This window comes from Pseudomonas sp. GL-B-26, from assembly GCF_019947405.1.
Lineage (GTDB): Bacteria > Pseudomonadota > Gammaproteobacteria > Pseudomonadales > Pseudomonadaceae > Aquipseudomonas.
The window spans coordinates 1-56,965 of sequence record NZ_JAGYGJ010000006.1 but is presented as its reverse complement, the minus strand read 5'-3'; the positions used below and the strand labels follow the sequence as shown (position 1 = coordinate 56,965).

Sequence of the window (56,965 nt, the reverse complement as noted above, 5' to 3'; positions counted from 1 at the left end):
TCGGGTCGCCTTTTTATTGGCCGTAACGCAGATCAAAATGTGGGAGCGGGCTTGCTCGCGAAGGCGCCGTCACATTCAACATTATTGGTGACTGACAAACCGCTTTCGCGAGCAAGCCCGCTCCCACAGGGGATTGTGATTAACCTGATGATCATCGCAAAACCCTGCGCTACATCAACCAAACGATAATTCCTCTTATTCAATCTCCCCTGCCCTGTTAGACTTTGCGCCCCTTGTTTTGCTCGTCTTGCAGGATGTCTGATGCCCTCGCTGCCTCTTCGCTTGTCCGCACTGTTTCTGGCCCTGGGCCTGAGTGCCTGCGATGACGCCCCGCGTTTTACCCAGGCCGAACCCGGTGAAGCCCGGTCCGGTGGCAGCGCAACCGTGCGCAAGACCGATCAGAACTCATTTTCCTTGCCATCCGCCAACCTGTCGCCGTCACGGCGGGTGGATTTCAGCGTTGGCAACAGCTTCTTCCGCAACCCCTGGGTGATCGCCCCGTCGACCACCACCGCCAGGGATGGTCTCGGCCCGTTGTTCAATACCAACGCCTGTCAGGGCTGCCACATCAAGGACGGTCGCGGTCATCCGCCCACGCCTGATGCGCAGAACGCCGTGTCGATGCTGGTACGCCTGTCGATTCCCGATGCGCCGGCCTATGCCAAGGTCATCGAGCAGCTCGGTGTCGTCCCGGAGCCGGTCTACGGCGGACAATTCCAGGACATGTCCGTGCCGGGTGTCGTGCCGGAAGGCAAAGTGCGCGTCGATTACACGCCCGTTCCGATTCGCTTCAAGGACGGCACCGAAGTCGAGTTGCGCAAGCCGACGTTGCAGATCACCCAGCTCGGCTATGGCCCGATGCACCCTGACACGCGCTTCTCGGCCAGGGTCGCACCGCCAATGATTGGCCTGGGCCTGCTCGAAGCGATTCCCGACGAGGCGATCCTGGCCAATGCCGAGGCTCAGGCAAAAGACAAAAACGGTATCGCCGGACGCCCGAACCGGGTCTGGGATGACGCGCAGCAAAAAACCGTTCTCGGCCGATTCGGCTGGAAGGCCGGCCAACCGAACCTCAATCAACAAAATGTTCATGCGTTTTCCGGTGACATGGGCCTGACCACAAGCCTGAGGCCCGTCGACGACTGCACCGACGCGCAAACCGCCTGCAAACAGGCACCGAATGGCAATGGCCCGGATGGCGAGCCGGAAGTCAGCGACAACATCCTGCGTCTGGTGCTGTTCTACAGCCGTAACCTCGCCGTACCGGCCCGCCGCGATGTCAGCGCCCCCGAGGTGCTGGCCGGCAAGAATCTGTTTTTCCGGGCTGGATGCCAGTCCTGCCACACCCCGAAATACACCACCGCCGCCAACGCCGCAGAACCTGAACTGGCCAATCAAGTGATTCGCCCTTACAGCGATCTGCTGCTGCATGACATGGGCGACGGTCTGGCCGACAACCGTACCGAATTCCAGGCCAGCGGCCGCGACTGGCGTACCCCGCCGTTGTGGGGCATCGGTCTGACGCAAGCGGTCAGTGGGCACACTCAGTTTCTGCACGATGGCCGCGCCCGCAATCTGCTCGAAGCCGTGCTCTGGCATGGCGGCGAAGCAACAGCGGCGCAGCAACAGGTTTTGTCTTTCAACGCCGGGCAGCGCGCTGCGTTGCTGGCGTTCTTGAATTCCCTTTAATACGTATTCCATAGCGGGAGCCCGACATGTTCCGTCCCAAATTGTTGTTCACCAGCCTTGCCGCGCTAGCCTTGGGCGCCTGTTCGCCTCAGGATCCACAGGCCGTCACGTCAGCAGCCATCGCCAAATCGGTGATCCTGCCGACCTACACGCGTTGGGTTGAAGCCGATCGCCAACTGGCCGTCAGTGCGTTGGCCTACTGCGAAGGCAAGGAGAACCTCGACACCGCCCGCGCCGACTTCCTGCACGCGCAGAAAGCCTGGGCCGAGCTGCAACCGCTGCTGATCGGGCCGCTGGCCGAAGGCAATCGCGCCTGGCAGGTGCAGTTCTGGCCGGACAAGAAAAACCTCGTCGGCCGTCAGGTCGAGCAATTGGTCACCGCACAGCCGCAGATCGATGCCGCTGCCCTGGCCAAGTCCAGCGTTGTGGTTCAAGGCCTTTCCGCCTACGAATACATCCTGTTCGACAGCAAGCCTGATGTGGCCAACGCTGAACAGAAAGCCAAGTACTGCCCGCTGCTGATCGCGATTGGCGAGCGTCAGAAACAGCTGGCCGAAGAGATCCTGAAAACCTGGAACAACACCGACGGCATGCTCGCGCAATTGAGCAAATTCCCGAACCAGCGCTACGCCGATTCCCACGAAGCCATCGCCGATCTGTTGCGCGTGCAAGTCACCGCCATCGACAGCCTGAAGAAAAAACTCGGCACGCCGATGGGCCGCCAGACGAAGGGTGTGCCGCAACCGTTCCAGGCCGATGCATGGCGCAGCCAGTCGTCCCTGACCGGCCTCGAAGCCAGCCTCGCCGCCGCCAAAACGGTGTGGGAAGGCGTCGACAACAAAGGCCTGCGCGGCCTGTTGCCGAGCGAGCAAAAACCGTTGGCCGACAAGATCGATGCCGCTTATGCCGCGGCCCTGAAACTGTTCGCCAGCAACCAGCGCTCGCTGACCGAGATGCTCAATGACGACGCCGGTCGCCAGCAACTCAACGATATCTACGACGGCCTCAACGTCGTCCACCGCCTGCACGAAGGCGAACTGGCCAAGGCGCTGGGCATCCAACTGGGCTTCAACGCCAACGACGGTGACTGATGAGGGCAAGTTCCATGCTGCGACGCCAGGCTCTGACGTTAGGTAGTTTGCTGCTGGGTGCGGTGACACTGGGCGGCTGGACGCTGTTCAAGCAGAAGGACAAAAGCCCGCTGCTGCTCTCGGCGCGGGACGATTCCGACGGCAAACACTACGCCGTTGGTTACCGGCTTGACGGCACCCGGGTGTTTGCCACCCAGGTCGGCCAGCGTTGCCACGACATCATCAACCACCCGACGCTGCCGATAGCGCTGTTCGTCGCCCGTCGTCCTGGCACCGAGAGTTACCTGATCGACCTGCGCGACGGCACGCTGCTGCAAACCGTGACCTCGCTGCCGAACCGGCACTTCTACGGTCACGCGGTGATTCACAAGAACGGCGACTGGCTGTACGCCACCGAGAACGACACCTCTGATCCGGGGCGCGGCTTGCTCGGTGTGTATAAGCTCGAAGGTGAGCGGCTGGTGCACAGCGGTGAGATTTCGACTCATGGCGTCGGTCCGCATCAGGTGTCCTGGATGCCCGACGGTGAAACCCTGGTGGTGGCCAACGGCGGCATTCGCACCGAGGCCGAAAGCCGCGTCGAGATGAACCTCAACGCCATGGAACCGAGCCTGGTCCTGATGCAACGCGATGGCACCCTGCTGAGCAAGGAAACCCTCGCCCAGCAGATGAATAGCGTGCGTCATTTGGGGATTGCCAGCGACGGCACCATCGTCGCCGGCCAGCAATTCATGGGCCCGTCCCATGAGTCGTCGGAGCTGCTGGCGATCAAGCGTCCCGGTCAGCCGTTCGTGGCCTTCCCGGTGCCTGAGCATCAGTTGCAGGCCATGGGGCATTACACCGCCAGCGTCGCGGTACACAGCGAACTGCGCCTGGTCGCGTTGACTGCGCCACGGGGCAACCGCTTTTTCATCTGGGACCTGGACAGCGGCGAAGTGCGCCTGGACGCGCCACTTCCCGATTGCGCCGGGGTCGGTGCGGTAGCCGATGGCTTTGTCGTGACCTCGGGTCAAGGACGCTGCCGGTTTTACGACTGCCGCCAGACAAGCCTTGTAGCAAAACCCCTCGATCTACCCGCAGGGCTCTGGGACAACCACCTTCACCTCATCTAAACACAGCCCTTTGTAGCAGCTGGCGAAGCCTGCGTTCGGCTGCGAAGCAGTCGCAAATCCTGACACCTCGGTTGGCATGAAACATCGCGGTGCCTGATTTCACGACTGCTTCGCAGCCGAACGCAGGCTGCGCCAGCTGCTACAGGTCGGGGTGACGCCTACCTGTAAGTTCTGCCAGTTGGAATCCCCGGCACACTCGGAGTAATGTTCCCGACTGTCTCACCTGATTTTCTCCAAGGAAGTGGAAATATGCTGCGTCGCCGCATGCTGATCATGTTGGGCGTTGTTTTGCTGATCGTGCTGGTGCTGGCCGGTTACAAAGCCCTCTCCATCTATACGATGATTCAGGGCTTTGCTGTGCCGAAACCAGCGATCAGTGTCGCCGTGGCCACTGCCACCGAACGGCCGTGGCAAGCCCGCCTGCCCACCGTCGGCACCCTGAAGGCGCTGCAAGGCGTAGATCTGAGCCTGGAGACCGACGGCACCGTCATCGATTTGCAGTTCGAGTCAGGCCAGAAGGTCAAGGTCGGTCAACCGCTGCTTCTGCTTGATAGCGTGGTAGAAACCGCCCTGCTCGAAACCGCTCAGGCCGACCTGGGTCTGGCGCAGCTCGATTACGGTCGCGGCAGCCAATTGGTGGGCAGCCAGGCCATTTCCAAAGGCGAGTTCGACCGGCTCTCGGCAGTGCTGAAAAAGAGCCGGGCCACGGTCAATCAGCTCAACGCGGCACTGGCTAAAAAACGCTTGCTCGCACCGTTCAGCGGGACCATCGGCATTCGTCAGGTGGACATCGGTGACTATCTCGCCAGTGGCACCATGATTGCCACCCTGCAAGACCTCAGCAGCCTCTATGTAGACTTCTTCGTACCCGAGCAGTCGATACCGAAGATTGCTCTCGGCCAACCGGTGCAGATCATTGTCGCGGCCTACCCGACACAAACCTTCCCCGGCACCATCAGCGCGATCAACCCGAAAGTCGAAAACAGCACCCGTAACGTTCAGGTCCGCGCAACCCTGGCTAACCCTGACGGCAAGCTGCTACCCGGAATGTTCGCCAGCCTGCAGGTGTTGTTACCCGACCCGCAGCCGCGCATCGTCGTGCCGGAAAGTGCGATCACTTACACGCTGTACGGCAACTCGCTCTATGTCGTCGCGCAGAAAAAAGCCGAAGACGGCAGCCTGGAAAAAGACGATAAGGGCCAACCGATCCTGATCGCCGAACGGCGTTTCATCGAAACCGGCGAGCGCCGCGATGGGCAAGTGATGATCACCAAAGGCGTGCAGAACGGCGAAAAAGTGGTCACGGCCGGCCAGATCAAACTGGACAACGGCGCACACATTGCGATCAGCGACGACAAGACCTTAGCCGAGAAGAACAGCCCGCCGCGTGCGGACTGATCAAGGAATCCCCATGGCTTTTACCGACCCGTTCATCCGCCGCCCGGTGCTCGCCACCGTGGTCAGCCTGTTGATTGTGCTGCTGGGCTTCCAGGCCTGGAGCAAGTTGCCGCTGCGCCAATATCCACAAATGGAAAACGCCCTGATCACGGTGACCACCGCTTACCCCGGGGCCAACGCCGAAACCATTCAGGGCTACATCACCCAACCGATGCAGCAAAGTCTGGCCAGTGCCGAAGGCATCGATTACATGACCTCGGTCAGTCGCCAGAACTTCTCGGTGATCTCGATCTACGCGCGCATCGGCTCCAACAGCGACCGCTTGTTCACCGAACTGCTGGCCAAAGCCAACGAGGTGAAGAACCAACTGCCTCAGGACGCCGAAGACCCGGTGCTGAGCAAGGAAGCCGCCGACGCCTCGGCACTGATGTACATCAGCTTCTTCAGTAAGGAGCTAAGCAACCCGCAAATTACCGACTACTTGTCGCGGGTCATCCAGCCGAAACTGGCGACCCTGCCGGGCATGGCTGAAGCCGAGATTCTCGGCAACCAGGTGTTCGCCATGCGCCTGTGGCTGGACCCGGTAAAACTGGCCGGTTTCGGCCTGAGTGCCAGCGACGTGACCGATGCAGTGCGCAAGTACAACTTCCTCTCCGCCGCCGGCGAAGTGAAAGGCGAGTACGTCGTTACCAGCATCAACGCCAATACCGAGCTCAAGTCCGCCGAAGCCTTTGCCGCGATTCCGCTCAAGGTCGAGGGCGACAGTCGCGTGCTGCTCAGCGATGTAGCGCGGGTTGAAATGGGTGCGGAAAACTACAACTCGATCAGCTCCTTCGGCGGCACCCCTTCGGTGTACATCGGCATCAAGGCCACGCCCGGCGCCAACCCGCTGGACGTGATCAAGGAAGTGCGCAAGATCATGCCGGACCTGGAAGCCCAGCTGCCGCCGAACCTCAAAGGTGAAATCGCCTACGACGCCACGCTGTTTATCCAGGCCTCGATCAACGAGGTGATCAAAACATTGTTCGAAGCGGTGCTGATCGTCATCGTGGTGGTGTTCCTGTTTCTCGGCGCGCTGCGCTCGGTGGTGATCCCGGTGGTCACCATCCCGCTGTCGATGATCGGCGTGATGTTCTTCATGCAGATGATGGGCTACTCGATCAACCTGCTGACGTTGCTGGCGATGGTATTGGCCATCGGCCTGGTGGTGGACGACGCCATTGTGGTGGTGGAAAACATCCACCGGCACATCGAAGAAGGCAAGACACCGCTGGATGCAGCCATCGAAGGCGCCCGGGAAATCGCCATGCCGGTGGTCTCGATGACTATCACGCTGGCGGCGGTCTATGCGCCGATCGGCTTCCTGACGGGGCTCACGGGGGCGCTGTTCAAGGAGTTCGCCCTGACCCTGGCCGGCGCGGTGGTGATCTCCGGCATCGTCGCCCTGACCCTGTCGCCGATGATGTGCGCCTTCCTGCTGCGTCACGACGAAAATCCCAGCGGTCTGGCCCATCGTCTGGACCTGATTTTCGAAGGCCTCAAGCGCCGTTACCAAAGCATGCTCCACGGCACCCTCAACACCCGGCCGGTGGTGCTGGTGTTCGCGGTAATCGTGCTGTGCCTGATTCCCGTGCTGCTCAAGTTCACCAAGTCGGAACTGGCGCCGGACGAGGACCAGGGCATCATTTTCATGATGGCCAACGCCCCGCAACCGGCCAACCTCGACTACCTGAGCACCTACACCGACGAGTTCGTCACGATCTTCAAGACGTTTCCCGAGTATTACTCGTCGTTTCAGATCAACGGCTTCAACGGCGTGCAATCGGGGATCGGCGGCTTCCTGCTCAAGCCGTGGAACGAACGCAGCCGCACGCAAATGCAGATCCTGCCCGAGGTGCAGGCCAAACTGGAGAGCATTTCCGGGCTGCAGATTTTCGGCTTCAACCTGCCTTCCCTGCCCGGTACCGGCGAGGGGCTGCCGTTTCAGTTCGTCATCAACTCAGCCAACGATTACGAGTCGCTGCTGCAAGTGACCGACCGGGTGAAAAAGCGGGCAATGGAGTCCGGCAAGTTCGCCTTCGTCGACGTTGACCTGGCGTTCGACAAACCTGAAGTGGTGGTGGATATCGATCGCGCCAAGGCCGCGCAGATGGGTGTTTCCATGCAGGACCTGGGCGGGACGCTCGCGACATTGCTGGGTGAGGCCGAGATCAACCGTTTCACCATTGAAGGTCGCAGCTACAAAGTCATCGCGCAGGTCGAACGGCCCTTCCGGGATAACCCTGATTGGCTGAACAACTATTACGTGAGGAACACCCAAGGCCAACTGCTGGCCCTGTCGACCCTGATCACCGTGACCGATCGGGCGCGTCCACGGCAGTTGAACCAGTTCCAGCAGCTCAACTCGGCCATCCTGTCCGGGGTGCCGCTGGTCAGCATGGGTGAAGCCATCGACACCGTGCGCCAGATCGCCCGGGAAGAGGCCCCGGTGGGTTATGCCTTCGACTATGCCGGCGCATCACGGCAATACGTCCAGGAAGGCAGTGCGCTGTGGGTCACCTTCGCCCTGGCACTGGCGATCATTTTCCTGGTACTGGCCGCTCAGTTCGAAAGCTTCCGCGATCCGCTGGTGATTCTGGTGACCGTGCCGCTATCGATCTGTGGCGCGTTGATCCCGCTGTTCCTGGGCTGGTCGAGCATGAATATCTACACTCAGGTCGGCCTGGTGACGTTGATCGGGCTGATCAGCAAGCACGGAATCCTGATCGTCGAATTTGCCAACCAGTTACGCAAGGACAAAGGCCTGACGCCGCGCGAGGCCGTGGAGGAAGCGGCGGCCATTCGTCTGCGTCCGGTGTTGATGACCACTGCTGCAATGGTGTTCGGCATGGTGCCGTTGATCATCGCCACGGGGGCGGGCGCCGTCAGCCGGTTCGACATCGGCATGGTGATCGCCACGGGGATGTCGATCGGAACGTTGTTTACGTTGTTTGTGCTGCCGTGTGTTTACACGTTGCTGGCTAAACCCGACAAACCCTAAAATCAAATAAAAGGCCTCGCATTAGCGAGGCCTTTTATTTGGGCTTCAATCTGTTCAACTTTGCGGCCTCAGTCCTTGAGAAAGTCCGAACATGAACAGCAATAAATCATGATCGGGGCGGGGTGCCACGGATGCCTTGGCAACTCGTGGCAATGGACAATGCGCGTCGCCGCTCACGGAACTGAGGACCTGCGGGCGGGGCTGCTCCCATGCCGCCACCGCCAGTGAAGCAACTGCCAAGGCTCCTATTAAAAATACACCTCGTGCAATTTCGAGTTTCATTGCTATAAACCCTTGATAGCGCTGCCAAACGCCGTCTCATAAAAATAGACGAGTTTTTGCCAGTCCGTCGTGCTGAACGACGAGTGGCGACGCAGTTGCTTCATGTCATGAATCGCCGCTTGCCGTGCGGTCAAACGCTGCCGACATTTCTCCAGATCGATCAAGGCCACTTCAACTTTGGCAGCCTCGCCTTCATCGGTAACGCGTACGAATACGTGCTTGGCGTAAAGGCAGCTGTGCTGCCAGCGGCCCTTGTGCATCCGGGCCAGGTTGTCGGCCAGTTCCTTCAACACTCGATCATGCACGGCCTCACCGTGACGCTCACGACCGCCGCCAGCGTACCAGTGTTCGATTTCCTCGAAGCCGTCCAGCGCCTTGGTGATCAGCAATGCGCGCCATTTATGCACCGGATCGCGCTGTGCACCGCAGAAAACGATTTCTGGAACGCAAACGTTGAGCAGGTTCAGGCCGATGAGCGCATCGCGCTCGCGCAATACCGTCGGCCGACCGAACGGGTGCAGCAAGCTGCGATGGATATGCCCGGATTGACGTTTAACGTACAGCAGCTGTCCATTGCCGCTCACGACGCGCTGCACACCGCTTTCTCCACCGCGACGGGCGTTGGGTTCTTCTACCCATTCACCGCGCTGATTCCAAAAATAATCGAAGCGGTCCTGGGGAGTGACTTCCGTTTCTGCTGCACATTGCACTGCCATTCTGTTACCTCTTGCGTAATACGTAGACCCGCCACATGGCATAGAGCGGTAAAAAGTCCAGTTGTTCCTGGATACGAAAACCCGCCTGCTCAAATTCCTTTTCAACCGTAGCAGCCGGTAACACAAATCGATTTTGGTAACCTTCCTGCTCACGGGTTTTCTCGGCGCGTTTGCGTTTCCACGCCTTGAAATTGCCGTCCACCCACAGAGAAAGGATCACGCTATCACGCGTTACTCGCTCGAATTCACGCAAAATAGCCAGTCGATGCTCGGCTTCACCGATGTGATGGAGCAAACGCATGCAAAAAATGCTGTCGACGGCGTTATCAGGCAAGGCGATGTCGAATGCAGAAGTGTGCAAGGGTTGTACCCGTTTCACCACCTCGGCAGGTTGCGCCTGCATGGCAATCTTCAGCATGGATTCAGAGTTGTCGGCCCCGATGATCGCACGATTGGTTTTTTCCGCCAGCAATGGCCAGAAACGTCCAGCACCACAGGGCAAATCGAGGATCAGCCCCGGCTCACCGGCCAGTGACAACGCCTTGCGCGCCAGTTGCTCGTCACGCCAGTGAGACAGGCGGCGGCCAAGGCCATCCTGGTGTTTGCGCAGGTATCGTTGAGCGTGTTGATCGTCGTATTTTTCGGAAAAATCAAGTTTGATCGGGCCGTCCATTATCAATGGTCTCCTGAGCTGCTGATGGCCCCCAAGATAGGTAGCGCCGTGTCAGCGTCAGGTCATGCCCTTGTGAAAAAAATGTGATGTAAAAGCCCGAATCATTTCGAGGATTTACAGACGAAAACGATTGCACCGGGTTACTGCGCTTCAATCAGGCGATCAGTTATTCGATGACAACTCCACCTGAAAACGACAACCGTTGGGCTCCATATTCGTCAGGCTGACGCTCCAACCCTGGTTTTCACAGATTCGTTGCACCAGCGACAGCCCCAGTCCCAGGCCTTCGCCGCGTTTCTCGCTGCCACGCACGAAGGGCTCGAACATCGCCTCGCGTTTTTCCTCGGGAATGCCCACGCCGCTGTCTTCGACGATGAAACCGGTGGCCGTCAGCGTCAGGCGAATAAAGCCGCGCTCGGTGTAATGCAGCGCATTACGCAGCAGGTTGCCCATGACCGCGTGCATAAGGGTTGCGTTGTAGCAAGTGTCGGCCGGATTGCCCGGTTCAAAGATCAGCGCCAGCCCCTTGGACTCGATCGGCTCGCGCCACAGATTGAGCAGTCCATCGGCGACCTGGTTCAGGGTCTGCTGGGGCGACATGCTGGCGTCTTCACGTTGTGCGCGGGCCAACATCAGAAAGGTTTGCACCAGCTCGCGCATTTCTTCACAGGCGCGGGCGATTCGCTCGACCTGAGCACGTCCACGCTGATCGATACCGGGGTTTTCCAGCAGCAGCTCGCAGGAACTGGCCAGCACCATCAATGGCGTGCGCAGCTCATGGCTGACGTCGCTGGTGAACAACCGTTCGCGGGTCAACGCCTGGCGCAAGCGCCCGAGGGTGGCGTCGAAGGCCACGGCCAATTCGCCCACCTCATCGGCCGCGTAATCCGGCGCCAGCGGTGGCGCCATACCTAACAATTGATCACGGTGACGGACCTGTCGGGCCAGTCGCACCACGGGCGCCATCACTTTGCGCGCCAGTACCCAGCCGAGAAACACCGCCAATGCCAGACTCAGAACGAAGCCCACCAGCACTACGGCAAACAGCACCCGTTCACGCTCTTCGAAATCGCTCTGATCCTGCAACAGCACATAACGCCGGCCGTCGACGACTTCGACCATCGCGTGATACGACAGATGTTCGCGAAACACTTCGTGAAAACCCGACTCCAGATGGCGTAAATCCTTGGGCAACTGAAAATCGCCCGGCCCGCCACTGAAATAGAACAGCTGATCCGGCTCGGGACGATGGCTCCAGTCCGTGACACTGTCCATCAGCAACAGCCGTTGTAAATCGCCCCCCAGACCTGCCGAAATCAGTTTTTCTTCCACCAGGTGCACGGTCGCCACAATACCCATGGCAAAGGTTCCCGCGACCAGTGCGCTCATCAGCGCAAAGGCGATGATGATCCGTTGAGCAAGGCTCTGTTTAAACTCCATCTCGGCCCTCGGCCAAGCGATAACCCACACCGTGCACGGTTTGCAGCAACGGTTTGGCGAACGGCTTGTCGATCACCTGGCGCAATTGATGGACGTGGCTGCGCAGGCTGTCGCTGTCCGGGCAGTCGTCACCCCACAGAGCCTCTTCGAGAATTTCCCGGCGCAGCACATGCGGACTTTTCTGCATCAGCACGGCCAGCAACTTCAGGCCCACCGGGTTGAGTTTGAGCAGACGACCTTCGCGGGTGACTTCCAGGGTGTCGAGGTCGTAGTTCAGATCGCCGACCTGCAACGTACGGCGACCGCCACCCTGGGTGCGACGCATGACCGCCTCGATTCGCGCCGCCAATTCAGACAGGGCAAAGGGTTTGATCAGGTAGTCATCGGCGCCGGATTTAAAGCCTTGCAGCCGGTCGTCCAATTGATCGCGAGCGGTGAGCATGATCACCGGCGTGTCGCGGCGCGCGTCTTCGCGCAGGCGTTTGCAGAGGGTGTAACCGTCGATGCCAGGCAACATGATGTCGAGCACGATCAAGTCGTAATGCTCAGTAGCCGCCAAGTGCAAGCCTGACAAACCGTCCTGCGCGCAATCCACGGTATAACCCTTGAGCCCCAGGTAATCGGCCAGATTGGCCAGGATATCGCGGTTGTCTTCAACCAATAGAATTCGCATGGGTATCTCCTGCGTACACAGTAACGGCCGTCTTGGCCCGCGCAGCTTAAGGCCAAGTGTGACTCAGGGCTAGGGTTACGGTGCCTGGAATCAATCCGCTCAACCAAATGATAGAGTTAACACGTTTTTCACTATCGATTCACAAGCCGACTACAGGGGTGGGGCGAGAATCCCACGCAATTGTTGTTAAGGAATGTACAAACAATGGACCTCTTCAAGACCGCGCCAATGCGCTTTCTCCTGCTCGTGACCGGCACATGGCTGGTCATTTTCTTGCTGACCCGCACGGTGTTGCTGCTCACCCATCTGGACGAGGCCGGTAGCGGATTTCTGTCGGTGTTTGGCATCGGCCTGCTTTACGACCTGGGCTTCATTGCCTACGCAGCGCTGCCGATGGGCCTCTACTTGCTGCTCTGCCCACCGGCCTTGTGGCGCCGCCGCGGCCATCGCTGGTTCCTTCAGGGGCTGCTGACCGTCAGCCTGTTCGCCATGCTGTTCACTTCCGTGGCCGAATGGCTGTTCTGGGATGAGTTTGGTGTGCGATTCAATTTCATCGCCGTCGATTACCTGGTGTACTCCGACGAAGTGTTGAACAACCTGTTGGAGTCTTATCCGATCGGTACGCTGCTGAGCATCCTTGCCGTGTTGGCCGTCACCCTGAGCTTTGCGTTGCGCAAACCTTTCAATGCCGCGCTGGACGCACCGTTGCCGCCATTGCGCGGGCGCCTGCTGAATGCGCTGGGCCTGTTGATTGTCGCAGGCCTGAGCTTGCAACTGCTCAGCCAGGATTCGCCGCGCGCCCAGGGCGGTAATGCCTATCAGAACGAACTGGCGAGCAATGGGCCCTATCAGTTCTTTGCAGCATTCCGTAACAACGAACTGGATTACCCGCAGTTCTACAGCAGCCTGCCGCCGGCAATCGTTGCTCAGCAGATTCGTGCCGAATTGAACGAACCCAACGCACGTTTCATCGGCGAGGATCCGCAGGACATTCGCCGGATGATCGACAACCCGGGCACTGCGCGCAAACCCAACATTGTGCTGGTGACGATTGAAAGCTTCAGCGCCAAGTACATGGGCAGTAACGGTGACAACCGCAACCTGACACCCAACCTCGATGCCTTGCGCAAGCAGAGTCTGTATTTCAACAACTTCTATGCCACCGGCACCCGCACCGATCGCGGCCTTGAGGCCATTACCCTGGCGATCCCGCCAACCCCGGGGCGTTCGATCGTCAAGCGTGTGGGCCGTGAAAGCGGTTTCGCCAGCCTCGGCCAGCAACTCAGCGCCGTGGGTTACGACAGCGTATTCGTCTATGGCGGACGCGGTTACTTCGACAATATGAACGCGTTCTTCAGTGGCAACGGTTACCGTGTGGTGGACCAGAGCAGCGTCGATGAATCAGAGATCCATTTCAAAAATGCCTGGGGCATGGCTGACGAAGACCTGTACAGGCAGACCCTCAAACTGGCCGACGCTGACTATGCGAAACAGCAGCCGTTTCTGCTGCAACTGATGACCACCTCCAATCATCGTCCTTATACCTACCCGGACAACCGGATCGACATCAAATCCGGCAACGGTCGCGACGGCGCGGTGAAGTACACCGACTATGCCATTGGTCAGTTCCTCGATCAGGCGCGCCAGAAGCCGTGGTTTGACAATACAATCTTCGTCTTCGTCGCCGACCACACGGCTGGCAGCGCCGGCATGGAAGACTTGCCGATCAAAAACTATCAGATTCCGCTGTTCATCTATGCACCGAAGCTGATCCACGCACGGGAAACCGCGCAGCTTGCCAGCCAGATCGACCTGGCGCCGACCTTGCTGGGGTTGCTGAATCTGGATTATCAATCAACCTTCTTCGGCCGTAACCTGCTGCAGGACAATCCACTGCCGCCCCGCGTGGTCGTTGGCAATTACCAGCATCTGGGCTTGTTCGACGGCAAGGATTTGGCGATCCTGAGCCCTCGCCAAGGGCTGCGCCGTCATGATGAAGCACTGACCGAGAGCCGCGAGTCCCGGGCCACCGCCAGCGACCCATTGATTGCCCGCGCTATCACCTATTACCAAACCGCCAGTTATGGCTTCAAGCAACAGCTGCTTGGCTGGAGGGCGCCCATGGAGGGCACCGACCAGGTCAGCGAACGTTAATCGAATCGCCCCGGGCTGATGCCCCGGGGCTTTTTCCTTAGTTCAGGATCCACCATGTCATCAACTGCTGTCCGTCCCGCCTCCCTCCCGCTGAATTTCTGGGTATGCCTGGGCGTTCCCGCCATCGCGGCGATCATTCTGGTGCTGCTCGAACTGACGTCCCTGGACATGGACCTTGCCAAGCTGTTCTATGACCCGGTCACGGGGGATTTCATCGGGCGGCACAGTTACTTCCTGGAAGACATCCTGCATGACCGCGCCAAGCAAGTGGTCATCGCCTTCTCGGTGTTGGCCATCTTTGGTTTCATCGCCTCCTTTTTCATGGACAGTCTCAAACCGATCAAACGGGAACTGGGCTGTCTGGTGCTGTCTCTGGCGCTGGCGACCTCCTTTGTCACGCCAGTCAAAGCGGTGACGGCCGTTCAATGCCCGTGGAGCCTTGAGCAGTTCGGTGGTCACGAAACCTATAGCGAACTGCTCAGCCCTCGCCCGCACACCGATAAACCGGGCCGTTGCTGGCCCGGCGGTCATGCGGCAACCGGTTTCACACTGTTTGCGCTGTTCTTTGTCCTGCGCGACCGTCGTCCGCGCCTGGCGCGCAAGGCGTTTGTGTTCGCTTTCGCGCTGGGCACGGTGTTTTCCATCAGCCGGATGATGCAGGGCGCACACTTCTTTTCGCACAACGTGTGGACGGCGATTTTCTGCTGGCTGATTTGTCTGGGGGCGTATTACTACATCCTTTATCGCCCGGCTTCCAAGGCTGAGCGAGAGTCCGAAGCACAACCGGCCAGCGCCTGAAACACAGATCAAAAATGTGGGAGCGGGCTTGCTCGCGAAAGCGGTGTTCCATTCAACACATAAGTTGACTGATCTACCGCCTTCGCGAGCAAGCCCGCTCCCACATTGACTGATGTGACTATCAAAACTCCGGGCAATAAAAAACCCCGCCTGCTTATCGCAGGCGGGGTTTTTTCGTACGGGGTAAGGCTGGCTTACATCATGCCGCCCATGCCGCCCATACCGCCCATGTCTGGCATGCCGCCGCCAGCTGGACCGTCTTCCTTGATCTCAGCGATCATGGCTTCGGTGGTGATCATCAGGCTGGCAATCGACGAAGCCGCTTGCAGAGCCGAACGAGTCACTTTAGCCGGGTCCAGGATACCCATTTCGATCATGTCACCGTATTCGCCGGTAGCAGCGTTGTAACCGTAGTTACCCGAACCCTGCTTGACCTTGTCGACCACTACGCTTGGCTCGTCGCCGGAGTTGGCAACGATCTGACGCAGTGGCGCTTCAACAGCGCGACGCAGCAACTGGATGCCAACATTCTGGTCATCGTTGTCGCCTTTCAGCTCGGAGATTGCCTGCAGAGCGCGAACCAGTGCTACGCCGCCGCCAGGTACCACGCCTTCTTCAACGGCTGCACGGGTAGCGTGCAGGGCGTCTTCAACGCGGGCTTTCTTCTCTTTCATTTCAACTTCGGAACCAGCGCCAACCTTGATCACTGCAACGCCGCCGGACAGCTTGGCCAGACGCTCTTGCAGTTTTTCACGGTCGTAGTCGGACGAAGTGTCGGCCACTTGCTGACGGATCTGCAGAACGCGAGCCTGGATGTCAGCCTCAACGCCGGCACCGTCGATCACGGTGGTGTTTTCTTTGGACAGGATCACGCGCTTGGCATTACCCAGGTGTTCCAGGGTAGTGCTTTCCAGGCTCAGACCGATCTCTTCGGAGATAACGGTACCGCCAGTCAGAACAGCGATGTCCTGCAGCATGGCCTTGCGACGGTCGCCAAAGCCTGGAGCCTTGACGGCTGCGACTTTAACGATGCCACGCATGTTGTTCACAACCAGAGTCGCCAGGGCTTCGCCTTCAACGTCTTCGGCCACGATCAGCAGTGGACGGCCGGCTTTGGCAACGGCTTCCAGTACTGGCAGCATTTCGCGGATGTTCGAGATCTTTTTGTCGACCAGCAGGATCAGCGGACCGTCCAGCTCGGCAGTCATGGTCTCTGGCTTGTTGACGAAGTACGGGGACAGGTAGCCACGGTCGAACTGCATGCCTTCAACAACCGACAGTTCGTTTTCCAGGCCCGAGCCTTCTTCAACGGTGATCACGCCTTCTTTACCGACTTTTTCCATGGCTTCGGCAATGATGTCGCCGATGGAGCTGTCGGAGTTGGCCGAGATGGTGCCGACCTGAGCGATGGCCTTGGTGTCAGCGCAAGGCTTGGACAGGGCTTTCAGCTCTTTGACGATAGCGATGGTCGCTTTGTCGATGCCGCGCTTCAGGTCCATCGGGTTCATGCCGGCAGCGACGGCTTTCAGGCCTTCGTTGACGATCGATTGAGCCAGAACGGTAGCGGTGGTGGTGCCGTCGCCTGCGTCATCGTTGGCACGGGAGGCAACGTCTTTGACCAGCTGCGCGCCCATGTTTTCGAAGCGATCTTTCAGCTCGATTTCTTTGGCAACGGACACGCCGTCCTTGGTGATGGTCGGAGCGCCGAAGCTCTTCTCGATGATCACGTTACGGCCTTTAGGGCCCAGGGTCGCTTTTACTGCGTCAGCCAGGACGTTGACACCGGCGAGCATTTTCTTGCGGGCGGAATCGCCGAATTTAACTTCTTTAGCAGCCATGATCGATATTCCTTAAATACTTTGTAGTAGCGGGAAAATGAGCGGGGAATCAGCCTTCGATAACAGCGAGGATTTCGTTCTCGCTCATTACCAACAGGTCTTCGCCGTCGACTTTCACGGTGTTGCTGCCGGAGTACGGGCCGAACACAACCTTGTCACCCACTTTAACGGCCAGTGCACGCACTTCACCGTTGTCCAGCACGCGGCCGGTACCGACAGCGAGGATCTCGCCGCTGTTGGCTTTTTCAGCAGCCGAACCTGGCAGGACGATACCGCCAGCGGTTTTCTTTTCTTCTTCGCTGCGACGGATGACGACGCGGTCATGCAGAGGACGAAGCTTCATTGTCGATCTCTCCTAATTGTGGTTTTCATCGGCCGGTGTATTCCCGGCGGGTTTAACAAATCCGGCGGTGCCGGGTGCGGTTCGTCGAGCGAACCGCGGAAGTCTGTCTGGCGTAATCGCCAGAAACCTTGCGGTGACCGTTACATAAGGGCGCATAAGCTTATTACAAGGGCGGGGATCGAAATTTTTTACATTGACGCCCCGAAAACGAACACGGCACCCGAAGGTGCCGTGCAGGTGAAACGATTTACTTGGAGTCGCGGTGTTCGAACTCGCCTTCGATCACATTGGGCTCACGCCCCAGCGGCTGCTGCGGAGCAGGACCGCCACGTGGTTGCAGGTCGTCGGCGAACGCACGCTGACGGATCGCCGCTTCTTCGGCACGCTGGCGCATTTTATTGGCCAACAGTCGACGAGAGATCGGCAGCAACATGATCAGACCCAGCACGTCAGTGACGAAGCCCGGCAGGATCAACAGACCACCCGCCAGCGCCAGCATCAAGCCTTCGAGCATGGTCTGGGCCGGCAACTCGCCCCGGTTCAGGCTTTCACGAGCACGCAATGCGGTTGCCAGACCAGCGATACGCAGCACGAACACGCCGAGCATCGAGCCGAGAATGACCAGCAGCAGGGCCGGGAAAAACCCGATCGCCCCGCTGACCTTGACGAATACGAACAGCTCCAACACCGGGAACAGTACAAAGAGCAATAAAAAAGGGCGCATCAAATGGTTCCTCAACGCAAGAATGCCTTGCCAGTCTTCCCTAGATGACGTCGCCGATTCGTGAATTCAAGCGTCGGCCACTTCATTTTTCGGCCAATGTTCGGCGTGAGCCAGGAAAACCAAGGCTTCGCGCACTTGTGTCGGCGTATTACACGGCGCTTGAAACGGCAACCAATAGAGCCCCTGACCAATGCGCAGGTGCATGCCTTCGGTGTCGATACCCGCCAGTTGTGCCGGTTCGGTTTTCGGCAGGCCCGCCAGCTCGACGTAGTGGGCGATGGCTTTGGCGTGATCGGCATTCATGTGCTCGACCATGCTCGCTTCGGCCTTGCCGGCAAACGGGTTGGCCAGCGTTAACTGATCGACCCAGTGAATCGCACCGAAGCCGCCGATGTAACGGTGACGTACCGGTTTGAGCACCCAGAAATCGAAATCGTGGGCCTTGTGGTAGCTCTGCGAATCCGGGAAATAGCGGTAGTAACGCTCAGCCGCCGCTTCGATGGCGGTGTCGTCCTCGAGCTTTTCCGCTTCGGCGAGGTAGGTCAGGCGACCAACGGCTTGTACGTCTTCGGCCCCGCGCTCACCCACAAACAGTGAGCATTTTGGATCCTTCTGCAGGTTATGCGTGTGCTGGGCGATGCGGCTGATAAGGATCAGCGGCCGGCCCTGCTCATCCAGACAGTACGGAACCACGGAGCCAAACGGGAAACCGGGCATCGCCTTGGAGTGTGTCGAGAGTACTCCACGGTATTCCTTGAGAAGCAATTCTCGGGCATTCTTGGCCGCTTCAACGCTCAATTTATGACTCCTTATATAGAATCCGTCGAAAAAACGGACAGGCGCCTGGGGATAAGTTCCAGTACGCCATCGGGGCAGTTCTCATGTGCAGCCAGGCCGCATCAGGTGCAGATCGAGAGGCTACTCTCTGAAAGGAAATCACTCCTCTGATCTGCTATTGGGGCATGCGAATGAAACTCACTGACAAAGTAATCATTATCACCGGCGGTTGCCAGGGTTTAGGCCGTTCCATGGCTGAGTATTTCGCCGGTAAAGGCGCGAAGCTGGCGCTGGTGGACCTGAACCAGGAAAAGCTCGACGACACCGTCGCCGCTTGCACGGCTAAAGGCGTCGAGGCTCGCGCTTATCTGTGCAATGTCGCCAATGAAGAGCAAGTGACGCACATGGTCGCCCAGGTGGCCGAAGACTTCGGCGCGATCCATGGCCTGATCAACAACGCGGGGATCCTGCGCGATGGCTTGCTGATCAAGGTCAAGGACGGCGAGATGACCAAAATGAGCCTGGCCCAGTGGCAGTCGGTCATCGACGTCAACCTCACCGGCGTATTCCTGTGCACCCGTGAAGTCGCGGCCAAAATGATCGAGCTGAACAACAGCGGCGCGATCATTAATATCTCGTCGATCTCCCGTGCCGGCAACGCCGGCCAGACCAACTACTCCGCCGCCAAGGCCGGTGTCGCTGCGGCGACCGTGACCTGGGCCAAGGAATTGGCACGCTACGGTATTCGTGTGGCAGCCATTGCACCGGGCTTTATCGAAACCGAAATGACGCTGAGCATGAAGCCTGAGGCGCTGGAGAAGATAACGTCCGCGATTCCACTCAAGCGCATGGGCACGCCTGAAGAGATCGCCCATTCAGCGGTCTACATTTTCGAAAACGACTACTACAACGGGCGGATTATCGAGTTGGATGGCGGGTTACGGATTTAAAGCAAGATCAAAAGATCGCAGCCTCGCTTCGCTCGACAGCTCCTACATGGATTGGCTTAATACCTGTAGGAGCTGTCGAGCGAAGCGAGGCTGCGATCTTTTTTCAGCGAATCAATCGTCGCTGATCGTGATGTTCGGCATGGCCGGTGTCGCCGCTTCCTGCAACACGATTCGTGCGCCGACATGGCGGGCCAGTTCCTGGTAAACCATCGCAATCGGACTGTCAGGCTCGGCGATCACCGTTGGCTTGCCGCCGTCGGCCTGTTCGCGGATGGCCATCGCCAGCGGCAACGAAGCCAGCAGCTCGACGCCGTACTGGTTGGCCAGTTTCACACCACCGCCCTCACCGAACAGATGCTCTGCATGCCCGCAGTTGGAGCAGATGTGCACGGCCATGTTTTCCACCACGCCCAGCACCGGGATGTTGACCTTGCGGAACATCTCCACGCCCTTGCGTGCGTCCAGCAATGCCAGATCTTGTGGCGTGGTAACGATCACCGCGCCGGCCACCGGGACTTTCTGCGCCAGAGTCAGCTGGATGTCGCCGGTGCCTGGCGGCATGTCGATGACCAGGTAATCCAGGTCGCCCCAGGCGGTCTGAGTGACGAGTTGCAACAAGGCGCCGGAAACCATCGGTCCGCGCCAGACCATCGGCGTGTTGTCGTCGGTCAGGAACGCCATGGACATGACTTCGACACCATGGGACTCGATCGGAATAAACCACTTCTGATCCTTGACCTTCGGTCGGGTGCCTTCGGGGATGCCGAACATGATGCCCTGGCTCGGTCCGTAAATGTCCGCGTCGAGAATTCCGACCTTGGCGCCTTCGCGGGCCAGGGCCAGGGCCAGGTTGGCGGCGGTGGTGGATTTACCCACACCGCCCTTGCCGGACGCCACGGCCACCACGTTCTTGACGTTGGCCAGCCCCGGGATCTGCGCTTGAGCCTTGTGCGCGGCAATGACACTGGTGATCTCGACGCGGGCGACGGTCACGCCGTCCAGCCCTTCAATGGCCATTTGCAGCAACTGCGCCCAGCCACTCTTGAACAGACCGGCGGCGTAACCCAGCTCCAGCTGGACGCTGACGCGATCACCCTGAATGTCGATGCCGCGTACGCACCCGGCGCTGACCGGGTCCTGGTTCAGGTAAGGGTCGGTGTATTGGCGAAGGACGGCTTCCACCGCTGCGCGATTGACGGCGCTCATGGGCAACTCCGATAGCAAGACTGGAAAATCAGGCGGGTATCGTACCTGTTCTATAGTCCGGACGGCATGCTTTCAGGATGTGACAAACAACCCATGGTCAAATGCTACCTGTAGCAGCTGGCGAAGCCTGCGTTCGGCAGCTGCTACAAAGGTCCGCGGTGCCGGTAGCGGGGGTGAAAAATATGCGCCGGCGCTTTATAGTGGCCGACCTCCGTTTCATCAAGTAGCCGAGCCCCATGTCCGAGCCACGCAAGATCCTCGTCACCAGCGCCCTGCCCTATGCCAATGGTTCGATCCATCTTGGCCACATGCTGGAATACATCCAGACCGATATGTGGGTGCGCTTCCAGAAGCACCGCGGCAATCAATGCATTTATGTCTGCGCCGACGACGCCCACGGTTCGGCCATCATGCTGCGCGCGGAAAAGGAAGGCATCACCCCGGAACAACTGATCGCCAACGTCCAGGCTGAACACAGCGCCGACTTTGCCGAGTTCCTGGTGGACTTCGACAACTTCCACTCCACTCACGCCGAAGAAAACCGTGAGCTGTCGAGCCAGATCTACCTGAAGCTGCGCGACGCCGGGCATATCGCCCAGCGTTCGATCACTCAGTACTTCGACCCGGAAAAGAAAATGTTCCTGGCCGACCGCTTCATCAAGGGCACCTGCCCGAAATGCGGCACCGAAGACCAGTACGGCGACAACTGCGAAAAATGCGGTGCGACTTACGCGCCAACCGACCTGAAGGATCCGAAGTCGGCGATCTCTGGCGCCACTCCGGTGCTCAAGGATTCCCAGCACTTCTTCTTCAAGCTGCCGGACTTCCAGGAAATGCTGCAAGCCTGGACCCGCAGCGGCACCCTGCAAGAGGCCGTGGCGAACAAGATCGCCGAATGGCTGGACGCCGGCCTGCAACAGTGGGACATCTCCCGCGATGCGCCGTACTTCGGTTTCGAAATCCCTGACGAGCCAGGCAAATACTTCTATGTCTGGCTGGACGCGCCGATCGGCTACATGGCCAGCTTCAAGAACCTCTGCGACCGCACGCCTACACTTGATTTCGACGCGTTCTGGGGCAAGGATTCCACCGCCGAGCTGTACCATTTCATCGGCAAGGACATCGTCAACTTCCACGCCCTGTTCTGGCCAGCCATGCTCGAAGGCGCCGGTTTCCGTAAACCGACCGGCATCAACGTGCACGGTTACCTGACCGTCAACGGTCAGAAAATGTCCAAATCCCGCGGTACCTTCATCAAGGCCCGGACCTATCTCGACCACCTGTCGCCGGAATACCTGCGCTACTACTACGCGGCGAAGCTGAGCCGTGGCGTCGACGACCTCGACCTGAACCTTGAAGACTTCGTGCAGAAGGTCAACTCGGACCTGGTCGGCAAAGTCGTCAACATCGCCAGCCGTTGCGCCGGTTTCATCCATAAAGGCAACGCCGGTGTATTGGTGGCGGGTAATGCCGCGCCGGAACTGACCGAAGCGTTCCTGGCCGCAGCGCCGAGCATCGCCGAAGCCTACGAGGCTCGCGACTTCGCCCGTGCCATGCGCGAGATCATGGGCCTGGCCGACCGTGCCAATGCCTGGATCGCCGACAAGGCGCCTTGGTCGCTGAACAAACAGGAAGGCAAGCAAGACGAAGTCCAGGCCATCTGCGCCCTGGGTGTGAACCTGTTCCGCCAGCTGGTGATCTTCCTCAAGCCGGTGCTGCCGCTGCTGGCCGCCGACGCCGAGGCGTTCCTGAACGTCGCGCCGCTGACCTGGAACGACCACGCCACCTTGCTCAGCAACCATCAGCTGAACGAGTTCAAACCGCTGATGACCCGTATCGACCCGGTGAAAGTGCAAGCCATGAGCGACGCCTCGAAAGAAGACCTGACCGCCAGCGCTACCGACACCGGCGACGCTGCACCTGCCGGCAATGGCGAACTGGCCAAGGATCCGCTGTCGCCGGAAATCGAGTTCGATGCCTTTGCCGCTGTCGACCTGCGCGTCGCCCTGATCCTCAAGGCCGAACACGTGGAAGGTGCCGACAAACTGCTGCGCCTGACCCTGGACATCGGTGACGAGCAACGCAACGTGTTCTCCGGGATCAAGAGCGCTTATCCGGATCCGTCCAAGCTCAATGGTCGTCTGACCATGATGATCGCCAACCTCAAGCCACGGAAAATGAAGTTCGGCATCTCCGAAGGCATGGTGATGGCGGCCGGCCCTGGCGGTGAAGAAATCTACCTGCTCAGCCCTGACAGCGGCGCCAAACCAGGTCAGCGCATCAAGTAAGGCTCTGCTGTAAACCGATCCCACAGTCGTACCTGCTGCGACTGTGGGATTTTCATGTCTGGCCCACCCTCCGTCCTTGCCGGATAATGCCTAAGCTTTTTAGACCGCTCCGTTAAAAAGCCCCGTTCTTGCCGGCACGATCATGACCGAAATTATTCTTACGCTTATCAGCACTGCCCTGATCAACAACCTCGTGTTGCACTGGCCGCTGGGCGTCGATCCGCTGCTGGGCAACGAGCATCGGCAAGTCCACGCACTGGGCCTTGCGACAATGTGTTTGATGCTGATCGTCGGCACGGTGGGCTACTCGGCGTACCGTTGGTTGCTGGTCCCAATGGAGCTGACGTCGCTACGCCTTTTCGTCTTCCTGCCATTAAGCGTTCTGCTGATTGGCCCGCTGCTGAAAGTGCTATCCCGGTTACTTCCAAAGCTTGCGTTCGATGGCCTCTGGCCCCTGCTGCTGGGCAATGCTGGCGTACTCGGCCTGACGCTGCTCAACGCTCAGGACGACAAAGGCTTCTTCCACGCCATGGCCCTGAGCCTGGGTGCCGGCCTGGGTTTCTGGTTGGTACTGAGTCTGTTCAGCGACTTGCGCCAACGCACACTCGAAAATGATATCCCCCTGCCCTTTCGCGGCCTGCCGATCGACCTGATCGGCGCCGGACTGATTGCAGTGGCCTTTCTCGGATTCAGTGGACTGATCAAAACATGAGTCTGATTCAACGCATCGACGCCCTCTTGCCGCAGACCCAATGCGGTAAGTGCGGCCATCCCGGATGCAAGCCGTACGCCGAAGGCATTGCCAGTGGCGAACCGATCAACAAGTGCCCGCCGGGCGGCAGCGAGACCATCGCCGCCTTGGCCGAACTGTTGAAAGTGCCGGTGCTGGAACTGGACGTCAGTCGCGGTTCAGCCCCGGCGCAGATCGCCTATATTCGTGAAGCGGAGTGTATTGGTTGCACCAAGTGCATTCAGGCCTGCCCGGTGGATGCCATTGTCGGCGCGGCGAAATTGATGCACACGGTGATCGTCGATGAATGCACCGGGTGCGACCTGTGCGTAGCGCCGTGCCCGGTGGACTGCATCGAAATGCGGCCATTGCCGCTGGCCACGGTGCTGCCGATTGTCGGCGGCCTGGCGTTCAGCCTTGAGGAACAACGCGCTCGGGCGGCCAAGCGCGATCACGCGCGGCGCCGATTCGAACAGCGCAACGCTCGCCTGCGTCGTGAAGAAGAACAGAAAATCGCCGAACGTCAGGCCCGAGCCCAGCGCGCCGTCCAGCACACTGAGGTGGCGACACTCGATCCGGTTCAGACCGCTCTTGAGCGAGTCCGCGCACAGAAGGCAGCTAACGCGGATGCTGCATTGAAAAAGGCCAAGATCGATCTGGCGATGAGTCGGGCGCAACTCAACAAGTCACTCAAGGCGTTCGGGCATCCACCGACCTTCGAACAGCAGTCGCAACTGATCGTCCTGCAACAGCAATTCGAGGTTGCCGAACAGGCGTTGGCGAAACTGGAAAGTACCGCACCGCCAGCCCCGGCGCCTGTCGCTCCGGCGAAAAATGCGCAGCTGAATCGGGCAAAGATCCAGTTGGCCATGCGCCGCGCCGAACTCAAGAAAGCCCAAGCCAGCGAAGCGTCGGCTGAGCAGATCCAAGCCCTGGAACTCGCAGTGAATGAAGCCGAGCGTCAGGTGGATGCCTATGCCGCCCCTTGAGTCGGTCGACGAGCGACTTCAGCAAGCCATGAAGCTGGTCTTGCTGGCCACCGTGCCGGGAATGCTGGTGTTTTTCTGGCTGTATGGCTGGGGCGTGTTGATCAACCTGATTCTGACGGGTGTTACCGCACTGGCCGTTGAAGCGACCGTGTTGCGCTTGCGCAAGCTTGCGCTCAAGCCGACCCTGAGCGACGGCAGTGCACTGGTCAGCGCGACGCTGTTGACTCTGGCCCTGCCGCCTTACTGCCCGTGGTGGCTGACGGTCTGTGCCGCGGCGTTCGCGATGGTGTTCGGCAAACACCTGTATGGCGGCGTTGCCAAGAACCCGTTCAACCCGGCAATGCTGGGCTTCGCCCTGGTGCTGGTGACCTTTCCCCAACAGATGACCCACTGGCCGTCATCCCATGGGCTGGACCTGATCGGCGGCTTGCAGCAGGTGTTCGGGTTCAGCCTCGGGCAGACGCCAGATGCGTGGGTCCAGGCCACGGCGCTGGACAGCCTGCGGATCAACAAAAGCCTGACCATGGATGAACTGTTTGCCGCTAACCCGGCGTTCGGTCATTTCGGCGGCCGAGGCATGGAATGGGTCAACCTGGCCTTTCTGGCGGGCGGCGCGTTTCTGCTGCAACGACGGGTGTTCAGCTGGCATGCGCCGGTCGGCATGCTCGCCAGCCTGTTCATCATCAGCCTGCTGTGCTGGAACGGCTCGGGCTCCGACTCCCATGGTTCGCCGCTGTTTCATCTGCTCACTGGCGCGAGCATGCTGGGTGCATTCTTCATCGTCACGGAACCGGTGTCCGGCGCAAAAAGCCCCGGCGCGCGACTGCTGTTCGGCGCGGGCGTGGGGCTGCTGACGTACCTGATTCGTACCTGGGGTGGCTATCCGGACGGCGTAGCCTTTGCCGTGCTGTTGATGAACCTCTGTGTGCCGACGCTGGAGCGGTTTGCCGCCTCCAGACTGGAACGGGGTACGCCATGAGCCGAGCGTCGAGCGTTGTGATCCTGGTGTTGCTGGCAGGCCTGGGGATTGGCGCGACTTACCTCGTGCAGCACACCAGCGCGCCGCGCATTGCGGCCGAACAGCGCCTGATCGACAGTCGTAACCTGCTGGACCTGCTCCCCGCTGAAAGCTACGACAATCAGCCGCTGGAACAGCCACTCGCCCTCGGAAACATTGGGTTGGCCAACAGCACGCTGCTAGGTGGCTACCTGGTGACCAAGACAGGCCAGCCCAGCGCTGTGTTGCTGCGCAGCCAGACCCTGGGTTACGAGGGTTCCATCGAATTGCTGATCGCCATCGGCGCAAACGGCAAGGTGCTGGGCGTCAAAACGCTCAAGCAATCGGAAACTCCGGGGCTGGGCGGTCGACTCGCTGACTGGCCCAATGCCTGGCTCCAGGCTTTTTCCGGAAAATCCCGAACCGAACCGGCCGACAATGGCTGGGCCTTGAAAAAGGATCAGGGGCAATTCGATCAAATAGCGGGGGCGACCATTACGTCGAGAGCAGTCATCAACGCCATCCATGACGCGTTGCGCTATTTCGACGAACATCAGCAACAGTTGATCGGGAGCAGCGCACATGAATAAGTCATCGACACTGCAGAATTCGCTGATGCTTGCACCGCTGATTGGTGCCACGGATTCATTGGTGACCGCTGTGGGTTTGTGGCTGATGTTCATCTTGGTGATCAGTGCTTTTGGGGTGAGCATGGGCGCCTTGCGATCCCGGCTGATCCCTGCGACACATCTGCTTGCCTGCGTCCTGCTGGCGGCCACGCTGACCAGCTGCACGGAACTCGCCGCGCAAGTCTGGTCGCTGCAATGGCACCAACATGCAGGGTTCTATGCAGGATTGATTGCCTTGCAATGCGTTGTGCTGGAACACACCGGTTTTTTCCAGAGCGCCTGGCGTGATCGCCTGCGCCTGTGTGGCCTGTTCGGCGCGTTGATGGCGGGCCTTGGCTTGCTACGCGAACTCATCGGCAGCGGGACACTCGGCAGCCATCTGCCATGGCTGGCTGGCACTGCGCAAGCGGACTGGCAAGGCTGGGTACTGACCGCCGACGGTGGGTTGCGCCTGGCCACCCTGGCTCCTGGCGGATTCATTCTGCTGGGACTGCTGATCGCCGTACGTCAGGCCTGGACCCGCTCGACGCCCTCACACTGACCGCCTTCGAGGATATGCATTGCCCATGAATGCCGCAAAACGTCTGGAAATTTTTCGCCGATTTCACGAAGACAACCCGGAGCCGAAGACCGAATTGGCCTACTCCTCGCCGTTCGAATTGCTGATCTCCGTGATTCTCTCGGCGCAGTCGACCGATGTCGGTGTCAACAAGGCCACCGCCAAGCTCTACCCGGTGGCCAATACACCGGCGGCGATTTATGCCCTGGGTGTCGAGGGGTTGTCGGAATACATCAAGACCATCGGCCTGTTCAACAGCAAAGCGAAAAACGTGATCGAGACCTGTCGCTTGCTGATGGAGCGTCATGGAGGCGAAGTGCCGCAAACCCGTGAAGAGCTGGAAGCGTTACCCGGCGTCGGCCGCAAGACTGCCAACGTGGTGCTCAACACCGCATTCCGTCAGCTGACCATGGCCGTGGACACGCATATTTTCCGGGTCAGCAATCGTACCGGCATTGCTCCTGGCAAAAATGTGGTCGAGGTTGAGCAAAAACTGATGAAGTTCGTACCGAAGGAATATCTGCTGGATTCCCATCACTGGCTGATCCTCCACGGACGTTACGTTTGCCTGGCTCGCAAGCCTCGCTGCGGCAGTTGCCGGATCGAAGACTTGTGCGAATACAAGCAAAAGACATCGGACGATTGAGGCGCTATTAGGTTTTTTGATTTATCGATTGAAAAAATCTTTTTTACCCGCCGGGAGTTTATCGATATAAGGAGCGCCAAAGGCAGCCTTAGCCTGGAGTAACACTATGAGCACTGGCAAAGAGCAATTGGACGTAGAAGACGACTTCACCCCTGTTGAGGCTGATGATGCTGAACCGGTGGTTGAAGTGGCGAAGACCAACCTGAGCAAACGCCGTACCATCGACAATCTGCTGGAGGAGCGCCGACTGCAAAAGCAATTGGCCGATTACGATTTTGATCTATGACACCTAAAAGCCTCCCGAAACGGAGGCTTTTTACTAAGTGCCGACCCCTGATACCCCCGGTCATCGCGCCTCGTCAAACGCTGAGGCAGTCACACCAGACCATTGCGTTGAGCCAATTCGATCAGGTCGACCAGGGAGCGAGCATTGAGCTTCAACAACAGACGAGTCTTGTAAGTACTGACGGTCTTATTGCTGAGGAACATTCCATCGGCGATCTCCTTGTTGGTCTTGCCTCGGGCCAATTGTTGCAAGACCATCATCTCCCGTCCCGACAGTCGATCCACCATATCGGCTTCACTGGCGTTCCCCAAACTGGAACGTACGGTATGCAAGGCCTGATTCGGAAAGTAACTGTAGCCCGACAATACTGCCTTTATTGCACTGAGTAATTCAGTGAGATCCTGTTGCTTGCAGACATACCCTGCGGCACCCGATTGCATACAACGCATGGAAAAATGCCCAGGCGCCTGGGAAGTTAGTATCAGTACTTTCATGGGCATTGCTGTCGATGTCAGACGCGCAATGACTTCCAGGCCATCAAGTTTCGGTATTCCAATATCCAGGATGACAATATCCGGCATATGCTCACGGGCAAGTTGCAACGCATCCACGCCATTATCTGTCTCTGCAATGACTTCGTAGCCATGACGTTCCATTAGCATACGTACCGCAAGACGAATGACAGGGTGATCATCCACGATCAGCACTTTATTCATGGGCAAGTCCAATTTTCGCTGTTCGAATTTTTAGAGCCCGCACGATAGCCTAGTCGTTTCACCCGTGGCATGCCGCCCCCCTCGGCCACCCACACCGAGAGACATTCCCTACAGACATTAAAGAATAGTCTTACAAAATTCCCAAAAATACCGAGAGGGTAAAAATTTTATCAACCTGAAAACATTTCGTTTTTCCGAAGTTTTTTTGTTTCTATTTACAACCAGAAAACCAAAAAACGGAGTTCGTCGCAAGACGATCAAACGAATACTGACTATTGAGCTACCCTTAAAAGTAACTGATATTTACCACTTGAAACGCCACACCACAAATACCGCATATCAAGGATTTAATAAAAAATCACACCAGGCAACACTTCAACAACAAACTCAACCCAACACCGCCTAAAACCCAACAACAGAGGCACCCGCCGCACGTTCAATACCGTTACTATCAAACCTTCGAAATCCAAAACTTAAAAGGAGTACTGCACAAATATAAACACCGACCACTTAGTTATTAAAATCAAAACCAAAAATATAAATCAACCGAGAAAAGACAATATTCCAATGAGCAAAAAACATGACCAAATCAAAGAAAAAAATCATCAACCCCATGACAGTTATTGCAATATTTGCCGCTATTTCTGAAACATCGGCCGCCGTCTCGCTGCCCTTTCTCGACAATAAGGAGCGGGAGCTCTATGTCTGGTTCCTGATCAGCTTCCCTTTTTATTTGCTTTTTCTTTTCTTCGCCACACTCAACTTCAACTACCGGTCGCTGTACGCGCCATCCGATTTCGGCAAGGGAAAGCATTTTATAAAAGTGATGGACAACGCTGAACGCGGTCAGCGGCCAGATAACCTGAAGGACCCTCCCGTTCGGATCGGTATTCAAACGGGCCTCTCGGCGCTACAGCACGTTTGCCTGGCCGAGCAGCTAAAAAACCTGCACATCGTCGATGCGCGGTGGCTAAACAAGAGAATGGAATTCGGTGCATGGATTGAAAAAAACCGGCACCCACAGGGAAGCCCAGCACAAGTGATCGTATTTCTTACCTGTACCGATTCGGAGGCATTACTGAAGGAAAGCGCAAGCAAGCAATCAAAACAGGCAAAGAATCGCAGCGGCCCAACGCTTTGCATTGCTTACAATTTGAATTCACGCGGTCTGACGATTCTTGATCACTCTTTTTACCTGACACGCAGCAGGTAACGCTTGAAGAGCATTCAGAGAGAGGAAACAGAAGGAAGGTATTACAGATACAAAAAGAGCGCTGATAACACGATGTCCGGCAGGAAAACTCCCCCTATTCAGAAATTGTGGCCTTGTCACTGACAAGGCCACAACTCTATTAACGTCGTTCCACTACGGTTTCAAAGATCTCAGAAAAGTTTCCGGCCTTTGTTCGCCGCAATACGCATGCGCAACGCGTTGAGCTTGATGAAGCCCGCCGCGTCGGCCTGGTTGTAGGCGCCGCCATCTTCTTCGAAGGTCGCGATGTTGGCATCGAACAACGATTCGTCGGACTTGCGACCGGTGACGATCACGTTGCCCTTGTACAGCTTCAGGCGCACAACGCCGTTCACGTGGGCCTGAGACGCATCAATCATCTGTTGCAGCATCAGACGCTCAGGGCTCCACCAGTAACCGGTGTAGATCAGGCTGGCGTATTTAGGCATCAGCTCGTCTTTGAGGTGAGCCACTTCGCGGTCCAGGGTGATCGATTCGATCGCACGGTGAGCGCGCAGCATAATGGTGCCGCCAGGGGTTTCGTAGCAGCCGCGGGACTTCATGCCCACGTAACGGTTCTCGACGATGTCGAGACGGCCGATACCGTGTTCGCCGCCGATACGGTTCAGGGTCGCCAGCACGGTGGCCGGGGTCATTTCGACGCCGTCCAGTGCGACGATATCGCCGTTGCGGTAGGTCAGTTCCAGGTATTGCGCTTTGTCAGGAGCCTTCTCCGGGGAGACGGTCCATTTCCACATGTCTTCTTCGTGCTCGGTCCAGGTGTCTTCCAGCACGCCGCCTTCATAGGAGATGTGCAGCAGGTTGGCATCCATCGAGTACGGGGATTTTTTCTTGCCGTGACGCTCGATCGGGATGTTGTGCTTATCAGCATAATCCATCAGCTTTTCACGGGAGAGCAGGTCCCATTCGCGCCACGGAGCAATCACTTTCACGCCTGGCTTCAAGGCGTAGGCGCCCAGTTCGAAACGAACCTGGTCGTTGCCCTTGCCGGTGGCACCGTGGGAAATGGCGTCAGCGCCGGTTTCGTTGGCGATTTCGATCAAGCGCTTGGCGATCAACGGACGAGCGATGGAGGTACCCAGCAGGTACTCGCCTTCGTAAACGGTGTTGGCGCGGAACATCGGGAAAACGAAATCGCGCACGAACTCTTCGCGCAAGTCGTCGATGTAGATCTCTTTCACGCCCATGGCCTGTGCCTTGGCGCGTGCAGGTTCGACCTCTTCGCCCTGACCCAGGTCAGCGGTGAAGGTCACGACTTCACAGTTATAAGTATCCTGCAGCCACTTGAGGATCACCGAAGTGTCCAGGCCGCCGGAATACGCCAGAACGACCTTGTTTACGTCCGCCATGCCATCACTCCACGGGGTTCTACGGAAAGCCGCCAAGTCTACCGCTCATGCAGGATAATTTACAGAGGCGCGACAGCTTATGACGACGAAGCGACAGATTATGTCGAGTGAGCGACGATAACAGCGGCTTCAGGAGGTCGACGCGGCGCTCGCCGATGCAGTGGCCTGAGGGGCCGCCTTTTCGGTGGGCGCAACGCGCGCGAGGTGCACATTGACCCGACGGTTCTTCGCCCGGTTGGCGGAATTGGTATTGGGCGCCAATGGATAACGCTCGCCGTGAAAGCGCACGGTGATCTGTGATTCCTGAACGCCGTTGGCCTTGAAGAACTCCATGACGGCCAGGGCCCGACGCCGCGACAGGTCACGATTGGTCAGGCGGTTGCCACTGTTGTCGGAGTGGCCATCGAGTTCGATGTGGTTGACCGTCGGGTCGGCCTTCATGAACTCCAGCATCACTTGCAATTGAGCCTTGGCCTGCGCGTCGAGATCGAGGCCTTCGCCGGGGAAGCCGATCTGCGATTGTTTAACCTGCTCGAAATTCTTCGGCAGCAACTTCGCCACACAGCCCTGATAATCGTTGAACGCCTTGCTGAACTTGACTGGCAACAGACGCACTTCCGACACCCGGCCATCGCCCGAGTAATGCCGAACGACCGGACTGCGACCATCCATCAGGCCACTGATCAAGCGGCCGGCCTGAACTTGCGAACTGTTGAACAACACATTGCCGCTGCCTATACGCACAGAGCCGAGGTTGATGTCGCCACGCCCCGGCTGCCAGGGCGCTGCGGCCGCCAACAAGGTCGCCGAACCGCCGCCGATCATCGAGTTATAGGCCTTCAGACGAAACGTCGCTTGCTCGCCAGCGCGACGCACGAACTCACCCGAACCGAAATCGGTGATCGGCTGAGTCAGGCGGCACTCGAACTTGTCCCCTTCGACCGTCCACTCGATGCTCTCCAGACGGGTCTGGAAAGTGAGCGCCATCGCAGGAAGGCTGGCAAACACGCTGAGCAAGGCTAAATAACGCTGGCGCACGGGAGGCTCCACTGGCTTCTACAACAAAAAGACCGACACACAGATGTTTACGGCATACCTGTTGGATATCGGAAGCTTCCAGCAAAACTTGATAGCGAGTGCCTGCAAGAGTCTTTTCCGGTAGCATTCCCCTCAGTTTGACCCGCCTGGAATCCCCTCATGTCCGACCGCCTGACCCTGCTGCGTCCCGACGACTGGCATATTCATCTTCGCGATGGTGCTGTGTTGCCCAATACAGTCGCGGATGTCGCGCGCACCTTTGGTCGCGCCATCATCATGCCCAACCTGGTACCTCCGGTGCGTAACACCGCTGAAGCCGACGGCTATCGCCAGCGGATTCTCGCTGCACGCCCGGCTGGCAGCCGCTTCGAACCGTTGATGGTGCTGTACCTGACCGACCGCACCCAGCCCGAAGAAATTCGCGAGGCCAAGGCCAGCGGTTTCATTCACGCCGCCAAGCTGTACCCGGCCGGCGCGACCACCAACTCGGACTCTGGTGTCACCAGCATCGACAAGATTTTCCCTGCACTCGAGGCCATGGCCGAAGTCGGGATGCCCTTGCTGGTTCACGGTGAAGTCACCCGTGGCGATGTCGACGTTTTCGATCGCGAAAAATTCTTCATCGATGAGCACATGCGTCGTGTGGTCGAGCGCTTCCCGACGCTCAAAGTGGTGTTCGAACACATCACCACCGCTGACGCCGTGCAGTTCGTCAACGAGGCTTCGGCCTATGTTGGCGCGACCATCACCGCGCATCACCTGCTGTACAACCGCAACCACATGCTGGTGGGCGGGATTCGGCCGCACTTCTATTGCCTGCCGATCCTCAAGCGCAACACCCATCAGGAAGCCCTGCTCGACGCCGCCACCAGCGGCAGCGACAGGTTCTTCCTCGGCACCGACTCGGCGCCCCATGCCCAGCACGCCAAAGAAGCCGCTTGCGGTTGTGCCGGTTGCTACACCGCTTATGCAGCGATCGAGATGTATGCCGAAGCCTTCGAACAGCGCAACGCGCTGGACAAGCTCGAAGCCTTCGCCAGCCTGAACGGCCCTCGTTTCTACGGCCTGCCGGTGAACACCGATCGCATCACCCTGGTCCGCGAAGAGTGGACCGCCCCAACCAGCCTGCCATTTGGCGAGCTGAACGTAATCCCGCTGCGCGCCGGTGAAAAACTGCGCTGGCGCCTGCTGGAGGAACACGCGTGAGTGAAGACCATTTCGACGACGAACAGGACGGTCAAGGCGGCGGAGGTGGTTCACGCCACCCGATGGCTGAGCGCTTCCGTGGATACCTGCCAGTCGTTGTCGACGTTGAAACCGGTGGTTTCAACTCTGCCACTGACGCCTTGCTGGAAATCGCCGCAACCACCATCGGCATGGACGAAAAAGGGTTTGTGTACCCCGACCACACCTACTTCTTTCGCGTAGAGCCTTTTGAAGGCGCGAACATCGAAGCGGCCGCCCTGGAATTTACCGGGATCAAACTCGATCACCCGCTGCGCATGGCAGTGAGTGAAGAAGCCGCGCTGACCGACATCTTCCGCGGCATCCGCAAGGCCCTGAAAGCCAACGGTTGCAAACGGGCGATTCTGGTCGGGCACAACAGCAGCTTCGATCTGGGTTTCCTCAACGCTGCTGTCGCGCGCCTGGACATGAAGCGTAACCCGTTTCATCCGTTCTCGAGCTTCGATACCGCGACCCTGGCCGGTCTGGCTTACGGCCAAACCGTACTGGCCAAGGCCTGTTCGGCAGCCGACATCGACTTCGACGGTCGTGAGGCCCACTCGGCTCGCTACGACACCGAGAAGACGGCCGAGTTGTTCTGCGGCATCGTCAATCGCTGGAAACAAATGGGCGGCTGGGAAGACTACAACGACTGATCGTTGGGTTTATCCCGCCCATAAAAAACCGGCCTCAACGGCCGGTTTTTTTATGCCTCAAACGTGCCTTACAGCGCAGCAGCGTGCTCGGTCAGGTAAGCCGCAACACCTTCGGTGGAAGCGGTCATGCCTTTGTCGCCTTTTTTCCAGTTGGCAGGGCAAACTTCACCGTGCTCTTCGTGGAATTGCAGAGCGTCGACCAGACGAACCAGCTCTTCGATGTTACGGCCCAGCGGCAGGTCGTTGATGATCTGCGAGCGGACAACGCCTTTGTCGTCGATCAGGAACGCACCACGGAAAGCTACGCCGTCAGCGGACTGAACGTCGTAAGCCTTCATGATTTCCTGCTTGATATCGGCAGCCATGGTGTAACGGACCTGGCCGATACCACCATTGTTGACCGGGGTGTTGCGCCAGGCGTTGTGGGTGAAGTGCGAGTCGATCGAAACGGCGATCACTTCAACGTTGCGTGCCTTGAAGTCAGACATGCGGTTGTCCAGAGCGATCAGCTCGGACGGGCAAACGAAGGTGAAGTCCAGTGGGTAGAAGAACACCAGGCCGTATTTGCCTTTGATGGCCGACGACAGGGTGAAGCTGTCTACGATTTCGCCATTGCCGAGTACGGCCGGTACGGTGAAGTCTGGGGCTTGTTTGCCTACGAGTACGCTCATTGGATATCTCCTGGTGTAAAAACGTGAAGTTCCGGGTTTGCGCCAGCCTGCCACCTTCAGGCGACAGCCCTGTGACACGAACCCCCTTCATAAGGACCGGCCATCATACACTGCGTTTTTGCCCTGTCCTTAACGGTTTTTTTGTCAGGGGAAATGCTATCGACAGGTTTTCCTCGTGATCGACGCCGAGAGGAAACCGTTCGTCAGCCCTGAGCAAAGCTTTCAGAAACCACTTTGACAATCATTCTCGTTAACATTAAGATCCATCGCAATTGAGTCACAACCAGCGACGGTTTTCACTTATGTATGTTTGCCTCTGCACTGGCGTCACCGACGGTCAAATCCGCGAAGCGATCTATGAAGGTTGCTGCAGCTATAAGGAAGTCCGTCAGGCCACCGGCGTAGCCAGCCAATGCGGCAAATGTGCCTGCCTTGCCAAGGAAGTGGTCCGCGAAACGCTGACCAAATTGCAATCGGCCCAGGCCGCGATTCCGTACCCTGTAGAATTTACTGCGGCGTAAGTAACGTATTTCAAAGAACCGGACTTGATGTCCGGTTTTTTTATGTCTGAAAATCAATCGCTTACGCTCTAGACGCGGAACACAAACATTCTTATTCCGATTAATTTTCACTTAAGTTTCAATAACTTAGGTTTGACACTCTTAATTACGCGGCCCAAACTCAGCCTTATTGACAGCTACTTAGGGCAGGACCCCATCATGAAAGGCGACGTTACAGTCATCCAGCATCTCAACAAGATCCTTGCCAATGAGCTGGTCGCGATCAATCAATACTTCCTGCATGCACGCATGTACGAAGATTGGGGCCTGAACAAGCTCGGCAAGCACGAGTACCACGAATCCATCGACGAGATGAAGCACGCGGACAAGCTGATCAAGCGCATTCTGTTCCTTGAAGGCCTGCCGAACGTCCAGGACCTTGGCAAGCTGCAGATCGGCGAACACACCCAGGAAATGCTTGAGTGCGACCTGCGTATCGAGCGCACCGGTCATGCGGATCTCAAAGTGGCTATCGCTCATTGCGAAACCGTTGGCGACTTTGGTAGCCGTGAACTGCTTGAAGATATTCTTGAATCCGAAGAAGAACATATCGACTGGCTCGAAACCCAACTGGGTCTGATCGATAAAGTCGGTCTTGAGAACTATCTGCAATCGCAGATGGGCGAAGAGTAAGTTAGCGCCCGCTAAACTCGAGACAATAAAAAGCCCCGCGCTCTTTTAAAGAGGCGGGGCTTTTTTAATGCCTTGGTTTCAGGCTTCGGTCTTGCCAGCAGCAGCTTCGACAGCAGCCTTGATGGTGGTTTGCAGCGAACCGTCTGCAGCCATCTCGGTCATGATGTCGCTACCGCCGACCAGCTCACCGCCAACCCACAGTTGCGGGAAGGTTGGCCAGTTGGCGTATTTTGGCAGGTTGGCGCGGATTTCCGGGTTCTGCAGGATGTCCACGTAAGCAAATTTTTCACCACACGCCATCACGGCCTGCGCGGCTTTCGCGGAGAAGCCACACTGCGGGGCATTCGGCGAGCCTTTCATGTAAAGCAGAATGGTGTTGTTAGCAATCTGCTCTTTAATCGTTTCGATGATATCCATGGAGCACCTCGGCTGAACTTTCCGACTCAGGGGTCGGCACGGTGGCGCATTGTAACGGAAACCCGAGCACCCTGCTCGGTCTCCCCGACAGACTTGATCAAGCCGCCGCCACGGTCACTGGCACACCGTTCAACGCCGCATTGCCCGACAACTCATCGAGCTGACATTCGTCGGTCAAGTCATTGGCGCTGGAACCCGGCTGACCACTGGCAATGGTCATCTGCACACCCGGCCGCGCATGGCCCCAACCGTGCGGAAGGCTGACCACGCCTTTCATCATATCCAGACTGCCGAGTACTTCAACTTCGATCTCACCGACCCGCGAACTGACCCGCACGCGTTGCCCGTCGTTGAGCCCACGACTGGCCAGATCATCCGGGTGCATCAGCAATTGATGGCGCGGTTTGCCCTTCACCAGGCGGTGATAGTTGTGCATCCACGAGTTGTTGCTGCGCACATGACGGCGACCAATCATCAGCAACTCATCAAAGGCCGGCGCTTTCAATGCCGCAAAGCGCACGAGGTCCGCAAGGATCGCGGCAGGCGCTGCCTGGACTCGCTGATTAGCCGTTTTCAGACGTGGAGCCAGATTGGATTTCAATGCCCCAAGATCGACACCGTGAGGGTGATCGAACAAGGTCGCCAGCGACAGTTTGTACTCCGAAGCGTCGCCATACGGCCCCATCCGCAAGCCATGATCAATCATCTGCGCCGGAGCGACGGTTGGTTTTAATGCTTTGCCAGTCTTCGCAGCAAACGCCTTGGCCAGCCCCACGAAAATCTCCCAGTCATGCAACGCACCTTCAGGTTTGGCCAGAATCGCGCGATTGAACCGACTGACGTTACGCACCGCAAACATATTGAAAGTCGTGTCGTAATGATCGTTTTCCAGGGCCGAGGTGGACGGCAGAATCAGGTCGGCATAACGCGTGGTTTCATTGATGTACAAGTCGATGCTGACCATGAACTCCAAACCGTCCAGCGCCTGTTCCAGTTGCCGGCCATTAGGCGTCGACAGCACCGGATTGCCCGCCACGGTAATCAGCGCGCGGACCTGCCCTTCCCCTTCGGTAAGCATCTCTTCGGCCAGCGCCGAGACCGGCAGTTCTCCACCATATTCAGGACGCCCGGAGACCCGGCTCTGCCACAGATTGAAATGCCCACCCGAGGTGGATGCCACCAGGTCCACCGCCGGTTCGGTGCACAACGCCCCTCCTGCGCGATCAAGATTACCGGTGACCAGATTGATCAGTTGCACAACCCAATGACACAAGGTGCCGAACGCCTGGGTCGAGACGCCCATGCGGCCGTAACAGACCGCTGTCGGCGCCACCGCAAAGTCCCGCGCCAGTTGGCGGATCTGTTCGGCAGGCACCGCGCACAGTGGGCTCATGGCCTCGGCGGTGAAATTCGCGACGGCTTCCCGCACCTCATCCAGACCGTCCACCGGCAAATGACTGTCGCGGGTCAGGCCTTCAGCGAACAAGGTGTTGAGCAGCCCGAACAACAACGCCGCATCGCCACCGGGGCGCACAAACAGATGCTGATCGGCAATCGCCGCCGTTTCGCTGCGGCGCGGATCGACCACCACCACTTTGCCGCCCCGAGCCTGAATCGCCTTCAAGCGCTTCTCCACATCCGGCACGGTCATGATGCTGCCGTTGGAGGCCAGCGGATTGCCGCCGAGGATCAGCATGAAATCGGTGTGATCGATGTCCGGGATCGGCAACAGCAAACCGTGGCCGTACATCAAATGGCTGGTCAGGTGATGGGGCAACTGGTCGACTGAGGTCGCGGAAAACCGGTTGCGGGTTTTCAACAGGCCGAGAAAGTAATTGCTGTGGGTCATCAGCCCATAGTTGTGCACGCTGGGGTTGCCTTGATAGACCGCCACCGCGTTCTGTCCATGACGCTCCTGAATCGCCGCCAGACGTTCGACTACAAGGCTGAAGGCGTCTTCCCACTCGATGGGTTGCCATTCACTGCCGACACGCAGCATCGGCTGACGCAGACGATCCGGATCATTCTGAATATCTTGCAGGGCGACGGCCTTGGGGCAGATGTGCCCGCGGCTGAATGTATCCTGAGCGTCACCCTTGATCGACGTGATCTGCACCGCGCCTTCGACCTCGGTGGTTTCGATGGTCAGGCCGCAGATGGCTTCGCACAAGTGGCACGCACGGTGATGGAGAGTCTTGGTCATGGCCAGTCTCTGTCTTGTTCTGGGCGGGCAATATCGGCCGCGGGAACAAAACTATGGCGCCTGATCCACTGCTGCGCCAGCGACGTTCGTCTTGTGAATCGGCGGCCATCAGGCCAGCCGATGACTGCTGGGGATCAGTTCGGCGGCAGCCTCGGCGGCGCCTGCAACTGGATCTCCTGGATGGTTTCAATCTGCTCTTGAGCAACATGAACACCGGTGAGTTCGCCGATCAGCCGCCAGTGCTCGTCGAGCCCGGTGCTGATGGTTGCCATGCGGTCGATCATCCGCCGGCCGGCAGCCTTGGTCACTTCGTCTTCACTGCGCATCAACTCGAAGGACATCGAAGTCATGGACGCGGTGAGGTGGGTCAGCGAGCGAGCCGTGAGGCCGAGTAACTCCATTAACTGTCGTTCTTTCGATTCCATTCCGAAGGCTTCCTGCGTCGTTCGTGCGTTAGTTATAACCCGCCACTTTGCATTAGCAAATGTTTCAGACCAGACACATCCTTCAATCCTTAGCCCAAATGCTTCGAATGACAGGTCAGAAACCGACCGCTGCTATGCCTTCCCCGCCCCGTTTGATTGCAAAGCCCCGTGACCCCGGTGTACAAATGACGGGCTGCTGTCAGGAAACAGGCTTCAAAAGCGCTACTGCGGTCATCCCGTAGCCCCTCTGAAATCCCCTAAAAACCGTAGCCCTATTGGTAAGACGCGACATTTAATTATAAGATCGCGCCTTCCCCTATTTCGTCGCCCCGTGCGGCTTACGCCGCAGGTCTCGCCCGTTTTTCAGTTAAACAAGGCTTTGAGTATCTGCGGTCTGTTGCAAAAAGGTAGTCAATGATGAGCGCAAGGCACTTTCTCTCCCTGATGGATTGCACGCCCGAAGAGCTGGTCAGCGTGATCCGTCGAGGCGTTGAGCTCAAAGACCTGCGTAACCGCGGCGTACTGTTCGAGCCTCTGAAAAACCGCGTGCTCGGGATGATTTTCGAGAAATCGTCGACCCGCACCCGAATTTCGTTCGAAGCCGGCATGATCCAGCTCGGTGGCCAGGCGATTTTCCTGTCGCCGCGCGACACCCAACTGGGCCGTGGCGAGCCGATCGGCGACTGCGCGATCGTCATGTCGAGCATGCTCGACGCCGTGATGATCCGTACCTTTGCCCACAGCACCCTGACCGAATTCGCCGCCAACTCCCGCGTGCCCGTGATCAACGGCCTGTCCGATGATCTACACCCGTGCCAGTTGCTGGCCGACATGCAGACGTTCCTCGAACACCGCGGTTCGATCCAGGGCAAAACCGTGGCCTGGATCGGCGACGGCAACAACATGTGCAACAGCTATATAGAAGCGGCGATCCAGTTCGACTTCCAGTTGCGCGTCGCTTGCCCGGAAGGCTTTGAACCCAACCCTGAATTCGTGGCCAAGGCCGGTGATCGGGTGACCATCGTCCGCGATCCGAAGGATGCCGTACGCGGCGCCCACCTGGTCAGCACCGACGTCTGGACCTCCATGGGCCAGGAAGAGGAAACCGCCAAACGACTGAAGCTGTTCGCGCCGTTCCAGGTCAACCGCGCCCTGCTCGACCTGGCCGCACCGGACGTGCTGTTCATGCACTGCCTGCCGGCCCACCGTGGCGAAGAAATCAGCGTCGACCTGCTCGATGACCAGCGCTCCGTCGCGTGGGATCAAGCCGAAAACCGTCTTCACGCACAAAAGGCCCTACTCGAGTTTCTCGTCGAGCCGGCGTACCACCACGCATGAGCCATCCATTGCTGCTGAACCTGCGTAACCTCGCCTGCGGCTATCAAGACCAGCGCGTCGTGCAGAACCTCAACCTGCATTTGAATGCCGGTGACATCGGTTGCCTGCTGGGCTCTTCGGGTTGCGGCAAAACCACTACGCTGCGGGCGATTGCCGGTTTCGAACCGGTACACGAAGGTGAAATCCAGTTGGCGGGCGAGACAATCTCCCGCGCCGGTTTCACCCTCGCCCCGGAGAAACGCCGGATCGGCATGGTGTTCCAGGATTACGCACTGTTTCCGCACTTGAGCGTGGCCGAGAACATCGCCTTCGGGATCCGCAAGCACCCGCAAAAGGATCGCGTCACCGAAGAGTTGCTGGAACTGGTCAACCTGAAAAACCTCGGCAAGCGCTTCCCGCATGAGCTGTCCGGTGGTCAACAACAGCGCGTCGCACTGGCCCGCGCCCTGGCGCCAGAACCGCAACTGCTGCTGCTTGACGAACCCTTTTCCAACCTTGATGGCGAGCTGCGACGCAAGCTCAGCCATGAGGTGCGCGATATCCTCAAGGCCCGTGGCACCAGCGCGATTCTGGTGACCCACGATCAGGAAGAAGCCTTCGCGGTGAGCGATCATGTGGGGGTTTTCAAGGAAGGTCGTCTGGAACAGTGGGACACGCCCTACAACCTGTATCACGAACCGCTGACGCCGTTTGTGGCCAGTTTCATCGGCCAGGGTTATTTCATTCGCGGTCAGCTGAGCAGCCCCGAGTCGGTGCAGACCGAACTGGGTGAGTTACGCGGTAATCGTGCCTACACCTGGCCGGTTGGCGGTGCGGTGGATGTGTTGCTGCGTCCGGACGATATCGTTTATGCACCGGACAGCACGTTGAAGGCGCGGATTGTCGGCAAGTCTTTCCAGGGCGCGTCCACCTTGTATCGCTTGCAGTTGCCGACCGGCGCGCAGCTGGAATCGATTTTCCCGAGCCATGCCGATCATCAGGTGGGTTCAGAGGTCGGCATTCGTGTCGCGGCTGAACACCTGGTGCTGTTTCAGGCCTCCGGCAGCATCGCGGCGCAAATTCCAGCGGTCGAATCCGGTGTGCGCCGCTACAGCAGCGCCCACTGAGAAACACGGACAAAAATGTGGGAGCGGCGGTGCGGCGATCCGACTTGCTCGCGAAGGCGGCATAACATTCAACAGAGATGTTGACTGATCTACCGCTTTCGCGAGCAAGCCCGCTCCCACATTGAATTGGGGTCAACCGAGCATTAGCGTTCCGCTTGCAACGAGCGTCGCATTCCCGCCGATTTTTACCCGATCCCCTTCCAGCCGACAGAACAACTCCCCGCCTCGAGCCGAACGCTGATAAGCCGTCAGGCTCGACTTGCCCAAACGTTTCGACCAATACGGGATCAGGCTGCAATGGGTCGAACCCGTCACCGGGTCTTCGTTGATGCCGATCGCCGGTGCGAAGTAGCGGGAAACAAAATCATGCTTGCTGCCCCTCGCCGTGACAATTGCCCCCGGCCACGGCAGTTTCGCCAGCGCTGCCATGTCCGGCTGACATTCGAGCACCGCCTGCTCGGATTCCAGCACCACGAACAACTCGTTCGACCCCAACACATCAACCGCTTCCACACCCAGCGCGCGCTCGACATCCAGGGTCACGCCCACTTCCGACGGTACGACGGCCGGGAAGTCCAGCCACAAGCGCTCACCCTCACGGCTCACACTCAGCGAGCCAGACTTGCAGACGAAGTCCAGGCGCTCTACCGGCTCTTTATAGATTTCAAACAGAACGTAAGCGCTGGCCAGGGTTGCATGACCGCACAATGGCACTTCGGTAGTCGGGGTAAACCAGCGGATGTGCCAGCCCAGCCCTTCGCGCACCACGAAGGCGGTTTCGGCGAGGTTGTGTTCGGCGGCGATCTTCTGCATCAACTCATCGGCAAGCCAGGCATCAAGGCGATAGACCATCGCCGGGTTGCCACCGAACGGCCGATCACTGAACGCATCGACCTGATGAAACTCAAGCTGCATAAACCTCTCCCTTTGTCAGGCCACGGAGCATGAAGCCGCCCACAACCCGGCACCAGTGACAGAGCCCGTAAATTTCCACCATACAGCGCCGGGCTGATAGTCCGCGCGTCAGGCTCGGCCGATGTCAGCGAACTTCGCCTGGGTATGTTCGGCCAGCACCGCGGGTGCCAATTCGACTTCCAAACCGCGACGACCTGCACTGACAAAAATGCTGGCGAAGGGCTGAGCCGAATTATCGATAAAGGTGCGCAAGCGCTTTTTCTGTCCCAGCGGGCTGATCCCACCCAACAGGTAACCGGTGGATCGTTGCGCAGCGGCAGGATCGGCCATTTCGACTTTTTTCACGCCCGCAGCATGCGCCAGGCCCTTCAAGTCCAGACTTCCGACGACCGGTACCACGGCCACCAGCAATTCACCTTTCTCGCTGGCCGCCAGCAAGGTCTTGAACACCTGCGCCGGGTCCAGCCCCAGCTTCTCCGCAGCCTCCAGCCCGTAGGACGCTGCCTTCGGATCATGTTCGTAACTGTGCACGCGATGTTCGGCACGAACTTTTTTCAACAAATCCAATGCGGGGGTCATGGCAGCTCCAGACTGGTCGGCAGTAGAAAAATACTGCGCTGGATTCTAGGGCATTGATCAACAAATGGCTCTATCGCGGCGCTATTTCAAAGGCTTTGCGGCGACTTATGCCGTTCGTCCACCTTCAGTCTGCCGCGTGAACGATGCGGTCATTCACGTGACTAATAGTTCGATTGTGACTGATGGTTCACTTTCGACCTTTGACAGCAGCGTTTCTTGTCTATATTTTTTCGAATCTGAATACTGTACGAATGTTCCTATCGCAGCACCCAGCAGTAGGCCGAGAACAGGATGGGGATCCTGCCTCGGTGAAAATCGCGCTTTTGACCATGATGCAAAAGCGCCAGACAACAACAAAAACGAGGTTTTCAATGACAACTGCTTTACAACAACCGTCGCTCTCAAGCCAATGCATGGCCGAATTTTTGGGCACTGCACTGCTGATCTTTTTTGGTACAGGTTGTGTTGCCGCGCTCAAGGTCGCGGGTGCCAGCTTCGGCCTTTGGGAAATCAGCATCATCTGGGGGGTCGGCGTGAGCATGGCGATCTACCTGACCGCCGGCGTTTCCGGGGCTCATCTCAATCCCGCCGTCAGCATTGCCCTGAGCATTTTCGCTGACTTCGAAAAGCGCAAACTGCCTTTTTATATTCTCGCCCAGGTCGCTGGTGCCTTCTGTGGAGCGTTGTTGGTTTACACGCTGTACAGCAATTTATTCTTCGATTACGAACAAACTCACCATATGGTTCGTGGCACTGAGGCCAGCCTCGAATTGGCGTCGGTGTTTTCCACCTTCCCCAACCCGGTCTTGACCACGGCACAAGCCTTCCTGGTTGAGGTGATCATCACTGCCATCCTGATGGGCGTGATCATGTCCCTGACCGACGACAACAATGGCTTGCCAAAGGGTCCGCTCGCTCCGCTGCTGATCGGCCTGCTGATTGCCGTGATTGGTAGTTCGATGGGGCCGCTGACCGGTTTTGCGATGAACCCCGCGCGCGACTTCGGTCCTAAACTGATGACTTTCTTCGCTGGCTGGGGTGAAATTTCCTTCACTGGCGGGCGCGATATCCCGTATTTCCTGATTCCGGTTTTTGCACCGATTGTCGGTGCCTGCCTCGGTGCTGCAGCGTATCGCGGGCTGATTGCCCGTCATCTGCCCAGCGCCCTACCTGCTACAAAGGACGCAGCACCGGCCATTGACGGCAAACCAAGAACTTCTTGATACCGTTGGCGTGTGATCCTGCCCATCAGATCACGCGCCGGACCTCACTCCCTTTTTTCGTCCAAGGCAATCGACATGACCGACACTCAGAATAAGAACTACATCATTGCCCTCGATCAGGGTACGACCAGCTCCCGCGCGATCATTTTCGACCGCGACGCGAACGTGGTCTGCACCGCCCAGCGCGAATTCGCACAGCATTACCCGCAAGCCGGTTGGGTTGAACATGACCCGATGGAAATCTTCGCCACTCAAAGCGCCGTGATGGTCGAGGCCCTGGCTCAAGCCGGCCTGCATCACGACCAGGTCGCCGCCATCGGCATCACCAACCAGCGCGAAACCACCGTGGTCTGGGACAAGACCACCGGCCGCCCGATCTACAACGCGATCGTCTGGCAGTGCCGCCGCAGCACCGAGATCTGCCAGCAACTCAAGCGCGACGGTCACGAGCAATACATCAGCGACACCACCGGCCTGGTCACCGACCCGTACTTCTCCGGCACCAAGCTCAAGTGGATCCTCGACAACGTCGAAGGCAGCCGTGAGCGCGCGCGCAAAGGCGAACTGTTGTTCGGCACCATCGACAGCTGGCTGATCTGGAAATTTACCGGCGGCAAGGTGCACGTCACCGACTACACCAACGCCTCGCGCACCATGCTCTTCAACATCCACACGCTGGAGTGGGACGCGAAGATGCTGGAGGTGCTGGATATTCCGCGCGAGATGCTGCCGGAAGTTAAATCTTCGTCCGAAATCTATGGCCACACCAAAAGCGGCATCGCCATCGGCGGTATCGCCGGTGACCAGCAAGCAGCCCTGTTCGGCCAGATGTGCGTCGAGCCAGGCCAGGCGAAAAACACCTACGGCACCGGCTGCTTCCTGCTGATGAACACCGGCGACAAAGCCGTGAAGTCCAAGCACGGCATGTTGACCACCATCGCGTGCGGCCCGCGCGGCGAAGTGGCTTACGCGCTGGAAGGTGCGGTGTTCAACGGTGGTTCGACTGTTCAGTGGCTGCGTGACGAACTGAAGATCATCAACGACGCCCACGACACCGAATACTTCGCCAACAAGGTCAAGGACAGCAACGGCGTGTACCTGGTGCCGGCCTTTACCGGCCTGGGCGCTCCTTACTGGGACCCGTATGCCCGCGGCGCATTGTTCGGTCTGACTCGCGGCGTACGCGTGGATCACATCATTCGTGCAGCCCTGGAGTCGATTGCCTACCAGACCCGCGACGTTCTGGACGCCATGCAACAGGACTCCGGCGAACGCTTGAAATCCCTGCGTGTCGACGGCGGTGCGGTGGCGAACAACTTCCTGATGCAGTTCCAGGCCGACATCCTCGGCACTCAGGTCGAGCGTCCGCAAATGCGCGAAACCACCGCACTGGGCGCGGCTTACCTGGCCGGTCTGGCGTGTGGCTTCTGGGGCAGCCTGGACGAGTTGCGCGGCAAGGCTGTGATCGAGCGCGAATTCGAACCGACCCTGGACGAAACCGCGAAGGAAAAACTCTACGCCGGCTGGAAAAAAGCCGTCAGCCGCACCCGCGACTGGGAACCGCATGAAGGCGCTGAATAAGCCGAGCTGAGTACTCGTATCGGTATGTAACTGGTAGGGAGCAGATTCCTGCGGCATCATGGGCAAATTTTGCACGGCAGCCCAAAGGAAGCCCCATGAATCTGCCTCCCCGTCAGCAGCAAATCCTCGAACTGGTCCGCGAACGCGGCTATGTCAGCATCGAGGAAATGGCTACGCTGTTCGTCGTTACACCGCAAACCATCCGCCGCGATATCAATCAGCTCGCGGAAGCTAATTTGTTGCGTCGCTACCACGGCGGCGCAGCCTACGATTCCAGTGTCGAAAACACCGCCTACGCCATGCGTGCCGATCAAATGCGCGATGAAAAGCAACGTATCGGTGAAGCCATTGCGGCTCAAATCCCCGATCACGCCTCGCTGTTCATCAATATCGGTACCACCACCGAATCCATCGCCCGGGCGTTGCTGAACCACAATCACCTGAAGATCATCACCAACAACCTGCATGTGGCTTCGATGCTCAGCGCCAAGGACGACTTCGACGTTCTGCTGACCGGTGGCAATGTACGGCGTGACGGTGGCGTGGTCGGTCAGGCCAGTGTCGACTTCATTAACCAGTTCAAGGTTGATTTCGCCCTGGTCGGCATCAGCGGCATCGATGAAGACGGCAGTCTGCTGGACTTCGACTATCAGGAAGTTCGGGTGTCCCAGGCGATCATCGCCAATGCCCGACAGGTCATCCTCGCGGCTGACTCCAGCAAATTCGGGCGCAACGCCATGATTCGTCTGGGGCCGATCAGCTTGATTGATTGCTTGGTGACCGATCAGCAGCCTGTGCCGGCGTTGGCGCAGTTGTTGAGTCAGCACAAGATTCGGTTGGAAGTCGTTTAAGGCTTTCAGCCTATAAAGATCGCAGCCTTCGGCAGCTCCTACGGGTTCACTCACCCCTGCAGGAGCTGCCGAAGGCTGCGATTTTTTGCTTTTAATGTTCGAAAATTTTCCTTTAACGGCCCTTCGATCAGTATTTTCAATCGAAGTTAACTGGCTGCGGGCGACTTTATGGGCTACCATTTTCGCAAATGAACATTAATGTTCGAATTCCAATACCGAAAATCATAAAAGCCCGAGGCTAGCCGATGCCCACTTCTACCTTGCCTATGCCCCCTCTCGCTGAGATCTACGATATCGCCGTCATCGGTGGCGGGATCAATGGCGTGGGGATCGCAGCGGATGCCGCCGGTCGCGGTCTTTCGGTGTTTCTTTGCGAAAAGGACGACCTGGCCAGCCACACCTCGTCAGCCAGCAGCAAGCTGATCCACGGTGGCCTGCGCTACCTTGAACATTACGAATTCCGTCTGGTGCGCGAAGCCCTGGCCGAACGCGAAGTGCTGCTGGCCAAGGCCCCGCACATCGTCAAGCAGATGCGCTTCGTGCTGCCACACCGCCCACACCTGCGTCCGGCCTGGATGATCCGCGCCGGCCTGTTCCTTTATGACAACCTCGGCAAGCGGGAAAAACTCGAAGGCTCTAAAAGCCTGAAGTTCGGCCCGGACAGCCCGCTGAAAAGCGAAATTACCAAAGGCTTCGAGTACTCCGATTGCTGGGTCGACGATGCTCGTCTGGTGGTGCTGAACGCCATGGCCGCCCGCGAAAAAGGCGCCCATGTTCACACCCAGACTCGCTGCGTCAGCGCCCGTCGCAACAAGGGAATGTGGCACCTGCATCTGGAACGCGCCGATGGCAGTCTGTTTTCGATCCGCGCCAAGGCACTGGTAAACGCGGCCGGCCCTTGGGTCGCCAAGTTCATTCGTGACGACCTGAAGATGGAGTCGCCGTACGGTATCCGCCTGATTCAGGGCAGCCACCTGATCGTGCCGAAGCTGTACGAAGGCGAACACGCGCACATTCTGCAAAACGAAGATCAGCGCATCGTTTTCACCATTCCGTACCTGAACCACTTCACCCTGATCGGCACCACCGACCGCGAGTACACCGGCGATCCGGCTGCAGTTGCGATCACTGAAGGCGAAACCGACTACCTGTTGAAAGTGGTCAACTCCCATTTCAAGAAACGCATCAGCCGCGACGACATCCTGCACAGCTATTCCGGTGTTCGCCCCCTGTGCAACGACGAATCCGACAACCCGTCGGCCGTTACCCGCGACTACACCCTGGCGTTGTCGGGCACCGGCGAAGAAGCGCCTCTGTTGTCGGTGTTCGGCGGCAAGCTGACCACCTACCGCAAACTGGCCGAATCGGCGCTGGCGCAACTGGCTCCGTACTTCAAGAACATCAAGCCAAGCTGGACCGTCAGCGCTACCCTGCCGGGCGGCGAAGACATGACCACCCCGCAAGCCTTGTGCGCCTTGATCCGTGACAAATTCGACTGGGTGCCAACCGAAATCGCCCGCCGCTGGGCCACCACCTACGGCAGCCGCACCTGGCGCATGCTGGAAGGCGTGCAGAATCTCAGTGATATGGGCGAACACATCGGCGGCGGTCTCTACACCCGCGAAGTCGATTACCTGTGCAACGAAGAGTGGGCGACCACGGCACACGACATCCTGTGGCGCCGCAGCAAGCTGGGTTTGTTCACCACCCCGGCGGAACAGGAAAAGCTCAAGGAATACCTGAACAAGGTCGAACAGAACCGCAGCAAGATCGAAGCGGCCTGATCGGCAATTCGGTTAAAGCCAAGCCCCTGAATCTCACGATTCAGGGCTTTTTTGTCTGGAAGATCAAAAGATCGCAGCCTTCGGCAGCTCCTACATTAGATCGGGATGCACTCGAACCCTGTAGGAGCTGCCGAAGGCTGCGATCTTTTGTATTCGGTTTTCCGAACGCGACCTGTCGGTCGATTCGGTTAACCGGATTTCCCCAACATCAAAAACCTCGCCTTTAATATTTAATATCCTTATAAATCAATGATTTGATCTATATCACCTGGCCTGGCACGAGTCATGCTCTACACTCTTGGACGAATGCCTGTTGCACCAACACTTCAGGAGCCGTCAGGCATTCAAAGCACAAAAAGGCCGATGAACTGGCTCCATATAAAAACAATGTCGAGGAAAATTTGATGCGCATCGTTCCCCATCTCCTGGGCGCAGCCATTGCTGCCGCTCTGATCAGCACTCCAGTTTTCGCCGCCGAGCTCACCGGCACCCTGAAGAAGATCAAAGAGTCCGGCGTTATCACCCTCGGGCATCGTGACGCTTCCATTCCGTTTTCCTATATCGCGGACGCTTCCGGCAAACCGGTTGGCTACTCCCACGATATCCAGCTGAAAATCGTTGAAGCCATCAAAAAAGACCTGGACATGCCGAACCTCCAGGTCAAATACAACCTGGTGACCTCGCAAACCCGTATCCCGCTGGTGCAGAACGGCACCGTGGACGTTGAGTGCGGCTCCACCACCAACAACGTCGAACGTCAGCAGCAAGTTGACTTCTCCGTCGGAATCTTCGAAATCGGCACCAAACTGCTAGCCAAGAAAGATTCGCCTTACAAAGACTTCGCCGACCTCAAAGGCAAGAACGTCGTGACCACCGCCGGCACTACGTCCGAGCGCATCCTCAAGTCGATGAACGCCGACAAGCAGATGGGCATGAACGTCATCTCCGCCAAAGACCACGGCGAATCGTTCAACATGCTGGAAAGCGGTCGCGCCGTGGCTTTCATGATGGACGACGCCTTGCTGGCCGGTGAAATGGCCAAGGCCAAGAAGCCAACCGATTGGGCCGTGACCGGTACTGCACAGTCCTACGAAATCTACGGTTGCATGGTCCGCAAGGGCGACGAGCCGTTCAAGAAGGCCGTGGATGACGCGATCGTTGCGACCTACAAGTCCGGCGAGATCAACAAGATCTACGAAAAATGGTTCATGCAGCCAATCCCGCCAAAAAACCTGAACCTGATGTTCCCGATGAGCGATGAGCTCAAGGCCCTGATCGCCAATCCGACCGACAAAGCGGCTGACGAAAAGAAATCCTGATTTCTGACTAACCTTATCTCCTGAGAGGGCCACTGCCCTTTCGGGGGATAGTCACTCCCTGCTGGCATTTCTGGAAACACTCGAACCGGTGGCTGTCGAGCCGCTCGTGTGTGCCTGATCTTCAAGGTCGGGCGGGAACGGAGCTTCCCCAGGCGGGCATTTGCACATCGAACGATCTGAGGGGAGACCCTAATGAATTACAACTGGGACTGGGGCGTGTTCTTCAAGTCCACCGGCGTGGGCAGCGAGACGTATCTCGACTGGTACGTCGCCGGTTTGGGCTGGACCATCGCCATCGCCGTCGTGGCCTGGATCATTGCCCTGCTGCTGGGCTCGATTCTGGGTGTCATGCGCACCGTACCGAACCGCATCGTATCGGGCATCGCGACCTGTTACGTCGAACTCTTCCGTAACGTGCCGCTGCTGGTTCAGCTGTTCATCTGGTACTTCCTGGTGCCCGATCTGCTGCCTCCGGACCTGCAAGAGTGGTACAAGCAGGACCTGAACCCGACCACTTCGGCGTACCTGAGCGTTGTCGTCTGCCTTGGCCTGTTCACCGCTGCTCGCGTTTGCGAACAAGTGCGCACCGGGATCCAGGCGCTGCCTCGCGGCCAGGAATCCGCCGCTCGCGCCATGGGCTTCAAGCTGCCGCAGATCTACTGGAACGTGCTGCTGCCCCAGGCTTATCGGATCATCATTCCGCCGCTCACCTCGGAATTCCTGAACGTGTTCAAGAACTCTTCGGTCGCGTCGCTGATCGGCCTGATGGAGTTGCTCGCGCAGACCAAACAGACCGCCGAGTTCTCCGCCAACCTGTTCGAAGCCTTCACCCTGGCAACACTGATCTACTTCACATTGAACATGGGCCTGATGCTGCTGATGCGCATGGTCGAGAAGAAAGTGGCCGTACCGGGCCTGATCTCCGTAGGGGGTAAATGATGGAATTCGACTTCTCGGGCATCATCCCGTCCCTGCCGGGCTTGTGGAACGGCATGGTCATGACCCTGCAACTGATGGCTCTGGGTGTGTCCGGCGGGATCATCCTCGGCACGATCCTGGCGCTGATGCGCCTGTCCCACAGCAAACTGCTGTCGAACATTGCCGGCGCCTACGTTAACTACTTCCGCTCGATTCCGCTGCTGCTGGTCATCACCTGGTTCTACCTGGCAGTGCCGTTCGTACTGCGCTGGATCACCGGCGAAGACACCCCGATCGGCGCGTTCGCCTCGTGCATCGTGGCGTTCATGATGTTCGAAGCGGCGTACTTCTGCGAAATCGTCCGGGCCGGTGTGCAGTCGATTTCCAAGGGCCAGATGGGTGCAGCCCAGGCCCTGGGCATGACGTATGGCCAGATGATGCGGTTGATCATCCTGCCGCAAGCGTTCCGCAAGATGACCCCGCTGCTGCTGCAACAGAGCATTATCCTGTTTCAGGACACCTCGCTGGTCTACGCGGTCGGTCTGGTGGACTTCCTCAATGCCTCGCGTGCCAGTGGCGACATCATCGGTCGCTCCAACGAGTTCCTGATCTTTGCAGGTCTCACGTACTTCACAATCAGCTTTGCCGCCTCGCTGCTGGTCAAGCGTCTGCAAAAAAGGTTTGCCGTATGATCTCTATCAAGAATGTCAACAAGTGGTATGGCGACTTCCAGGTACTGACTGACTGCAGCACCGAGGTCAAAAAAGGCGAAGTGATTGTGGTGTGCGGGCCGTCCGGTTCCGGCAAATCCACCCTGATCAAATGCGTCAATGCCCTGGAACCGTTCCAGAAAGGCGACATCGTGGTCGACGGCACGTCCATTGCGGACCCGAAGACCAACCTGCCGAAGCTGCGTTCACGCGTGGGCATGGTGTTCCAGCATTTTGAGCTGTTCCCGCACCTGACCATCACCGAAAACCTGACCATCGCGCAGATCAAGGTGTTGGGCCGCAGCAAGGAAGAAGCCGCCAAGAAAGGCCTGCAACTGCTGGAGCGCGTCGGGCTGTCTGCCCATGCGCACAAGCACCCGGGCCAGCTCTCCGGTGGTCAGCAACAGCGTGTGGCGATTGCCCGTGCGCTGGCGATGGACCCGATCGTCATGCTGTTCGACGAACCGACTTCGGCGCTGGACCCTGAAATGGTCAACGAAGTACTCGACGTGATGGTGCAACTGGCCCACGAGGGCATGACCATGATGTGCGTGACCCACGAAATGGGCTTCGCCCGTAAAGTGGCGGACCGGGTGATCTTCATGGACCAGGGCAAGATCATCGAAGACTGCAAGAAAGAGGAGTTCTTCGGCGACATCAATGCCCGCGCCGAGCGTACGCAGCATTTCCTCGCCAAGATTCTGCAGCACTAAGAAAAGCACCGCTCCCCAAATGTGGGAGCGGGCTTGCTCGCGAAGCGGCCATAACATTCAGCATTGATGTTGACTGACACACTGCTTTCGCGAGCAAGCCCGCTCCCACTGGGCCGGTGGTGGTCTGGAGATTTGTGTTGTGGTTGACCCAAGGCATCTGTGATGAAATGCGACCCCAATCTCTATCGCGCCGCGCCGCCATCACTCGCCGTGAAACCCCGTCTGATTCGCCATCTGTTCCTGCCGCCGCTGGTCATCGCCCTGATGATCGGGTTGGGTTACCTCGGCTTCTGGGTCAGTGAACACTACGGGATTCGCAGCCTCAGCGAGAACGGTCAGCGTCAGCTGGAACTGCACGCCCGCGCCGTCGAGAGCGAGATCAGCAAGTACACCTACCTGCCCAGCCTGCTGGAACTCGAATCCAGTGTTTCGAAGCTGTTGGCCGACCCGTCGCCGGAACACCGGCAGACGGTCAATGAATACCTCGAAGGCCTGAACCGGCGCAGCCGCAGTCGGGCTATCTATGTAATGGACACCACCGGCCGTGTCATGGCCACCAGTAACTGGCGCGATGTCGACAGTTACCTGGGCGAAGACCTGTCCTTCCGCGCCTATTTCCAGAATGCCGTGCGCGGTCAGCCGGGGCGCTTCTATGGCATCGGCAGCACCAGCGGCGAACCCGGTTACTACCTGGCTCATGGCCTGGAAGAACACGGCAAGATCATCGGCGTCGCGGTGGTCAAGGTCCGCCTCGAAGCCATGGAAGAACGCTGGCAGCGCGCGCGGCTGGAAGCTTTCGTCAGCGATGAAAACGGCATCATCATTCTTTCCAGCGATCCGGCACGACGCCTGAAATCGGTGGTACCGCTGAGCGACGAGACCAAGGAAAAACTCGCCCGCAGCCTTCAGTACTACTGGTTCCCACTGAACGAACTGCAACCACTGGCCCGTGAACAACTGGCCGAAGGCGAGGAAAAACTGACCTTCCCCGCCAACAGCGAAGTGGAATCCGATGAAGAGGACATCAGCTACCTCTCGCAAACCCGACCATTGAGCGATACCCCGTGGAATTTCACCCTGCTCACCCCTCTGCAGGATTTGCGCCGCGAAGCGATCAGTCAGGGGATTCTGGTGGCGGTCGCGTTTGCCCTCGTGGCATTCCTGCTGATCGCCTGGAACGAGCGGCGCAAGGTAATCGCCACCCGTCTCGCCGCCCGGGAAGCCTTGCAGGAAGCCAACAATCAACTGGAGCGTCGGATTACCGAACGCACCACTGATCTGCGCGCCAGCAACGAACGGCTCAAGGGCCAGATCCGCGAACGGCGTCTGGCCGAAGAGACGCTACGCCGCGCCCAGGATGAACTGGTCCAGGCCGGTAAACTCGCGGCCATCGGCCAGATGTCCACCAGCATCGCCCACGAATTGAACCAGCCACTGGCGGCGCTGCGAACCTTGTCCGGCAACACCGTGCGGTTTCTGGAACGCGGTCAACTGGACGTTGCCAGTACCAACCTCAAGACCATCAACGAACTGATCGACCGCATGGGCCGGATCACCGCCAGCCTGCGTTCGTTCGCTCGCCGTGGCGACGACAAAGGTCAGGCCAGCCTCGGCAAAGCGGTGGATGCAGCCTTGCAGCTGCTCGGTGGTCGCGTGGAAAGCGCTCATCTGCAGCAGCACCGAGGCTTCGCCGATGTGCAGGTGCAGATCGACCAGACCCGTCTGGAGCAAATTCTGGTCAACCTGATCGGCAACGCCCTCGACGCCATGCAGGCACAGCCGCTGCCAGAACTGTGGCTCGAAGGCGAAGAGTTCGATGGCAAATATCGCCTTCGTGTACGCGACAACGGCCATGGCATCGACGCCGAAGCACGCAAACATCTATTCGAACCGTTCTTCACCACCAAACCCGGCGAACAGGGCCTGGGCCTCGGCCTGACCCTTTCCGCCAGCCTGGCCGCCGCCACCGGCGGGCACCTGGGTGTCGAGCACCCGGCCAGCGGTGGTACCACCTTCGTCCTCAGTTTACCGTTGGTAAGCCCCACTCACGCCGAGCCAATATGAACAATGACCTTAGTGTGCTGATCGTCGAAGACGACCCCCATGTGCTGCTCGGCTGCCAACAGGCGCTGACCCTGGAAGACATTCCCTGCGTGGGCGTCGGCAGCGCCGAAGAAGCGCTGGAACGAGTCGGCGACAACTTCGCCGGCATCGTCATCAGCGACATCCGCTTGCCGGGCATCGACGGTCTGGAATTGCTGACCCGACTCAAGGCCCGCGACCGTAGCCTGCCGGTGGTGCTGATCACCGGCCACGGCGACATCTCCATGGCCGTCGGCGCGATGCAAAAAGGCGCCTATGACTTCATGGAGAAACCTTTCTCCCCCGAACGTCTGGTCGATGTGGCGCGCCGTGCGCTGGAGCAACGCAGCCTCGCGCGGGAAGTCTCTTCGTTGCGTCGGCAACTGGCGGAACGGGATTCCCTTGAAGGCCGGATCATCGGCCGCTCGCCAGCCATGCAGAACCTGCGGGAATTGATCGCCAACGTTGCCGATACGTCGGCCAACGTGCTGATCGAAGGCGAAACCGGCACCGGTAAAGAGTTGGTTGCGCGTTGCCTGCACGACTTCAGTCGGCGGCACACCAAGCAGTTCGTCGCGCTGAACTGCGGTGGCCTGCCGGAGAACCTGTTCGAAAGCGAAATCTTCGGCCATGAAGCCAACGCCTTCACTGGCGCCGGCAAGCGGCGGATCGGCAAGATCGAACACGCTGACGGCGGCACGCTGTTCCTCGACGAAGTGGAAAGCATGCCGCTGCCGCTGCAAATCAAACTGCTGCGGGTCTTGCAGGAACGCACCCTGGAACGCCTTGGCTCGAACCAGAGCGTGGCCGTGGATTGCCGGGTGATCGCGGCGACCAAGTCCGATCTGGATGAGTCGAGCAAGGCTGGCGAGTTTCGCAGCGACCTGTATTACCGCTTGAACGTGGTGACCCTCGAATTGCCACCGCTGCGCGAACGTCGCGAAGACATCCTGCAACTGTTCGAACACTTTCTGCAGCAGTCGTCCCTGCGCTTCGACCGTGCCGTGCCGGACCTGGACAACCAGACCCTGTCGAACCTGATGAGCCACGACTGGCCGGGCAACGTGCGCGAACTGCGCAACGTCGCCGAGCGTTTTGCCCTCGGCCTGCCGGCCTTCAAAAAATCCGGCGCCAGCGGCAGCAATCAGGGCCTGGCCTTCGCCGAAGCGGTAGAAGCGTTTGAACGCAACCTGCTGAGCGACGCGTTGCAACGCAGTGGCGGCAACCTGACCCAAGCCAGTCTGGAACTCGGGATGGCCAAGACCACGCTGTTCGACAAAGTGAAGAAGTACGGGCTGAGCCACTGATGGACCTGATCCTCAAAGCAACCCTGGGCGCGGCCGTGCTGGTGATCCTAGCCGCGCTGGCCCGGACCAAAAACTATTACATCGCAGGATTGGTGCCGCTGTTTCCGACCTTTGCGCTGATTGCTCATTACATCGTCGGCAAGGGACGTTCGCTGGAGGATTTGAAGACCACCATCGTGTTCGGGATGTGGTCGATCATTCCTTACTTCATCTACCTGGCGACGTTGTATGTGATGGTGGACCGGATGCGGCTGGAGGCTTCGCTTGCTGTGGCGGCGGTGGCTTGGTTGATGGCGGCTACGGTGTTGGTTTCGGTTTGGGTTCGTGTTCACGGCTGAGTGATGTGATCGGTTTTAGAACCACCCCTCACCCCAGCCCTCTCCCCACGGGGGAGAGGGGGAAAGGGAGCAGATCTTCATGTGCTTCTAAGCCTGAGTTCGACTCGATATTGCAGGTCGATGTCACTCGACCGAACAACTAGGTCGGCTCCCTCTCCCCTCTTGGGAGAGGGCTGGGGTGAGGGGTGGATTTTGACTGCCCTACAAAACCTCAGCCATTAACCGTACCGCCCTTCGCTTCACTCATGATCTGCCGAATCGCCCCGACAAACGTTTCCACCGGCTGCCCGCCAGTGACGGCGTACTGCCCGTTGAATACCACGGTCGGCACCGAACTGACGCCTCGCGACAGCCACAACTGCTCTTCCTCACGAACTTCTTTGGCGAACTCGTCCGACGCCAGAATCGCCTCGGCTCGCGACCGATCCAGCCCCACGCTTTCAGCGATCTGCGCCAACTGCCCATGGTCGGACGGATTGCCACCCTCGGTGAAATACGCCTTGAACAGCGCCTCTTTCAGATTGAACTGCAACCCTTCCAGTCCTGCCCAGAACAGCAAGCGGTGGGCGTCGAAGGTGTTGTAGATGCGACTGTTGCCGTCCGTGCGAAACGCAAACCCGACCTCGGCGCCGCGCGCGCGGATCATCTCGCGATTTTTCTGGGATTGCTCAGGCGTCGAGCCGTATTTTTCGGTGATGTGTTCGGTGATGTTCTGTCCTTCCGGGCCCATCTTCGGGTTCAGTTCGAACGGCTGGAAACGGATCTCGGCCTGCACCTCGTCGCCCAGCAAATCCAGGGCCCGGGTCAGGCCATAGAGGCCGACGACGCACCAGGGGCAGGACACGTCGCTGACGAAATCGATTTTCAGGGGGGCACTCATCACACACCTCGCAGACTGGAACGCGCCGGAAAGTCCGAACGATACACCCGACAAGACCGAGGTGGCAGCCGTTCCATTGATCCCTGTGGGAGCGGGCTTGCTCGCGAAGGCGTCGTGTCAGTCACCATCTGCTTGACTGATACACCGCC

Annotated in this window: 54 protein-coding genes; 34 read left to right on the top strand and 20 right to left on the bottom strand. The window is 58.5% G+C overall.

The genetic code is table 11. The annotated features are described in order from the left end of the window. Positions 1–261 precede the first annotated feature (261 nt). The 5 genes from KGB23_RS05790 to KGB23_RS05770 all read left to right on the top strand — a co-directional run bounded on the left by KGB23_RS05790 (position 262) and on the right by KGB23_RS05770 (position 8,330). A complete protein-coding gene (locus KGB23_RS05790; RefSeq protein ID WP_223430261.1) occupies positions 262–1,689 on the top strand; it encodes a di-heme oxidoredictase family protein in 1,428 nt (475 codons plus the stop codon). A 26-nt stretch (positions 1,690–1,715) separates the two neighbouring features. Next, a complete protein-coding gene (locus KGB23_RS05785; protein WP_223430260.1) occupies positions 1,716–2,780 on the top strand; it encodes an imelysin family protein in 1,065 nt (354 codons plus the stop codon). A 14-nt stretch (positions 2,781–2,794) separates the two neighbouring features. Beyond that, complete coding sequence (locus KGB23_RS05780; protein ID WP_223430259.1) at positions 2,795–3,892, top strand: DUF1513 domain-containing protein; 1,098 nt, start codon at positions 2,795–2,797, stop codon at positions 3,890–3,892. 249 nt (positions 3,893–4,141) lie between these two features. Then, a complete protein-coding gene (locus KGB23_RS05775; protein ID WP_223430258.1) occupies positions 4,142–5,290 on the top strand; it encodes an efflux RND transporter periplasmic adaptor subunit in 1,149 nt (382 codons plus the stop codon). A gap of 13 nt (positions 5,291–5,303) precedes the next feature. Then, the gene (locus tag KGB23_RS05770; RefSeq protein WP_223430257.1) at positions 5,304–8,330 is read left to right on the top strand and encodes a multidrug efflux RND transporter permease subunit; all 3,027 of its coding nucleotides are present in this window, start codon (positions 5,304–5,306) and stop codon (positions 8,328–8,330) included. 54 nt (positions 8,331–8,384) lie between these two features. On the opposite strand, the gene KGB23_RS05765 is transcribed toward KGB23_RS05770, so the two are convergent. The 5 genes from KGB23_RS05765 to colR form a co-directional block, all read right to left on the bottom strand. Next, positions 8,385–8,612 (bottom strand): hypothetical protein, encoded by a 228-nt coding sequence (locus KGB23_RS05765; RefSeq protein WP_223430256.1) that lies wholly within the window; start codon positions 8,610–8,612, stop codon positions 8,385–8,387. A gap of 2 nt (positions 8,613–8,614) precedes the next feature. Then, positions 8,615–9,328: a lipopolysaccharide kinase InaA family protein gene (locus KGB23_RS05760; protein ID WP_223430255.1), complete on the bottom strand. Its 714-nt coding sequence runs from the start codon at positions 9,326–9,328 to the stop codon at positions 8,615–8,617. A 4-nt stretch (positions 9,329–9,332) separates the two neighbouring features. Beyond that, positions 9,333–10,001 carry a class I SAM-dependent methyltransferase gene (locus KGB23_RS05755; RefSeq protein WP_223430254.1) on the bottom strand — a complete coding sequence of 223 codons (669 nt, stop codon included), beginning with the start codon at positions 9,999–10,001 and terminating at the stop codon, positions 9,333–9,335. Between the two features lie 162 nt (positions 10,002–10,163). Continuing rightward, the gene (locus tag KGB23_RS05750; RefSeq protein WP_223430253.1) at positions 10,164–11,441 is read right to left on the bottom strand and encodes a sensor histidine kinase; all 1,278 of its coding nucleotides are present in this window, start codon (positions 11,439–11,441) and stop codon (positions 10,164–10,166) included. Next, the gene (gene colR, locus KGB23_RS05745) at positions 11,431–12,114 is read right to left on the bottom strand and encodes a two-component system response regulator ColR (protein WP_008155536.1); all 684 of its coding nucleotides are present in this window, start codon (positions 12,112–12,114) and stop codon (positions 11,431–11,433) included. Before colR ends, KGB23_RS05750 begins: the two co-directional genes overlap by 11 nt. A gap of 204 nt (positions 12,115–12,318) precedes the next feature. On the opposite strand from colR, the gene KGB23_RS05740 reads away from it, so the two are divergent. Further along, on the top strand, positions 12,319–14,268 hold the full coding sequence (locus KGB23_RS05740; protein ID WP_223430252.1) for an LTA synthase family protein: 1,950 nt from the start codon (positions 12,319–12,321) through the stop codon (positions 14,266–14,268). A 54-nt stretch (positions 14,269–14,322) separates the two neighbouring features. Continuing rightward, positions 14,323–15,066 carry a phosphatase PAP2 family protein gene (locus KGB23_RS05735; RefSeq protein WP_223430251.1) on the top strand — a complete coding sequence of 248 codons (744 nt, stop codon included), beginning with the start codon at positions 14,323–14,325 and terminating at the stop codon, positions 15,064–15,066. 194 nt (positions 15,067–15,260) lie between these two features. Here the strand turns inward: KGB23_RS05735 and groL are convergent, their stop codons facing one another. The 4 genes from groL to KGB23_RS05715 all read right to left on the bottom strand — a co-directional run bounded on the left by groL (position 15,261) and on the right by KGB23_RS05715 (position 18,769). Next, on the bottom strand, positions 15,261–16,904 hold the full coding sequence (gene groL, locus KGB23_RS05730; protein WP_008155543.1) for a chaperonin GroEL: 1,644 nt from the start codon (positions 16,902–16,904) through the stop codon (positions 15,261–15,263). 49 nt (positions 16,905–16,953) lie between these two features. Beyond that, positions 16,954–17,247 (bottom strand): co-chaperone GroES, encoded by a 294-nt coding sequence (locus KGB23_RS05725; protein WP_047532658.1) that lies wholly within the window; start codon positions 17,245–17,247, stop codon positions 16,954–16,956. A 247-nt stretch (positions 17,248–17,494) separates the two neighbouring features. Continuing rightward, complete coding sequence (locus KGB23_RS05720; protein ID WP_017340554.1) at positions 17,495–17,971, bottom strand: FxsA family protein; 477 nt, start codon at positions 17,969–17,971, stop codon at positions 17,495–17,497. A 66-nt stretch (positions 17,972–18,037) separates the two neighbouring features. Beyond that, entirely contained in the window at positions 18,038–18,769 is a 732-nt protein-coding gene (locus KGB23_RS05715) for a HugZ family protein (RefSeq protein ID WP_223430250.1), read from the bottom strand. 170 nt (positions 18,770–18,939) lie between these two features. On the opposite strand from KGB23_RS05715, the gene KGB23_RS05710 reads away from it, so the two are divergent. Continuing rightward, positions 18,940–19,698 (top strand): SDR family oxidoreductase, encoded by a 759-nt coding sequence (locus tag KGB23_RS05710; protein ID WP_223430249.1) that lies wholly within the window; start codon positions 18,940–18,942, stop codon positions 19,696–19,698. Positions 19,699–19,809: 111 nt separating this feature from the next. Here KGB23_RS05710 and apbC read toward each other — a convergent pair whose 3' ends face one another. Continuing rightward, positions 19,810–20,904 carry an iron-sulfur cluster carrier protein ApbC gene (gene apbC, locus KGB23_RS05705; protein ID WP_223430248.1) on the bottom strand — a complete coding sequence of 365 codons (1,095 nt, stop codon included), beginning with the start codon at positions 20,902–20,904 and terminating at the stop codon, positions 19,810–19,812. Positions 20,905–21,140: 236 nt separating this feature from the next. Here apbC and metG point away from each other — a divergent pair, with 236 nt between their 5' ends. The 8 genes from metG (at position 21,141) to KGB23_RS05665 (ending at position 28,028) form a co-directional block, all read left to right on the top strand. Next, positions 21,141–23,192 carry a methionine--tRNA ligase gene (metG, locus tag KGB23_RS05700; protein ID WP_046047100.1) on the top strand — a complete coding sequence of 684 codons (2,052 nt, stop codon included), beginning with the start codon at positions 21,141–21,143 and terminating at the stop codon, positions 23,190–23,192. A gap of 142 nt (positions 23,193–23,334) precedes the next feature. Further along, positions 23,335–23,904 (top strand): electron transport complex protein RnfA, encoded by a 570-nt coding sequence (locus KGB23_RS05695; RefSeq protein ID WP_223430247.1) that lies wholly within the window; start codon positions 23,335–23,337, stop codon positions 23,902–23,904. Beyond that, positions 23,901–24,911: an electron transport complex subunit RsxB gene (rsxB, locus tag KGB23_RS05690; protein WP_223430246.1), complete on the top strand. Its 1,011-nt coding sequence runs from the start codon at positions 23,901–23,903 to the stop codon at positions 24,909–24,911. The genes KGB23_RS05695 and rsxB overlap by 4 nt, the downstream gene beginning before the upstream one ends. Further along, positions 24,898–25,890, top strand: coding sequence for an RnfABCDGE type electron transport complex subunit D (locus KGB23_RS05685; RefSeq protein WP_223430245.1), 993 nt, complete (start codon positions 24,898–24,900; stop codon positions 25,888–25,890). The genes rsxB and KGB23_RS05685 overlap by 14 nt, the downstream gene beginning before the upstream one ends. Beyond that, positions 25,887–26,498 carry an RnfABCDGE type electron transport complex subunit G gene (locus tag KGB23_RS05680; protein WP_223430244.1) on the top strand — a complete coding sequence of 204 codons (612 nt, stop codon included), beginning with the start codon at positions 25,887–25,889 and terminating at the stop codon, positions 26,496–26,498. The genes KGB23_RS05685 and KGB23_RS05680 overlap by 4 nt, the downstream gene beginning before the upstream one ends. After that, on the top strand, positions 26,491–27,078 hold the full coding sequence (locus KGB23_RS05675) for an Rnf-Nqr domain containing protein (protein ID WP_223430243.1): 588 nt from the start codon (positions 26,491–26,493) through the stop codon (positions 27,076–27,078). The genes KGB23_RS05680 and KGB23_RS05675 overlap by 8 nt, the downstream gene beginning before the upstream one ends. Before the next feature lie 25 nt (positions 27,079–27,103). After that, positions 27,104–27,742 carry an endonuclease III gene (gene nth, locus KGB23_RS05670; RefSeq protein ID WP_008155568.1) on the top strand — a complete coding sequence of 213 codons (639 nt, stop codon included), beginning with the start codon at positions 27,104–27,106 and terminating at the stop codon, positions 27,740–27,742. A 106-nt stretch (positions 27,743–27,848) separates the two neighbouring features. Further along, positions 27,849–28,028, top strand: a complete 180-nt coding sequence (locus KGB23_RS05665) for a PA3496 family putative envelope integrity protein (protein WP_007898493.1) — start codon at positions 27,849–27,851, stop codon at positions 28,026–28,028. An 89-nt stretch (positions 28,029–28,117) separates the two neighbouring features. On the opposite strand, the gene KGB23_RS05660 is transcribed toward KGB23_RS05665, so the two are convergent. Further along, entirely contained in the window at positions 28,118–28,744 is a 627-nt protein-coding gene (locus tag KGB23_RS05660; RefSeq protein ID WP_008155570.1) for a response regulator transcription factor, read from the bottom strand. Positions 28,745–29,324: 580 nt separating this feature from the next. On the opposite strand from KGB23_RS05660, the gene KGB23_RS05655 reads away from it, so the two are divergent. Continuing rightward, entirely contained in the window at positions 29,325–29,957 is a 633-nt protein-coding gene (locus KGB23_RS05655) for a hypothetical protein (RefSeq protein WP_223430242.1), read from the top strand. A 170-nt stretch (positions 29,958–30,127) separates the two neighbouring features. On the opposite strand, the gene KGB23_RS05650 is transcribed toward KGB23_RS05655, so the two are convergent. Together KGB23_RS05650 and KGB23_RS05645 are read right to left on the bottom strand one after the other, a co-directional pair. Further along, positions 30,128–31,345: an argininosuccinate synthase gene (locus KGB23_RS05650; RefSeq protein WP_150658606.1), complete on the bottom strand. Its 1,218-nt coding sequence runs from the start codon at positions 31,343–31,345 to the stop codon at positions 30,128–30,130. A gap of 129 nt (positions 31,346–31,474) precedes the next feature. Further along, positions 31,475–32,383 carry a flagellar protein MotY gene (locus KGB23_RS05645; RefSeq protein ID WP_223430241.1) on the bottom strand — a complete coding sequence of 303 codons (909 nt, stop codon included), beginning with the start codon at positions 32,381–32,383 and terminating at the stop codon, positions 31,475–31,477. Positions 32,384–32,542: 159 nt separating this feature from the next. Here KGB23_RS05645 and pyrC point away from each other — a divergent pair, with 159 nt between their 5' ends. Together pyrC and rnt are read left to right on the top strand one after the other, a co-directional pair. Next, positions 32,543–33,589 (top strand): dihydroorotase, encoded by a 1,047-nt coding sequence (gene pyrC, locus KGB23_RS05640; protein ID WP_223430240.1) that lies wholly within the window; start codon positions 32,543–32,545, stop codon positions 33,587–33,589. Next, a complete protein-coding gene (rnt, locus tag KGB23_RS05635; RefSeq protein ID WP_046047091.1) occupies positions 33,586–34,263 on the top strand; it encodes a ribonuclease T in 678 nt (225 codons plus the stop codon). Before pyrC ends, rnt begins: the two co-directional genes overlap by 4 nt. Positions 34,264–34,331: 68 nt before the next feature. On the opposite strand, the gene KGB23_RS05630 is transcribed toward rnt, so the two are convergent. Further along, a complete protein-coding gene (locus KGB23_RS05630; RefSeq protein WP_008155583.1) occupies positions 34,332–34,934 on the bottom strand; it encodes a peroxiredoxin in 603 nt (200 codons plus the stop codon). A 302-nt stretch (positions 34,935–35,236) separates the two neighbouring features. Here KGB23_RS05630 and KGB23_RS05625 point away from each other — a divergent pair, with 302 nt between their 5' ends. Together KGB23_RS05625 and bfr are read left to right on the top strand one after the other, a co-directional pair. Next, a complete protein-coding gene (locus KGB23_RS05625) occupies positions 35,237–35,455 on the top strand; it encodes a bacterioferritin-associated ferredoxin (RefSeq protein ID WP_008155585.1) in 219 nt (72 codons plus the stop codon). 198 nt (positions 35,456–35,653) lie between these two features. Beyond that, positions 35,654–36,127, top strand: coding sequence for a bacterioferritin (gene bfr, locus KGB23_RS05620; RefSeq protein ID WP_008155586.1), 474 nt, complete (start codon positions 35,654–35,656; stop codon positions 36,125–36,127). 78 nt (positions 36,128–36,205) lie between these two features. On the opposite strand, the gene grxD is transcribed toward bfr, so the two are convergent. From grxD to KGB23_RS05605, 3 genes are all read right to left on the bottom strand, one after another. Next, positions 36,206–36,544: a Grx4 family monothiol glutaredoxin gene (gene grxD / locus KGB23_RS05615; RefSeq protein ID WP_223430239.1), complete on the bottom strand. Its 339-nt coding sequence runs from the start codon at positions 36,542–36,544 to the stop codon at positions 36,206–36,208. 97 nt (positions 36,545–36,641) lie between these two features. After that, positions 36,642–38,747 carry a molybdopterin oxidoreductase family protein gene (locus tag KGB23_RS05610; protein WP_223430238.1) on the bottom strand — a complete coding sequence of 702 codons (2,106 nt, stop codon included), beginning with the start codon at positions 38,745–38,747 and terminating at the stop codon, positions 36,642–36,644. 134 nt (positions 38,748–38,881) lie between these two features. Continuing rightward, positions 38,882–39,172, bottom strand: a complete 291-nt coding sequence (locus KGB23_RS05605; protein WP_008155590.1) for a hypothetical protein — start codon at positions 39,170–39,172, stop codon at positions 38,882–38,884. A gap of 417 nt (positions 39,173–39,589) precedes the next feature. On the opposite strand from KGB23_RS05605, the gene argF reads away from it, so the two are divergent. Further along, positions 39,590–40,510 carry an ornithine carbamoyltransferase gene (gene argF / locus KGB23_RS05600; protein ID WP_033053690.1) on the top strand — a complete coding sequence of 307 codons (921 nt, stop codon included), beginning with the start codon at positions 39,590–39,592 and terminating at the stop codon, positions 40,508–40,510. Beyond that, positions 40,507–41,616 carry an ABC transporter ATP-binding protein gene (locus KGB23_RS05595; RefSeq protein WP_223430237.1) on the top strand — a complete coding sequence of 370 codons (1,110 nt, stop codon included), beginning with the start codon at positions 40,507–40,509 and terminating at the stop codon, positions 41,614–41,616. The genes argF and KGB23_RS05595 overlap by 4 nt, the downstream gene beginning before the upstream one ends. Before the next feature lie 132 nt (positions 41,617–41,748). Here KGB23_RS05595 and KGB23_RS05590 read toward each other — a convergent pair whose 3' ends face one another. After that, positions 41,749–42,531, bottom strand: coding sequence for a PhzF family phenazine biosynthesis protein (locus KGB23_RS05590; RefSeq protein ID WP_223430236.1), 783 nt, complete (start codon positions 42,529–42,531; stop codon positions 41,749–41,751). A 108-nt stretch (positions 42,532–42,639) separates the two neighbouring features. Continuing rightward, positions 42,640–43,110, bottom strand: coding sequence for a Cys-tRNA(Pro) deacylase (gene ybaK / locus KGB23_RS05585; RefSeq protein WP_007971306.1), 471 nt, complete (start codon positions 43,108–43,110; stop codon positions 42,640–42,642). Between the two features lie 371 nt (positions 43,111–43,481). Here ybaK and KGB23_RS05580 point away from each other — a divergent pair, with 371 nt between their 5' ends. The 11 genes from KGB23_RS05580 (at position 43,482) to KGB23_RS05530 (ending at position 55,936) form a co-directional block, all read left to right on the top strand. Continuing rightward, positions 43,482–44,333: an MIP/aquaporin family protein gene (locus KGB23_RS05580; RefSeq protein ID WP_223430319.1), complete on the top strand. Its 852-nt coding sequence runs from the start codon at positions 43,482–43,484 to the stop codon at positions 44,331–44,333. A 75-nt stretch (positions 44,334–44,408) separates the two neighbouring features. Continuing rightward, positions 44,409–45,914 (top strand): glycerol kinase GlpK, encoded by a 1,506-nt coding sequence (gene glpK / locus KGB23_RS05575; protein WP_033057460.1) that lies wholly within the window; start codon positions 44,409–44,411, stop codon positions 45,912–45,914. A 95-nt stretch (positions 45,915–46,009) separates the two neighbouring features. Beyond that, positions 46,010–46,765 (top strand): DeoR/GlpR family transcriptional regulator, encoded by a 756-nt coding sequence (locus KGB23_RS05570; protein WP_007916700.1) that lies wholly within the window; start codon positions 46,010–46,012, stop codon positions 46,763–46,765. A gap of 245 nt (positions 46,766–47,010) precedes the next feature. After that, positions 47,011–48,549 carry a glycerol-3-phosphate dehydrogenase gene (gene glpD, locus KGB23_RS05565; protein ID WP_223430235.1) on the top strand — a complete coding sequence of 513 codons (1,539 nt, stop codon included), beginning with the start codon at positions 47,011–47,013 and terminating at the stop codon, positions 48,547–48,549. A gap of 404 nt (positions 48,550–48,953) precedes the next feature. Then, a complete protein-coding gene (locus KGB23_RS05560; protein ID WP_223430234.1) occupies positions 48,954–49,868 on the top strand; it encodes a glutamate/aspartate ABC transporter substrate-binding protein in 915 nt (304 codons plus the stop codon). Between the two features lie 192 nt (positions 49,869–50,060). Then, entirely contained in the window at positions 50,061–50,807 is a 747-nt protein-coding gene (locus KGB23_RS05555; protein ID WP_008156468.1) for an amino acid ABC transporter permease, read from the top strand. Continuing rightward, on the top strand, positions 50,807–51,478 hold the full coding sequence (locus KGB23_RS05550; protein WP_129445065.1) for an amino acid ABC transporter permease: 672 nt from the start codon (positions 50,807–50,809) through the stop codon (positions 51,476–51,478). Before KGB23_RS05555 ends, KGB23_RS05550 begins: the two co-directional genes overlap by 1 nt. Next, on the top strand, positions 51,475–52,209 hold the full coding sequence (locus KGB23_RS05545; protein ID WP_150658619.1) for an amino acid ABC transporter ATP-binding protein: 735 nt from the start codon (positions 51,475–51,477) through the stop codon (positions 52,207–52,209). The genes KGB23_RS05550 and KGB23_RS05545 overlap by 4 nt, the downstream gene beginning before the upstream one ends. 162 nt (positions 52,210–52,371) lie before the next feature. Further along, a complete protein-coding gene (locus tag KGB23_RS05540) occupies positions 52,372–54,273 on the top strand; it encodes a sensor histidine kinase (protein ID WP_223430233.1) in 1,902 nt (633 codons plus the stop codon). Continuing rightward, positions 54,270–55,598: a sigma-54-dependent transcriptional regulator gene (locus tag KGB23_RS05535; RefSeq protein WP_008155247.1), complete on the top strand. Its 1,329-nt coding sequence runs from the start codon at positions 54,270–54,272 to the stop codon at positions 55,596–55,598. Before KGB23_RS05540 ends, KGB23_RS05535 begins: the two co-directional genes overlap by 4 nt. Before the next feature lie 8 nt (positions 55,599–55,606). Next, positions 55,607–55,936: a GlpM family protein gene (locus tag KGB23_RS05530; protein ID WP_223430318.1), complete on the top strand. Its 330-nt coding sequence runs from the start codon at positions 55,607–55,609 to the stop codon at positions 55,934–55,936. A gap of 211 nt (positions 55,937–56,147) precedes the next feature. Here KGB23_RS05530 and KGB23_RS05525 read toward each other — a convergent pair whose 3' ends face one another. Next, positions 56,148–56,816, bottom strand: a complete 669-nt coding sequence (locus KGB23_RS05525) for a DsbA family oxidoreductase (RefSeq protein ID WP_223430232.1) — start codon at positions 56,814–56,816, stop codon at positions 56,148–56,150. Between the last annotated feature and the right edge of the window lie 149 nt (positions 56,817–56,965).

Bases quoted from the DNA above. Each gene is read 5' to 3' on its own strand.
- KGB23_RS05775 (WP_223430258.1), top strand. From the start codon at position 4,142: ATGCTGCGTCGCCGCATGCTGATCATGTTGGGCGTTGTTTTGCTGATC.
- KGB23_RS05740 (WP_223430252.1), top strand. From the start codon at position 12,319: ATGGACCTCTTCAAGACCGCGCCAATGCGCTTTCTCCTGCTCGTGACC.
- argF (WP_033053690.1), top strand. From the start codon at position 39,590: ATGAGCGCAAGGCACTTTCTCTCCCTGATGGATTGCACGCCCGAAGAG.
- KGB23_RS05610 (WP_223430238.1), bottom strand. From the start codon at position 38,747: ATGACCAAGACTCTCCATCACCGTGCGTGCCACTTGTGCGAAGCCATC.
- ybaK (WP_007971306.1), bottom strand. From the start codon at position 43,110: ATGACCCCCGCATTGGATTTGTTGAAAAAAGTTCGTGCCGAACATCGC.
- KGB23_RS05535 (WP_008155247.1), top strand. From the start codon at position 54,270: ATGAACAATGACCTTAGTGTGCTGATCGTCGAAGACGACCCCCATGTG.
- KGB23_RS05560 (WP_223430234.1), top strand. From the start codon at position 48,954: ATGCGCATCGTTCCCCATCTCCTGGGCGCAGCCATTGCTGCCGCTCTG.
- glpD (WP_223430235.1), top strand. From the start codon at position 47,011: ATGCCCACTTCTACCTTGCCTATGCCCCCTCTCGCTGAGATCTACGAT.
- colR (WP_008155536.1), bottom strand. From the start codon at position 12,114: ATGCGAATTCTATTGGTTGAAGACAACCGCGATATCCTGGCCAATCTG.
- KGB23_RS05580 (WP_223430319.1), top strand. From the start codon at position 43,482: ATGACAACTGCTTTACAACAACCGTCGCTCTCAAGCCAATGCATGGCC.
- KGB23_RS05695 (WP_223430247.1), top strand. From the start codon at position 23,335: ATGACCGAAATTATTCTTACGCTTATCAGCACTGCCCTGATCAACAAC.
- KGB23_RS05590 (WP_223430236.1), bottom strand. From the start codon at position 42,531: ATGCAGCTTGAGTTTCATCAGGTCGATGCGTTCAGTGATCGGCCGTTC.
- KGB23_RS05770 (WP_223430257.1), top strand. From the start codon at position 5,304: ATGGCTTTTACCGACCCGTTCATCCGCCGCCCGGTGCTCGCCACCGTG.
- KGB23_RS05525 (WP_223430232.1), bottom strand. From the start codon at position 56,816: ATGAGTGCCCCCCTGAAAATCGATTTCGTCAGCGACGTGTCCTGCCCC.
- KGB23_RS05685 (WP_223430245.1), top strand. From the start codon at position 24,898: ATGCCGCCCCTTGAGTCGGTCGACGAGCGACTTCAGCAAGCCATGAAG.
- groL (WP_008155543.1), bottom strand. From the start codon at position 16,904: ATGGCTGCTAAAGAAGTTAAATTCGGCGATTCCGCCCGCAAGAAAATG.
- KGB23_RS05555 (WP_008156468.1), top strand. From the start codon at position 50,061: ATGAATTACAACTGGGACTGGGGCGTGTTCTTCAAGTCCACCGGCGTG.
- KGB23_RS05680 (WP_223430244.1), top strand. From the start codon at position 25,887: ATGAGCCGAGCGTCGAGCGTTGTGATCCTGGTGTTGCTGGCAGGCCTG.
- KGB23_RS05765 (WP_223430256.1), bottom strand. From the start codon at position 8,612: ATGAAACTCGAAATTGCACGAGGTGTATTTTTAATAGGAGCCTTGGCA.
- KGB23_RS05735 (WP_223430251.1), top strand. From the start codon at position 14,323: ATGTCATCAACTGCTGTCCGTCCCGCCTCCCTCCCGCTGAATTTCTGG.
- KGB23_RS05540 (WP_223430233.1), top strand. From the start codon at position 52,372: ATGAAATGCGACCCCAATCTCTATCGCGCCGCGCCGCCATCACTCGCC.
- KGB23_RS05725 (WP_047532658.1), bottom strand. From the start codon at position 17,247: ATGAAGCTTCGTCCTCTGCATGACCGCGTCGTCATCCGTCGCAGCGAA.
- KGB23_RS05790 (WP_223430261.1), top strand. From the start codon at position 262: ATGCCCTCGCTGCCTCTTCGCTTGTCCGCACTGTTTCTGGCCCTGGGC.
- KGB23_RS05650 (WP_150658606.1), bottom strand. From the start codon at position 31,345: ATGGCGGACGTAAACAAGGTCGTTCTGGCGTATTCCGGCGGCCTGGAC.
- KGB23_RS05545 (WP_150658619.1), top strand. From the start codon at position 51,475: ATGATCTCTATCAAGAATGTCAACAAGTGGTATGGCGACTTCCAGGTA.
- KGB23_RS05625 (WP_008155585.1), top strand. From the start codon at position 35,237: ATGTATGTTTGCCTCTGCACTGGCGTCACCGACGGTCAAATCCGCGAA.
- KGB23_RS05570 (WP_007916700.1), top strand. From the start codon at position 46,010: ATGAATCTGCCTCCCCGTCAGCAGCAAATCCTCGAACTGGTCCGCGAA.
- KGB23_RS05605 (WP_008155590.1), bottom strand. From the start codon at position 39,172: ATGGAATCGAAAGAACGACAGTTAATGGAGTTACTCGGCCTCACGGCT.
- KGB23_RS05665 (WP_007898493.1), top strand. From the start codon at position 27,849: ATGAGCACTGGCAAAGAGCAATTGGACGTAGAAGACGACTTCACCCCT.
- nth (WP_008155568.1), top strand. From the start codon at position 27,104: ATGAATGCCGCAAAACGTCTGGAAATTTTTCGCCGATTTCACGAAGAC.
- KGB23_RS05675 (WP_223430243.1), top strand. From the start codon at position 26,491: ATGAATAAGTCATCGACACTGCAGAATTCGCTGATGCTTGCACCGCTG.
- KGB23_RS05755 (WP_223430254.1), bottom strand. From the start codon at position 10,001: ATGGACGGCCCGATCAAACTTGATTTTTCCGAAAAATACGACGATCAA.
- KGB23_RS05720 (WP_017340554.1), bottom strand. From the start codon at position 17,971: ATGCGCCCTTTTTTATTGCTCTTTGTACTGTTCCCGGTGTTGGAGCTG.
- rsxB (WP_223430246.1), top strand. From the start codon at position 23,901: ATGAGTCTGATTCAACGCATCGACGCCCTCTTGCCGCAGACCCAATGC.
- KGB23_RS05660 (WP_008155570.1), bottom strand. From the start codon at position 28,744: ATGAATAAAGTGCTGATCGTGGATGATCACCCTGTCATTCGTCTTGCG.
- KGB23_RS05750 (WP_223430253.1), bottom strand. From the start codon at position 11,441: ATGGAGTTTAAACAGAGCCTTGCTCAACGGATCATCATCGCCTTTGCG.
- KGB23_RS05550 (WP_129445065.1), top strand. From the start codon at position 50,807: ATGGAATTCGACTTCTCGGGCATCATCCCGTCCCTGCCGGGCTTGTGG.
- bfr (WP_008155586.1), top strand. From the start codon at position 35,654: ATGAAAGGCGACGTTACAGTCATCCAGCATCTCAACAAGATCCTTGCC.
- pyrC (WP_223430240.1), top strand. From the start codon at position 32,543: ATGTCCGACCGCCTGACCCTGCTGCGTCCCGACGACTGGCATATTCAT.
- KGB23_RS05655 (WP_223430242.1), top strand. From the start codon at position 29,325: ATGACCAAATCAAAGAAAAAAATCATCAACCCCATGACAGTTATTGCA.
- metG (WP_046047100.1), top strand. From the start codon at position 21,141: ATGTCCGAGCCACGCAAGATCCTCGTCACCAGCGCCCTGCCCTATGCC.
- KGB23_RS05630 (WP_008155583.1), bottom strand. From the start codon at position 34,934: ATGAGCGTACTCGTAGGCAAACAAGCCCCAGACTTCACCGTACCGGCC.
- KGB23_RS05760 (WP_223430255.1), bottom strand. From the start codon at position 9,328: ATGGCAGTGCAATGTGCAGCAGAAACGGAAGTCACTCCCCAGGACCGC.
- KGB23_RS05710 (WP_223430249.1), top strand. From the start codon at position 18,940: ATGAAACTCACTGACAAAGTAATCATTATCACCGGCGGTTGCCAGGGT.
- KGB23_RS05780 (WP_223430259.1), top strand. From the start codon at position 2,795: ATGCTGCGACGCCAGGCTCTGACGTTAGGTAGTTTGCTGCTGGGTGCG.
- KGB23_RS05785 (WP_223430260.1), top strand. From the start codon at position 1,716: ATGTTCCGTCCCAAATTGTTGTTCACCAGCCTTGCCGCGCTAGCCTTG.
- apbC (WP_223430248.1), bottom strand. From the start codon at position 20,904: ATGAGCGCCGTCAATCGCGCAGCGGTGGAAGCCGTCCTTCGCCAATAC.
- KGB23_RS05595 (WP_223430237.1), top strand. From the start codon at position 40,507: ATGAGCCATCCATTGCTGCTGAACCTGCGTAACCTCGCCTGCGGCTAT.
- glpK (WP_033057460.1), top strand. From the start codon at position 44,409: ATGACCGACACTCAGAATAAGAACTACATCATTGCCCTCGATCAGGGT.
- grxD (WP_223430239.1), bottom strand. From the start codon at position 36,544: ATGGATATCATCGAAACGATTAAAGAGCAGATTGCTAACAACACCATT.